Source organism: uncultured Polaribacter sp., assembly GCF_947497695.1.
In the GTDB taxonomy this organism is placed as follows: domain Bacteria; phylum Bacteroidota; class Bacteroidia; order Flavobacteriales; family Flavobacteriaceae; genus Polaribacter.
The window spans coordinates 115343-173013 of sequence record NZ_CANMHM010000003.1; the positions used below are offsets into that span (position 1 = coordinate 115343).

Annotated in this window: 54 protein-coding genes, 1 tRNA gene, 1 other RNA gene and 1 riboswitch (2 of these 57 running past the window's edge); of the genes, 26 read left to right on the forward strand and 30 right to left on the reverse strand. The window is 28.9% G+C overall.

What is annotated here, in order from left to right; all coding sequences use genetic code 11:
• Positions 1 to 371 carry the start of an alpha/beta fold hydrolase gene (locus Q0731_RS04820; protein ID WP_299060647.1) on the reverse strand. The gene continues 613 nt to the left of window position 1, outside the view, so only the first 371 of its 984 coding nucleotides appear in the window; the start codon lies at positions 369 to 371; its stop codon lies beyond the left edge, outside the window.
• A 329-nt stretch (positions 372 to 700) separates the two neighbouring features.
• Here Q0731_RS04820 and Q0731_RS04825 point away from each other — a divergent pair, with 329 nt between their 5' ends.
• The 4 genes from Q0731_RS04825 to Q0731_RS04840 all read left to right on the forward strand — a co-directional run bounded on the left by Q0731_RS04825 (position 701) and on the right by Q0731_RS04840 (position 4176).
• Positions 701 to 1432 (forward strand): CDP-alcohol phosphatidyltransferase family protein, encoded by a 732-nt coding sequence (locus tag Q0731_RS04825; protein ID WP_299060650.1) that lies wholly within the window; start codon positions 701 to 703, stop codon positions 1430 to 1432.
• Between the two features lie 181 nt (positions 1433 to 1613).
• Positions 1614 to 2072, forward strand: coding sequence for a sterol desaturase family protein (locus Q0731_RS04830; protein ID WP_299060653.1), 459 nt, complete (start codon positions 1614 to 1616; stop codon positions 2070 to 2072).
• A complete protein-coding gene (crtD, locus tag Q0731_RS04835) occupies positions 2072 to 3535 on the forward strand; it encodes a 1-hydroxycarotenoid 3,4-desaturase CrtD (protein ID WP_299060658.1) in 1464 nt (487 codons plus the stop codon). Before Q0731_RS04830 ends, crtD begins: the two co-directional genes overlap by 1 nt.
• A 77-nt stretch (positions 3536 to 3612) precedes the next feature.
• Positions 3613 to 4176, forward strand: a complete 564-nt coding sequence (locus Q0731_RS04840; RefSeq protein WP_299061326.1) for a carotenoid biosynthesis protein — start codon at positions 3613 to 3615, stop codon at positions 4174 to 4176.
• Here Q0731_RS04840 and lptB read toward each other — a convergent pair.
• The 3 genes from lptB to Q0731_RS04855 form a co-directional block, all read right to left on the reverse strand.
• Complete coding sequence (lptB, locus tag Q0731_RS04845) at positions 4173 to 4919, reverse strand: LPS export ABC transporter ATP-binding protein (protein WP_299060661.1); 747 nt, start codon at positions 4917 to 4919, stop codon at positions 4173 to 4175. The genes Q0731_RS04840 and lptB overlap by 4 nt on opposite strands.
• A gap of 180 nt (positions 4920 to 5099) precedes the next feature.
• Positions 5100 to 5924, reverse strand: a complete 825-nt coding sequence (tatC, locus tag Q0731_RS04850; RefSeq protein WP_299060663.1) for a twin-arginine translocase subunit TatC — start codon at positions 5922 to 5924, stop codon at positions 5100 to 5102.
• The gene (locus Q0731_RS04855) at positions 5924 to 6892 is read right to left on the reverse strand and encodes a KpsF/GutQ family sugar-phosphate isomerase (RefSeq protein WP_299060666.1); all 969 of its coding nucleotides are present in this window, start codon (positions 6890 to 6892) and stop codon (positions 5924 to 5926) included. The genes tatC and Q0731_RS04855 overlap by 1 nt, the downstream gene beginning before the upstream one ends.
• Positions 6893 to 7031: 139 nt before the next feature.
• Here Q0731_RS04855 and Q0731_RS04860 point away from each other — a divergent pair, with 139 nt between their 5' ends.
• The 3 genes from Q0731_RS04860 to Q0731_RS04870 all read left to right on the forward strand — a co-directional run bounded on the left by Q0731_RS04860 (position 7032) and on the right by Q0731_RS04870 (position 9815).
• On the forward strand, positions 7032 to 9215 hold the full coding sequence (locus Q0731_RS04860) for an ATP-dependent DNA helicase RecQ (RefSeq protein ID WP_299060669.1): 2184 nt from the start codon (positions 7032 to 7034) through the stop codon (positions 9213 to 9215).
• Positions 9216 to 9295: 80 nt separating this feature from the next.
• Positions 9296 to 9535 (forward strand): CopG family transcriptional regulator, encoded by a 240-nt coding sequence (locus Q0731_RS04865; RefSeq protein WP_299060672.1) that lies wholly within the window; start codon positions 9296 to 9298, stop codon positions 9533 to 9535.
• Positions 9528 to 9815, forward strand: coding sequence for a type II toxin-antitoxin system RelE/ParE family toxin (locus tag Q0731_RS04870; protein WP_299060675.1), 288 nt, complete (start codon positions 9528 to 9530; stop codon positions 9813 to 9815). The genes Q0731_RS04865 and Q0731_RS04870 overlap by 8 nt, the downstream gene beginning before the upstream one ends.
• 227 nt (positions 9816 to 10042) lie before the next feature.
• Here the strand turns inward: Q0731_RS04870 and Q0731_RS04875 are convergent, their stop codons facing one another.
• The 5 genes from Q0731_RS04875 to Q0731_RS04895 form a co-directional block, all read right to left on the reverse strand.
• Complete coding sequence (locus tag Q0731_RS04875; protein WP_299060678.1) at positions 10043 to 10489, reverse strand: hypothetical protein; 447 nt, start codon at positions 10487 to 10489, stop codon at positions 10043 to 10045.
• Positions 10490 to 10500: 11 nt separating this feature from the next.
• On the reverse strand, positions 10501 to 10761 hold the full coding sequence (locus Q0731_RS04880) for a hypothetical protein (protein WP_299060681.1): 261 nt from the start codon (positions 10759 to 10761) through the stop codon (positions 10501 to 10503).
• A 96-nt stretch (positions 10762 to 10857) separates the two neighbouring features.
• The gene (locus tag Q0731_RS04885; RefSeq protein WP_299060684.1) at positions 10858 to 11334 is read right to left on the reverse strand and encodes an Hsp20/alpha crystallin family protein; all 477 of its coding nucleotides are present in this window, start codon (positions 11332 to 11334) and stop codon (positions 10858 to 10860) included.
• A gap of 500 nt (positions 11335 to 11834) precedes the next feature.
• Complete coding sequence (locus tag Q0731_RS04890; RefSeq protein WP_299060687.1) at positions 11835 to 12512, reverse strand: ZIP family metal transporter; 678 nt, start codon at positions 12510 to 12512, stop codon at positions 11835 to 11837.
• The gene (locus tag Q0731_RS04895) at positions 12509 to 13234 is read right to left on the reverse strand and encodes a class I SAM-dependent methyltransferase (protein WP_299060690.1); all 726 of its coding nucleotides are present in this window, start codon (positions 13232 to 13234) and stop codon (positions 12509 to 12511) included. Before Q0731_RS04895 ends, Q0731_RS04890 begins: the two co-directional genes overlap by 4 nt.
• Positions 13235 to 13456: 222 nt before the next feature.
• Here Q0731_RS04895 and Q0731_RS04900 point away from each other — a divergent pair, with 222 nt between their 5' ends.
• Entirely contained in the window at positions 13457 to 14650 is a 1194-nt protein-coding gene (locus Q0731_RS04900) for a class I SAM-dependent RNA methyltransferase (RefSeq protein ID WP_299060692.1), read from the forward strand.
• A gap of 78 nt (positions 14651 to 14728) precedes the next feature.
• Here the strand turns inward: Q0731_RS04900 and Q0731_RS04905 are convergent, their stop codons facing one another.
• From Q0731_RS04905 to rlmH, 5 genes are all read right to left on the reverse strand, one after another.
• Positions 14729 to 15763, reverse strand: coding sequence for a M28 family metallopeptidase (locus Q0731_RS04905; RefSeq protein ID WP_299060695.1), 1035 nt, complete (start codon positions 15761 to 15763; stop codon positions 14729 to 14731).
• 39 nt (positions 15764 to 15802) lie between these two features.
• Positions 15803 to 16597, reverse strand: a complete 795-nt coding sequence (locus tag Q0731_RS04910) for an ABC transporter ATP-binding protein (RefSeq protein ID WP_299060698.1) — start codon at positions 16595 to 16597, stop codon at positions 15803 to 15805.
• 116 nt (positions 16598 to 16713) lie between these two features.
• Positions 16714 to 17742 carry an iron ABC transporter permease gene (locus tag Q0731_RS04915; protein WP_299060701.1) on the reverse strand — a complete coding sequence of 343 codons (1029 nt, stop codon included), beginning with the start codon at positions 17740 to 17742 and terminating at the stop codon, positions 16714 to 16716.
• Between the two features lie 49 nt (positions 17743 to 17791).
• On the reverse strand, positions 17792 to 18370 hold the full coding sequence (locus Q0731_RS04920; RefSeq protein ID WP_299060703.1) for a non-canonical purine NTP diphosphatase: 579 nt from the start codon (positions 18368 to 18370) through the stop codon (positions 17792 to 17794).
• A gap of 137 nt (positions 18371 to 18507) precedes the next feature.
• Positions 18508 to 18981, reverse strand: a complete 474-nt coding sequence (gene rlmH / locus Q0731_RS04925) for a 23S rRNA (pseudouridine(1915)-N(3))-methyltransferase RlmH (protein WP_299060705.1) — start codon at positions 18979 to 18981, stop codon at positions 18508 to 18510.
• A 108-nt stretch (positions 18982 to 19089) separates the two neighbouring features.
• Between rlmH and nadC the strand changes: the two genes are divergently transcribed.
• Positions 19090 to 19947 carry a carboxylating nicotinate-nucleotide diphosphorylase gene (nadC, locus tag Q0731_RS04930; RefSeq protein WP_299060708.1) on the forward strand — a complete coding sequence of 286 codons (858 nt, stop codon included), beginning with the start codon at positions 19090 to 19092 and terminating at the stop codon, positions 19945 to 19947.
• Between the two features lie 253 nt (positions 19948 to 20200).
• Here the strand turns inward: nadC and Q0731_RS04935 are convergent, their stop codons facing one another.
• The 4 genes from Q0731_RS04935 to lysA form a co-directional block, all read right to left on the reverse strand.
• Positions 20201 to 22324 carry a Tex family protein gene (locus Q0731_RS04935; protein WP_299060711.1) on the reverse strand — a complete coding sequence of 708 codons (2124 nt, stop codon included), beginning with the start codon at positions 22322 to 22324 and terminating at the stop codon, positions 20201 to 20203.
• A gap of 84 nt (positions 22325 to 22408) precedes the next feature.
• Positions 22409 to 22924: a GNAT family N-acetyltransferase gene (locus Q0731_RS04940; RefSeq protein WP_299060713.1), complete on the reverse strand. Its 516-nt coding sequence runs from the start codon at positions 22922 to 22924 to the stop codon at positions 22409 to 22411.
• A gap of 5 nt (positions 22925 to 22929) precedes the next feature.
• On the reverse strand, positions 22930 to 23541 hold the full coding sequence (locus tag Q0731_RS04945) for a fumarylacetoacetate hydrolase family protein (protein ID WP_299060718.1): 612 nt from the start codon (positions 23539 to 23541) through the stop codon (positions 22930 to 22932).
• Between the two features lie 93 nt (positions 23542 to 23634).
• Positions 23635 to 24864: a diaminopimelate decarboxylase gene (gene lysA / locus Q0731_RS04950; RefSeq protein WP_299060722.1), complete on the reverse strand. Its 1230-nt coding sequence runs from the start codon at positions 24862 to 24864 to the stop codon at positions 23635 to 23637.
• A gap of 281 nt (positions 24865 to 25145) precedes the next feature.
• Between lysA and Q0731_RS04955 the strand changes: the two genes are divergently transcribed.
• The 5 genes from Q0731_RS04955 (at position 25146) to Q0731_RS04975 (ending at position 31086) form a co-directional block, all read left to right on the forward strand.
• On the forward strand, positions 25146 to 27005 hold the full coding sequence (locus Q0731_RS04955) for a DNA topoisomerase IV subunit B (protein ID WP_299060725.1): 1860 nt from the start codon (positions 25146 to 25148) through the stop codon (positions 27003 to 27005).
• Between the two features lie 294 nt (positions 27006 to 27299).
• Positions 27300 to 27608, forward strand: coding sequence for an ORF6N domain-containing protein (locus tag Q0731_RS04960; RefSeq protein WP_299060728.1), 309 nt, complete (start codon positions 27300 to 27302; stop codon positions 27606 to 27608).
• Positions 27590 to 27841: a hypothetical protein gene (locus Q0731_RS04965; protein ID WP_299060730.1), complete on the forward strand. Its 252-nt coding sequence runs from the start codon at positions 27590 to 27592 to the stop codon at positions 27839 to 27841. Before Q0731_RS04960 ends, Q0731_RS04965 begins: the two co-directional genes overlap by 19 nt.
• A 154-nt stretch (positions 27842 to 27995) precedes the next feature.
• A complete protein-coding gene (locus Q0731_RS04970) occupies positions 27996 to 30734 on the forward strand; it encodes a DNA gyrase/topoisomerase IV subunit A (RefSeq protein ID WP_299060732.1) in 2739 nt (912 codons plus the stop codon).
• A gap of 10 nt (positions 30735 to 30744) precedes the next feature.
• Positions 30745 to 31086, forward strand: a complete 342-nt coding sequence (locus Q0731_RS04975) for a DUF2834 domain-containing protein (protein ID WP_299060734.1) — start codon at positions 30745 to 30747, stop codon at positions 31084 to 31086.
• A 464-nt stretch (positions 31087 to 31550) separates the two neighbouring features.
• Here Q0731_RS04975 and Q0731_RS04980 read toward each other — a convergent pair whose 3' ends face one another.
• Positions 31551 to 32684 (reverse strand): ABC transporter substrate-binding protein, encoded by a 1134-nt coding sequence (locus Q0731_RS04980; protein ID WP_299060737.1) that lies wholly within the window; start codon positions 32682 to 32684, stop codon positions 31551 to 31553.
• A gap of 57 nt (positions 32685 to 32741) precedes the next feature.
• A riboswitch (cobalamin riboswitch) is annotated at positions 32742 to 32985 on the forward strand.
• A gap of 87 nt (positions 32986 to 33072) precedes the next feature.
• Between Q0731_RS04980 and Q0731_RS04985 the strand changes: the two genes are divergently transcribed.
• A complete protein-coding gene (locus tag Q0731_RS04985) occupies positions 33073 to 34956 on the forward strand; it encodes a TonB-dependent receptor plug domain-containing protein (protein WP_299060740.1) in 1884 nt (627 codons plus the stop codon).
• Positions 34957 to 35009: 53 nt separating this feature from the next.
• On the opposite strand, the gene Q0731_RS04990 is transcribed toward Q0731_RS04985, so the two are convergent.
• The 3 genes from Q0731_RS04990 to Q0731_RS05000 are packed head-to-tail and all read right to left on the reverse strand — an operon-like array spanning position 35010 to position 36864.
• Positions 35010 to 35522, reverse strand: a complete 513-nt coding sequence (locus Q0731_RS04990; RefSeq protein WP_299060743.1) for a hypothetical protein — start codon at positions 35520 to 35522, stop codon at positions 35010 to 35012.
• Positions 35523 to 36245 (reverse strand): DUF3307 domain-containing protein, encoded by a 723-nt coding sequence (locus Q0731_RS04995; RefSeq protein ID WP_299060745.1) that lies wholly within the window; start codon positions 36243 to 36245, stop codon positions 35523 to 35525.
• A gap of 1 nt (position 36246) precedes the next feature.
• Entirely contained in the window at positions 36247 to 36864 is a 618-nt protein-coding gene (locus Q0731_RS05000; protein WP_299060748.1) for a SatD family protein, read from the reverse strand.
• A 239-nt stretch (positions 36865 to 37103) separates the two neighbouring features.
• Between Q0731_RS05000 and Q0731_RS05005 the strand changes: the two genes are divergently transcribed.
• The 9 genes from Q0731_RS05005 to Q0731_RS05045 all read left to right on the forward strand — a co-directional run bounded on the left by Q0731_RS05005 (position 37104) and on the right by Q0731_RS05045 (position 50076).
• The gene (locus Q0731_RS05005) at positions 37104 to 39425 is read left to right on the forward strand and encodes an ATP-dependent helicase (protein WP_299060750.1); all 2322 of its coding nucleotides are present in this window, start codon (positions 37104 to 37106) and stop codon (positions 39423 to 39425) included.
• Between the two features lie 185 nt (positions 39426 to 39610).
• The gene (locus tag Q0731_RS05010; RefSeq protein ID WP_299060752.1) at positions 39611 to 40273 is read left to right on the forward strand and encodes a DUF4290 domain-containing protein; all 663 of its coding nucleotides are present in this window, start codon (positions 39611 to 39613) and stop codon (positions 40271 to 40273) included.
• Positions 40274 to 40276: 3 nt separating this feature from the next.
• Positions 40277 to 41587: a UDP-N-acetylglucosamine 1-carboxyvinyltransferase gene (gene murA, locus Q0731_RS05015; protein WP_299060754.1), complete on the forward strand. Its 1311-nt coding sequence runs from the start codon at positions 40277 to 40279 to the stop codon at positions 41585 to 41587.
• Between the two features lie 75 nt (positions 41588 to 41662).
• The gene (locus tag Q0731_RS05020; RefSeq protein ID WP_299060757.1) at positions 41663 to 42211 is read left to right on the forward strand and encodes an NUMOD4 domain-containing protein; all 549 of its coding nucleotides are present in this window, start codon (positions 41663 to 41665) and stop codon (positions 42209 to 42211) included.
• A gap of 91 nt (positions 42212 to 42302) precedes the next feature.
• Positions 42303 to 42851 carry a nucleotide exchange factor GrpE gene (locus tag Q0731_RS05025; protein WP_299060760.1) on the forward strand — a complete coding sequence of 183 codons (549 nt, stop codon included), beginning with the start codon at positions 42303 to 42305 and terminating at the stop codon, positions 42849 to 42851.
• Between the two features lie 158 nt (positions 42852 to 43009).
• On the forward strand, positions 43010 to 44137 hold the full coding sequence (gene dnaJ, locus Q0731_RS05030) for a molecular chaperone DnaJ (protein WP_299060763.1): 1128 nt from the start codon (positions 43010 to 43012) through the stop codon (positions 44135 to 44137).
• Positions 44138 to 44298: 161 nt separating this feature from the next.
• Positions 44299 to 44607, forward strand: an RNA gene (gene rnpB / locus Q0731_RS05035) — RNase P RNA component class A.
• Between the two features lie 231 nt (positions 44608 to 44838).
• Positions 44839 to 47619, forward strand: a complete 2781-nt coding sequence (locus tag Q0731_RS05040) for a bifunctional aconitate hydratase 2/2-methylisocitrate dehydratase (RefSeq protein ID WP_299060765.1) — start codon at positions 44839 to 44841, stop codon at positions 47617 to 47619.
• Between the two features lie 186 nt (positions 47620 to 47805).
• Positions 47806 to 50076, forward strand: coding sequence for an aconitate hydratase (locus tag Q0731_RS05045; RefSeq protein ID WP_299060768.1), 2271 nt, complete (start codon positions 47806 to 47808; stop codon positions 50074 to 50076).
• 441 nt (positions 50077 to 50517) lie between these two features.
• Here the strand turns inward: Q0731_RS05045 and Q0731_RS05050 are convergent, their stop codons facing one another.
• Together Q0731_RS05050 and Q0731_RS05055 are read right to left on the reverse strand one after the other, a co-directional pair.
• Entirely contained in the window at positions 50518 to 51018 is a 501-nt protein-coding gene (locus Q0731_RS05050) for an alpha/beta hydrolase (RefSeq protein WP_299060771.1), read from the reverse strand.
• Between the two features lie 330 nt (positions 51019 to 51348).
• Positions 51349 to 51421, reverse strand: a tRNA-Lys gene (locus tag Q0731_RS05055).
• 96 nt (positions 51422 to 51517) lie between these two features.
• On the opposite strand from Q0731_RS05055, the gene Q0731_RS05060 reads away from it, so the two are divergent.
• Positions 51518 to 52036 carry a shikimate kinase gene (locus Q0731_RS05060; protein ID WP_299060773.1) on the forward strand — a complete coding sequence of 173 codons (519 nt, stop codon included), beginning with the start codon at positions 51518 to 51520 and terminating at the stop codon, positions 52034 to 52036.
• Here Q0731_RS05060 and Q0731_RS05065 read toward each other — a convergent pair.
• A complete protein-coding gene (locus Q0731_RS05065) occupies positions 52028 to 52531 on the reverse strand; it encodes a phosphoribosyltransferase family protein (protein WP_299060776.1) in 504 nt (167 codons plus the stop codon). The genes Q0731_RS05060 and Q0731_RS05065 overlap by 9 nt on opposite strands.
• Positions 52528 to 52908 (reverse strand): S4 domain-containing protein, encoded by a 381-nt coding sequence (locus Q0731_RS05070; protein WP_299060779.1) that lies wholly within the window; start codon positions 52906 to 52908, stop codon positions 52528 to 52530. The genes Q0731_RS05065 and Q0731_RS05070 overlap by 4 nt, the downstream gene beginning before the upstream one ends.
• 79 nt (positions 52909 to 52987) lie before the next feature.
• On the opposite strand from Q0731_RS05070, the gene Q0731_RS05075 reads away from it, so the two are divergent.
• On the forward strand, positions 52988 to 53818 hold the full coding sequence (locus Q0731_RS05075; protein WP_299060782.1) for a peptidylprolyl isomerase: 831 nt from the start codon (positions 52988 to 52990) through the stop codon (positions 53816 to 53818).
• 365 nt (positions 53819 to 54183) lie between these two features.
• Here the strand turns inward: Q0731_RS05075 and Q0731_RS05080 are convergent, their stop codons facing one another.
• The 4 genes from Q0731_RS05080 to Q0731_RS05095 form a co-directional block, all read right to left on the reverse strand.
• Positions 54184 to 54777 (reverse strand): outer membrane beta-barrel protein, encoded by a 594-nt coding sequence (locus Q0731_RS05080; RefSeq protein ID WP_299060785.1) that lies wholly within the window; start codon positions 54775 to 54777, stop codon positions 54184 to 54186.
• 5 nt (positions 54778 to 54782) lie between these two features.
• A complete protein-coding gene (locus Q0731_RS05085; RefSeq protein ID WP_299060788.1) occupies positions 54783 to 55742 on the reverse strand; it encodes a transketolase family protein in 960 nt (319 codons plus the stop codon).
• 593 nt (positions 55743 to 56335) lie between these two features.
• Positions 56336 to 56914: a Maf family nucleotide pyrophosphatase gene (locus Q0731_RS05090; protein WP_299060791.1), complete on the reverse strand. Its 579-nt coding sequence runs from the start codon at positions 56912 to 56914 to the stop codon at positions 56336 to 56338.
• Positions 56915 to 56973: 59 nt separating this feature from the next.
• Positions 56974 to 57671, reverse strand: the 3' portion of a protein-coding gene (locus tag Q0731_RS05095; protein WP_299060794.1) for a geranylgeranylglycerol-phosphate geranylgeranyltransferase. Its footprint extends 166 nt past the window's final position; the window shows 698 of its 864 coding nt (coding positions 167-864); its start codon lies off the right edge, out of view; it ends in the stop codon at positions 56974 to 56976.

The following is a 57671-nucleotide window of genomic DNA, read 5'->3' on the forward strand; positions in this document are numbered from 1 at the left end:
AAAAGATATTTTACTACAAAATCAACGTCTTCTGTTTTTCCACTATGGTAAGTTCCTATCAATAAATTATCATCACCAGAACATCCTCTTAAATTAAAACAAACAGTATCTAAACCTTTTTTATTTAGGTGTTTAGAGGTTGATACCATGTACCTAGAATTAGAACTTCCTTCTAAACCATGAATTAAAAGTACCAAGCTTTTAGAACCAACCAAAGAAAAATCTAAATCTATAAAATCAGCATCCCAAGTTGTAATTCTTTTACGCAAGTAACTACAAATATCTTTCATAAAAAGCGGTCTGTACATCGTGTTAAAATGACTGTTTTTAAAAGGTAAAGTAGGAGTGTAGTCTGATGTAAATACTGGCATTTATAATTATTAAAAAGTTGATATGTTATAAAGTTTAAAATTTTAGTGCTTTTATTTTTTCTGATACTAATTAAATTATTTAGGTCGTAAAAATAGTGTTTTAAAAAATCGCAATTAAACTAACGTATTGTCAGTCTGAGCTTGTCGTAGACTTTTTTGTGAATCTTTAAAGATACTTTAACAAGCTCAGAAACACATTTGTATTTTTAATTGTAATTCGACTTAAAAAGTAAAATTGGTGCTATTTATCAAAAATAGGTTAAAAATTAAACAATTTAGAAAACTACCCAAAAATGATTTCCTATTTTAGCTTTCTAATCAAACTAAAAATGAATTTTAAAAAACACATTCCTAATTTAATAACTCTAGGTAATCTTTTCTGTGGAACTTTAGCAACCATTTTTGCTGTTGAAAACGATTTTGTTTTTGCGGGTTTATTTGTGGTAATTGGTATTCTTTTTGATTTTTTTGATGGTTTTGCAGCTCGTTTATTAAACGTCTCTGGTGAATTAGGGAAACAATTAGATTCTTTGGCAGATATGGTTACAAGTGGTGTTGTACCAGGAATTATTATGTATAATTTAATGATAGAAAATACCATAGATTACACTAATTTTTCTGAAGAAACAGCCATTACTACTTATTTACCTTTTTTAGGATTAATAATAACATTAGGAGCTTCTTATAGGTTAGCAAAATTTAATATAGATACCAGACAATCAGAATCTTTTATAGGTTTGCCAACACCTGCAATGAGTTTGTTTGTAGTTTCTTTACCTTTAATTTTAGAATATTCTACATTTGAATTTGCACACAATTTAATTACTAATAATTACTTTTTAATTGCAATTACTTTAGTTTTAACCTATCTAATGAATGCAGAAATTCCTTTATTTTCATTAAAATTTAAAGAGTATTCCATAAAAAATAATGTTGTAAAGTATTTGTTTTTAATCATTTCTTTATTGATGATTATTACACTTCAATATTTATCAATCCCTTTAATTATTCTATTTTATGTAGTATTATCTTTAATTTCTAATAGTAGAAAGAGCATATAAAATACGAATGAATACTTTAAAGTATATAACTTTTCTGTTTGATGTTTATAGTAGTTAAATACATCAAATTGTTTTACGAATATTAAGAAAACATAAACAAATGTTTTGGTTTCTCGGGGAATATATTTCTTATATTTGTTTACTAATTGTAATTAAAGTTATTTTTAAAAATAAAATATCAATGGGTTTTTTAATTGTTTTCGCAACTTTTTGGGGAATGGAATTTATGGCGTGGTTTACCCATAAATATGTAATGCATGGCTTTTTATGGAATTTACATTTAGATCATCATGTGCCAAATAAAGACTCTTTTTTTGAAAAAAACGATGCTTTTTTCTTAATCTATGCAGTACCTTCTTGGTTGTGTATTATGCTTGGTTCTATGTTTGCAATGTGGACAGTTATGTATATTGGTTTTGGAATTTTAGCTTATGGAATTGCTTATTTTTTTGTACACGAAGTATTTATTCATCAAAGACTAAAATGGTTTAGAAACAGTGATAATGTGTATTTAAGAGCTATAAGAAGAGCACATAAAATGCATCATAAAAATATTGGAAAGGCAGATAGTGAGTGTTTTGGAATGTTAGTTGTACCTTTTAAATATTTTAAGCAAGAATTTAAAAAAGCAAATGCTTAATGAAAAAAGCGGTTGTTGTAGGTGCAGGAATTGCAGGTATTGCAGCTGCAATTCGTTTGCAAAATAAAGGGTATGCTGTAACGGTTCTTGAAAAGAACAATTATCCTGGAGGAAAACTGACGCAACTTACAGGCAATGGATTTCGTTTTGATGCAGGTCCATCTCTTTTTACAATGCCTAACTTAGTTAATGAGCTATTTGAAATTTCTGGTAAAAAACCTTCTGATTATTTTAAGTATCATCAACTTGATGTATTGTGTAATTATTTTTATGAAGATGGAACTCAGGTTTCTGCAAATTCAGATATAAATATTTTTGCTAATGAAATTGCCAATAAAACAGAGGATTCTTCTGATAGTGTGCTAAAACACTTAGAAAAAAGTAAATATATTTACAACGCTACAGAAGAACAATTTCTAAATAAATCACTCCACAAAATAAGTTCGTTTCTTTCACTATCTACTTTAAAGTCTATTTTTAAATTGCCTTTTTTAAACATATTTAGTTCTATGAACCAAGTAAATGAAAATGCATTTAAAGATTCTAAAACAATTCGTTTATTTAATAGATATGCAACTTATAACGGTTCAAACCCATACAAAGCACCTGGTATTTTAAATATAATTCCGCATTTAGAGTTTGGTTTAGGTGCTTATTTACCTAAAAACGGAATGCATGATATTACCAATAGTTTGGTAAAATTGGCAAAAGATATTGGTATAGAATTTCTATTTAATCAAGAAGTTGTTTCTATAAAAACAGCTAGAAATAAAGCAGAAAGTGTAGTTACAAAATCTGATAATTATAAGGGAGATGTTATAATCTGTAATGCAGATATTCACATGGTTTATGACAAATTAATTCCAAATGCTAAAAAATTAAAAGCGGTAGACAAACAAGAACGATCTAGCTCTGCACTTATTTTTTATTGGGGAATTGGGAAAGAATTCCCTGAACTAGATGTACATAATATTCTATTTTCTGAAGATTATAAAACAGAATTTGAACATCTTTTTACATCAAAAACCATATATAAAGATCCAACAGTTTACATTAATATTACCAGCAAGCTGATAAAAAATGATGCTCCTAAAGGAAAAGAAAATTGGTTTGTAATGATTAATGTACCTTCTGTTTATGAACAAGATTGGGAAGTAATGATTGCAGAAGCTAGAAAAAATATTTTAACAAAAGTTTCTAGGATTTTAGGAGAAGATATTGAGAAATTGATTGAATTTGAAGAGCAATTAACACCACAATTAATACAAGATAAAACCAATTCTTTTAAAGGATCTTTATACGGAACTTCTAGCAATAACAGATTTGCAGCATTTTTTAGGCATAAAAACTTTTCATCTCAATATAAAAATCTTTATTTCTGTGGTGGAAGTGTGCATCCTGGAGGAGGAATACCTTTAGCACTTTCATCAGCAAAAATTATTGATCAACTCATTAAAAATTAAGAATGTTAAAAAATATTTCAATAGAAAATCGTTGGATTGGACTTTTATTTTTATTCTATTTTTTTGGAATCTTAGGCATGTGTCTAGAATTTTTTAGACCTTATTTTTTACTATTTACACCATTTAACTTGTTACTTACTTTATTTGTTTTTTTTAAAGTAAATAAAGAGTACAGCAAGAAATTTTTTCTGCTTTCTTTTTTGATTTTTTTAATTGGATATGCTGTTGAAGCAATAGGAGTTGCTACTGGAGTTTTATTTGGTAGTTATGCTTATGGAAGTCCTTTTGGGTTTAAGGTTTTTGAAACTCCTTTGTTAATTGGTGTAAATTGGCTGTTTTTATCTTTAAGTACTTATGGAGTGGTTGAGTTTTTTACAAAAAAAGGAATTTGGCTAATTTTAGTACCTGCTTTTTTAATGACAGCTTTAGATTTTTTGATAGAGCCTGTAGCAATGAAACTTGGCTTTTGGGGTTGGGAAAATGACATCATTCCGTTGCAAAATTATGGAATGTGGTTTTTAACAAGTTTGGTAATTCATGCAATAACATTTGGTTTTCGCCCTAAAATAAATAGTAAAATTAGTTTTGTAATTGTAGCAGTTCAGTTTTTGTTTTTTGGGATCTTGTGTTTAGTGCTTTAAATTTGATTAGAAAATCGACTCTTTTTCAATTCAAAATCTTTCCCTAAATATACTTTTCTTACCATTTCATCAGCAGCCAATTCTTCTGGTGTTCCGCTTTTTAAAATGCTTCCTTGGTACATTAAGTAGGTTTTATCTGTTATTGCTAATGTTGCTTGCACATCATGATCTGTAATTAAAATACCAATATTTTTGTTTTTTAATTGTGCTACAATACTCTGTATATCTTCCACAGCAATTGGGTCTACACCTGCAAAAGGTTCATCTAATAAAATAAAATTTGGATCAGAGGCTAAACATCGTGCAATTTCTGTTCTACGTCTTTCTCCACCAGACAATAAATCGCCTCTATTTTTACGAACATGCCCAATATTAAATTCTTCAATTAAAGATTCTAATTTAATTTTTTGTGCTTTTTTAGACAAACCTGTAAATTGTAAAACAGACATAATATTGTCTTCTACAGATAACTTTCTAAAAACAGAAGCCTCTTGTGCCAAATAACCAATGCCTTTTTCTGCACGTTTGTACATGGCATCTTTGGTGATTTCTTGATCATTTAAAAAAATTTTACCAGAATTTGGTTTTACCATTCCAACAATCATATAGAAAGAAGTTGTTTTTCCTGCTCCATTTGGACCTAAAAGACCAATAATTTCTCCTTGTTGAACTTCCAAAGAAATACCAGTTACCACTTTTCTACTTCCGTAAATTTTTTGAATATTTTCTGCTCTTAAAATCATATTTTTTAAATATGTGTCATTGTTTAGTTGTTGAAACGAGTAATTGTTGTTTTGTGTAAAAGTAGTAAATAACTATGTTTAGAATCTTAAAGCATTCTTAAACTATTTTAAAGCAAAAACACAAAGTTATTTGCTGAGCTTTTTATCTGTACTGAAAACTAAATACTAATAACCAACTACTTATTTATTCTTTCTAGCTTCTTTTTCTTGTTTTTTGATGACTCGTTTAGAAACTCTAATACCTATTTCATATAAAATTAAAATGGGTATTGCTACAATTACTTGGCTAGCAACATCAGGAGGTGTAATAATGGCCGCTAAAATTAAAACAACTACTAAAGCATGTTTTCTGTATTTCTTTAAAAATTGGGGTGTAATTAAACCAATTTTTGTTAAAAAGTAAATTAATACAGGCAATTCAAACAAAATTGAAACCCCTAATAACATATTGGTAATTAAGCCAATATGAGATTGTAGTGTAAAGCTATTTACAATACTATCAGAAATTTGATAGTTGTATAAAAAGTGCACAGAAATTGGTGCTATCACATAAAAACTAAAAGTTAAACCAATAAAAAATAGTAAAGAAGCTGTAAAAATAAATCCTCTAGATTTATTTACTTCTTTCTTTGTTAATCCTGGAGATACAAAACGCCAAATTTCCCATAATAGATAAGGAAAAGAAACAATAATACCCAGTATTAATGAAGACCAAATAGAATTCATTAATTGAGAGGTAACTTTTATACTTTGTAATTTTTTATCAGCAAAAGTAACGTTACAAAAATCACTTTCCATGTCAAAAAGATTAAAAAAATCGCAAAATACTTGATAGGTTATAAAATCTGCCTTTATGTGAGCCAATAAAAAATGATCATACACTTGCTCAGCAAACACAAAAAATACAATAGCCAAAATAAATATAGATGCTGCACTTCTTACCAAATGCCATCTTAATTCTTCTAAATGTCCTAAAAAGGACATCTCTTTTTCTTGTTTTGCCATTAGAAAATACCTTCTTTAATTAAATCGTGTAAATGAACAACACCTACATAGTTGTTTTTATTATTTACTGCCAATATTTGTGTAATACTATTGGTTTCCATAGTATTTAATGCCGTTATTGCCATTGCATCTACTTGTATGGTTTTAGGGTTTTTACCCATAATATCTTTTGCTGTAAAATTAGCAATTTCAGTTGTTTTAGAAAGCATTCTTCTAATATCACCATCAGTAATAATGCCTACTAATTTTTCATCATTTAAAACAGCGGTAACTCCCAATCTTTTTTCAGAAATTTCCATAATTACCTTTGCAATACTGTCATTTTCATCTACTTTAGGTACTTGATTATTTTCTATTAAATCAGATACTCGTAAAATTAAACGCTTGCCTAAAGCACCTCCAGGATGATATTTAGCAAAATCAGTACTTGTAAAACTTCTTAAATTTAACAAACAAATAGCCAAAGCATCTCCTAAAACTAATTGTGCAGTAGTACTTGTTGTAGGAGCTAAGTTATTAGGACAAGCTTCTTTTTCTACATAACCATTTATTGTAAAATCTGCATTTTTGCCTAAATAGGATTCAGTATTTCCTGTAATTGCAACGATTTTGTTTCCATAATTTTTAATCAACGGAACTAAAACTTTAATTTCTGGAGTATTTCCACTTTTTGACAGACAAATAACAACATCATTTTTTTGTACATTGCCTAAATCTCCATGAATTGCATCAGCAGCATGCATAAAAATAGCCGGTGTTCCAGTAGAATTTAAGGTGGCTACAATTTTGGTGGCAATGTTTGCACTTTTACCAATTCCTGTAACAATAACTCTTCCTTTAGAATTAAAAATAAATTTTACAGCTTCTTCAAAGTCAACATCAATTAATTTTGCTAAATTAGCAATAGCATTACTTTCAATTCTGATTGTATCTTTAGCTGTTTTTATAATTGAGTTTATTTTTTTCAAATGTTTTGTATTTTATCAGAATAAAAAAAAGTTATATCTTTAAATTAGGAAACGAGCAAATTTACTATAAATAATAGTCAGAACAAATATAATAGAAGGTTTGTGAATTGTTTTTAAAGTTAAACGAATATTTACATAAATGGATTTACATATTCCTCTTAAAAAATTCTTTGGATTTAATAAGTTTAAAGGATTACAAGAGCAAGTAATTAAAAGTATTGTAGCAAATAATAATACTTTTGTAATAATGCCAACTGGTGGAGGTAAATCTCTTTGTTATCAACTACCAGCACTAATGTCTGAAGGAACTGCAATTGTAGTATCTCCTTTAATTGCTTTGATGAAAAATCAAGTAGATGCCATTAGAGGTATTTCTGAAAATAATGGGGTTGCCCATGTTTTAAATTCATCTTTAAACAAAACAGAAATTGCACAGGTTAAAGAAGATATTTCAAACGGAATTACAAAACTTTTATATGTGGCACCAGAGTCTTTAATAAAAGAAGAATACGTTGCTTTCTTAAAAACTCAAAAAATTTCTTTTGTAGCTATTGATGAAGCACATTGTATTTCTGAATGGGGTCATGATTTTAGACCAGAATACAGAAATTTAAAACATATTATTAAAGCCATTGATAATGTACCAATTATCTGTTTAACTGCAACAGCTACAGAAAAAGTACAAGAAGATATTTTAAAAACCTTAGGTATTTTAGATGCAAATAGATTCAAAGCTTCTTTTAACAGACCCAATCTTTTTTATGAAGTAAGACCAAAAACAAGTGAAGTAGAAAAAGATATTATTCGTTTTGTTAAACAAAGAGAAGGCAAATCTGGTATTATTTACTGTTTAAGTCGTAAAAAAGTAGAGGAAGTTGCACAGGTTTTACAAGTAAACGGATTAAAAGCTGTTCCTTATCATGCAGGTTTAGATGCAAAAACACGTGTAAAACATCAAGATATGTTTTTGATGGAAGATTGTGATGTTGTAGTTGCAACCATTGCGTTTGGTATGGGAATTGATAAGCCAGATGTTCGTTTTGTGATTCATCATGATATTCCTAAAAGTTTAGAAAGTTATTACCAAGAAACAGGTAGAGCAGGTAGAGATGATGGAGAAGGATATTGTTTGGCTTTTTATGCTTATAAAGATATAGAAAAGTTAGAAAAATTTATGGCTAGTAAGCCAATTGCAGAACAAGAAATTGGGCATGCATTGTTACAAGAAGTTGTGGGCTATGCAGAAACTTCTATGAATAGAAGAAAGTATTTGTTGCATTATTTTGGTGAAGAATTTGACGTTGAAAATGGTTTAGGTGCAGATATGGATGATAATTCTAGAAACCCTAAGAAAAAACACGAAGCAAAACAAGACGTTGTACTTTTATTAAAAGTGATTAAAGATACCTTACAAAAATACAAATCTAAAGAGATTGTAAATACCATTGTTGGTAAAGAAAATGCGTTGTTAACGTCACATAAAACACATTTACAACCCTTTTTTGGTAGCGGTAAAGACAAATCTGCTCTTTATTGGATGGCATTAATTAGACAGGTTTTGGTTGTTAATTTTATCAAAAAAGAAATTGAACAATATGGAGTAGTAAAATTAACAGAAAAAGGAGAAGCGTTTATGAACAAACCTACTTCTTTTATGATGACTGAAGATCATTCTTATAATGAAGAAAACGACAATACAATTATTACCAATTCTAAATCTTCTGCTGGTATTGCTGATGCAAAATTAATAAAACTCTTAAAAGCTTTGCGTAAAAGTGTAGCAACTAAACAAGGAGTACCTCCATTTGCAGTTTTTCAAGATCCATCTTTAGATGATATGGCATTAAAATACCCAATAACTTTAGCGGAATTATCTACAGTTCATGGAGTAGGAGAAGGGAAGTCTAGAAAGTTTGGTAAAGATTTTATCAAACTAATTTCTAATTATGTAGAAGAGAATGATATTTTAAGACCAGATGATTTAATTGTAAAAAGTACAGGTACCAATTCTGGATTAAAATTGTTTATCATTCAAAATACAGATAAAAAATTACCTTTAATTGATATTGCCAAAGCAAAAGGTTTAGAAATGAGTGCTTTGATTAAAGAAATGGAAACTGTAATTTTTTCTGGTACAAAGTTAAATATCGATTATTCTTTGGATGATTTATTAGATGAAGACCAGCAAGAAGAAATTCATGATTATTTTATGGAAGCAGAAACAGATGATATTGAAGAAGCTTTAGAAGAATTTGATGGGGATTATGATGAAGAAGAATTGCGTTTAATGCGTATTAAATTTATTAATGAAGTGGCGAATTAGAGTTTATACTGATATAACTAGTAGGCTACAATTTGGACTTGATTCGTTTTTGGTGTATATTTACATCAAATTATTGAATTATGTCGAGACAAAGCATATCATTTACAAAGCCAAACGATGAATGGCTGAAATCACAAGTGGATAATAGAGAATATTCAAGTAAAAGCGAATTAGTTAACGATTTGATTAGACAAGCACGAAAACAGCAAGTTGAAATTAACTGGATTCGAGCTAAAATTGAAAAAGCTGAAAATAGTGGATTTACCAATGACAGTAAAGAAAGAATTTTAGCCCAATCTAAGTCTTTACTGAATGACTAAATACAAATTGACCAACGAAGCGAAAAATGACTTGATTCGTATTCATCAATATGGAGTTGAAAAATTCGGAATGACCAAAGCAGACAAATACTTTGAGTCCTTTTTTGAATATTTCGATATCATTGCTGAACGACCTTTTTCCTTTGAAGCTGTTGATTATATAAAAAGAGGATACAGACGCTGCGTATGTGGAGTTGATAGTATTTACTTTAAACTCAATGATAATATTGTTGAAATAATGACAATAGTTGGAAGACAAGATTTGAATGAAAAACTATAACGAAATAAAAAAACTGTAGTCAACAACATATATAATTTATTGCTTTATTAGGCTCATTTGCGAAAGTTCTCACGAACTTTCTTTGTCAGTAATTATTTAGTAAATTAGTGCCTAAATTCAAGTAACAAATCATATATAACCAAGTTGTGTTTAATGCGAGAAAAGACTGAACTAACAAAAAAAAAGACGAAAACAATTTAGTTTTCGTCTTTTTTTTTAATAAATTCTCACTGATATTTTTCTAAAAATTTCTTCTGTCTTGCAATCATTTGTTGCCTTAATTTATCAATGTCCACAAAATTACTTCCAAAAAAATCATAATTAAAGAAATTTTTGTTGAAAAGTGAATCTTGAGAAAAAATATCTTCAAACCCTAGATTTTCGAATCCTGAATAGTTTGAGAAAAATCGTGATTTAAAAGATTGCATTAAACTATCTTTATCTGACAATGAGAGATTATCGAACTTATCATTGGAAGACCAAGAATAAATGCTATCGTATCTAATTAAATTTCCGTTTTTATCAAATTCCTTATCAACTTTCCAAGTGCCTTTAGGTTCTTCAACTATAACAGTCTTATTTTCTTCTTTTTCAGCCTTTTTGGTTTCATTTTCTTGTCCTTTACAACTAACGCTTAACAAGCCAACCATTAACAATAAAATATACTTTTTCATCACTTTAGTTTTTAAGTTAAACTTAATTTTGGGTTTGTTATAAATGTTTTTAACAAACCACTAGTTTCTATCATTTTAATCAATCTATTTTGGTGGAACACTTCTGATTTTCGTTTACCATTTTTATACCAAACACATTCCAAGTAATTGTCATTATCAACCAAACCGAATATTGAATCCTTTTTTGGAACATATTGGATAACTTGCATTTTCGGAGAGGTAAGTTTTCTTTTAACTTTTACCCATTCCCCAGATTTAAACTTTCTTGGCATAACAATAAAATTTTAAAGAATTAAACTTATTATTAAGAGGATGCCGAAAAAATCAGCATCCTTCTTAATATTTTACTCTAAAATTTAGTGAAACAATTATGAAATATTGATGCTTCTGGCAGGCTTTTGTTTAGCCTCTTCTTTTTTTGGTAAAAGAATATTTAAAATACCATTATCATAATTTGCATTAATCTTTTCATCGTTTACACTTTCTGGTAAATTAAAGGTTCTTTTGAACGAGGAGTAACTAAACTCTCTACGAGTATAATTTTCTTCCTTATGTTCATTTTCTTCATTTGTTTCCTTAGAAATAGATAATACTTGATTATCAAGGTCAATTTGGAAATCTGATTTCTTTAGACCCGGAACTGCCATTTCAACCATAAAAGCATCAGCAGTTTCTTTAATATTTACTTTAGGCAAAGTAATTCCGGTATTAAAATTTGAAGTGAATACTGATGGTAAATCTCTATTAAAGATGTCATCTAACCAATTTGACAAAGTTGGGAAGTTTTGATTTGAATTGCTGTTCGCTAAACTTCCATTTTTAGGAACAGTTGCTAAATTGCTCATAATTAAAAAATTTAAATTAAACATTATTTCAAATTTGAAACCTTACAATTAAGATTTCAAAAAAAACCTTGCAAACAAAATGCCATTATGAATAAGTGGTTATTTTAGTCAATTTTTGTACATTTAAAAATGAAATTTTGTCATGATTAAGAATAATTAACATATTTACTGCTAAATAAATGACATATTTGCATTTGAGGTTTATATCTAAAACTAGAAAATACTTGTAAAAAATATAAACTGCCGAATTAATTTTTGGGATAAGCACTACATATAACAACGTATATAATTTATTGCTGGTTCTAGACTACTTACGAAAATCTCCGCAGATTTTCTAATCGGTTTTTATTTGCTAAATTTAGTGTTTAAACCACGCAACTTTCCTTACATAACAACGTTGCTAATTAGTTGTTTTTCAATAATTTAGTTGTAGTTCTGATTTTATTAAACAATATTAAGAGAAAGAATTTTAATTATCAATTTCAACAGCCAAATTACTACTACAAAGTAAAAATAGTCAACAACACACCAAAAATAATTGCAATAAACTTCTGTAAGTTAAATTTATGATTTTCAGTACTTTCAAACAATATTATTGTTGAAATATGTAGAAAAACTCCAATAATAAAAGCTGTTATTTCAGTTGTGTAAGTTGTGAAAAAAGGAATTTTATCTCCCAGTAAAACACCTAAAGGACTCATTAATGCAAACGCAATTAAAAAAACAGCAATTATTTTTTTAGAATAGTTAGTTTTAATTAAAAAAGTAGTTAAAACAATAGCAATTGGTATTTTATGTACAATAATTGCCCATAATAAATTGTCATCAGCATTATGAATTGGCAATCCTTCAGAAAAAGCATGCAAACATAAACTTACAAATAACAATTTTGGAAATTTTTTTCCATCAGAATGAATGTGTATATGCCCATGTTCTGCTCCTTTAGAAAAAGACTCTAAAACAGATTGAATAATAATACCGATTAAAATAAAGATTCCTGTTTTTTTATAGGTTGTAGTTTCAGTATAAACCTCTGGCAACAAATGTAAAATGGTAACCGATAATAAATAAGCACCACTAAAAGCCAATAATAATCGAACAATTTTATTAGAAGGTTTTATAATAAAAACCAAAGCAGCACCAATTAAAACAGATGCTATTAAAAGGATGTAACTCATTTAGCAATAATAATTAATCGATCAGAAGTTTTGGCATTATATTCATTTAAATGATAGTTTCCAAAAACATTTGTAATTGTAAAACCAACTTTTTCAAAGAAAGTAGTCATTTTTTCTAAATCTAAATATTTTACTTGTTCTGTAAAAGTATGATTTTCTCCATCAGCAAAAAAGGAGATATGTTTAAAGATAAAACCGTTTTTAATTTCTCTTTTAATGTTAAAAGTAATATTATCAACTGTTTTGGTTTCTTTTATAACTAAATTGAGTTTTACTTTTTCTGCATTTAAAAAGTCAAATACAAAAAAACCACCTTTATTTAAACCTTGCTTAATATTATCAAGTATTAGAATGTCTTCTTTATCATCTTCAAAATAACCAAAGCTTGTAAATAGATTAAAAACAGCATCATATTTATTGTTAAAAGTCTGTCGCATATCATGAACTTTAAAATTTAAAGTATCATTTTCAAACTCCTTCGCAGATTTAATACTGTTTTCAGCTAAATCTCCACCTGTAACTTTGTAGCCTAAAGAATTTAAAAATACAGAATGACGGCCTTTTCCACAAGGTAAATCTAAAATATGCGTTGTTTTGGGCAAGTTTAAAAAAGAAGTAATATTCTTCATAAACAACTGTGCTTCATCATCATTTCTTTCCTTATATAAAGTGTGATAATAAGAAGTATTAAACCAATCTGTAAACCAATCTTTTGTTTTCATAAGTAAATTGAGTCGGTAAAAGTAACTAAATATTACGTTTTTAAAAATGAATTTTTATAAATATAAGTTTACAGTATTTAGTTGCAGCTTTCAATAGCAGTTTTTAGTGCTATTCTGAAAACTGCTACTGTAAACTTATAAGAACTATCAACTTTAAAAATATTTAAGATAAACCTGAAACTATCAACTAAAAACTAACAACAAAAAAACTACATTTGCAATATGAACAGAGATTTTAAAATGACGGCAACAACACTTTTTGGTTTAGAAGGTGTTTTGGCAAAAGAGTTGAAAGAATTAGGAGCCCAAGATATAAAAGAAGGCATTAGAATGGTTTCTTTTAGAGGTGATACTGGTTTTATGTACAAAGCAAACATTGCTTTAAGAACTGCTGTTAGAATTTTAAAGCCTATAAAAGTTTGTAAAATTTACGATGAAGAAGATTTGTATGAGGCGATTCAGAAAATAAAATGGGAAAACTATTTAGAAACTGAAGGTACTTTTGCAATAGGAGCTGTTGTAAACTCTAAAAATTTTACATCAAACTCACATTATATTTCTTTAAAATCTAAAGATGCAATTGCAGATTATTTTAGACATAAATATAGTAAAAGACCTAATGTAGACTTAGATTATCCAGATTTAAAAGTACACATTCATATTCATAAAGAATGGTTGACTGTTTCTTTAGATTCCTCTGGAGATTCTTTACACAAAAGAGGCTACAGAACAGCTACTAATATTGCACCAATTAACGAAGTTTTGGCTGCAGGTATGGTTTTATTATCTGGTTATACTGGTGATGAAAACTTTATAGATCCTATGTGTGGTTCTGGTACAATTTTAATTGAAGCTGCAATGATTGCCAATCATATTCCTGCAAACATCAACAGAAAATTATTCGCTTTTGAGAATTGGAAAGATTATGATGAAGACCTGTATTTTACCATTCAAGAATCTTTATTAAAGAAAATTAGATCTTCTCATTTTAAAATTATGGGGTTTGATAAAGCTCCTTCTGCAGTTCAAAAAGCTCAAGCAAATATAGAAAGTGCTAATTTAGACGAGTTTATTGGTGTGCATCATGTAAATTTTTTCAATTCTAAAAAAGAAGTTTTTGGTAACACTACTATTTTGTTCAATCCTCCTTACGGAGAACGTTTAAATATTGACACAGAAGAGTTTTATAAAAAAATAGGCGATACCTTAAAACATAATTATCCAGGTTCTACTGCTTGGTTAATCACCTCAGATACAGATGCTTTAAAATGTGTAGGTTTAAGAACCTCAAAAAGAATTGCACTTAAAAACGGAGATTTAAACTGTAAGTTTGTAAAGTATGAGTTGTATGAGGGAACTCGTAAGTTTAAAGAACCTAAAGAGGATTCTGAAATTGAAAATGCTACAGAAGATTAGTTGCTATAAAATTTACAGTTAATTATTTTTAGTTGAAGATTATTCTATAATCTTCAACTAAAAATAATCTATTCTATTCTATTCTATACCCACTTTATCAACCACTAATCTTTGTTTTCTGTTAGCAATTCCCCAAGCTGTATGAAAAATTAAACGTGTTCTTTTAGCTAATAAATCGTATTCAATTTTATCTGGTGTATCTGTTGGTTTGTGATAATCTTCATGTGTTCCGTTAAAATAAAAAATGACAGGGATATTGTGTTTTGCAAAGTTATAATGGTCTGATCTGTAGTAAAAACGATTTGGGTCGTTTATGTCATTAAATCGATAGTCTAAATTAATTTGGGTGTATTTTGCATTTATACTGTCAGATACTTGGTGTAATTGTGTACTTAATCTATCAGAACCAATTAAATATACGTAATTAGAATCTGCTTTGTGTAAATCATCAACTCTACCAATCATATCAATATTTAAATTACAAACTGTATTTGCTAATGGAAATATTGGGTTTTCTGTATAATATTTAGAACCTAACAAGCCTTTTTCTTCTCCAGTAACATGTAAAAATAAGATAGATCTTTTTGGGCCTTTACCAGCTTTTTCCGCTTTTTTAAAAGCTGCTGCAATTTCTAAAATTGCCATAGAACCAGAAGCATCATCATCTGCACCATTGTAAACTTGTCCGTTTTTAACACCTTCATGATCTAAATGTGCAGAAATTACAACAATTTCATCTGGTTTTTCAGTCCCTTTTATAAAGCCTAATACGTTTTCAGAATCTTTTAATTTACCCCTTCTAGAATTTTTATTTAAAAATTTTGCGGGTACTTTTTGATAGTAATTATCTGTACCAAAGGCAGAAGCTATATTATTATTTACATAAAAGTCTTTTAAATATTTTACAGCTTTTTTTTGTCCAGGTTCTCCTGTATTTCTTCCTTCAAAAGCATCCGAAGCAAAAATATAAACATGTTCTTTTAACTTTTTAGCGGTTATAGAGGCTGCAAATTTAGATGCAAAATCTTTTGTTAACGCTTTTTTTGAAGTCTTTTTACTAGAGCTACATGCAATAAAAAATAAGAGACCAAAAGTATAAAATAATTGTTTCATTAATTTTTTTAAAAATAATAATTTACTAAAGGTATAAAATTAATTTTTGTTGATTACAAATTGTTGCAAGGTTTTATTAAAATTAACAAGATTTTTAGGAAATAAAATATCAAAAGCATTGTTTGCAATTAACTCAGATGGTTTTCCTGTAAAAAATGTTTTTTCAGTTAAAAGTATAATTTCATCTGCTAACTGAATTGCCAAATTAATTTCATGTGTAGAAATGATGATTGTTTTTTTAGTTTGTAACACTAATTGTTTTAACAAAGAAAATATTTTTATGGTTTGATGCATGTCTAAATGAGCAGTAGGTTCATCTAAAATAATAATTTCGGTGTCTTGTGCTAAGGCTCTTGCAATTAATACTCTTTGCAATTGGCCATCACTTAATTCGTAAAAACGTTTGTTTTTAAGATGTTTAATTTCTGTTTGTGCAATAGCAGTTTCTATTTTTTCAATGTCTTTTTTAGAGAGTGTATCTATCCAATTTGTGTAAGGTTGTCTTCCTAAGGCAATTAGCTCATAAACCGTTAATTGACTTTCTGGCAAACGTTCTGTTAAAACCAGACTTAATTGTTTAGAAAGTTGTTGTTCTGTTAATTTTTCTATTTTTTTTTGGTTGATGTAAACATTCCCTGAAATTGGTTGTTGTACTTTAGAAAGTGTTCTTAATAAAGTAGATTTTCCAATTCCGTTTTTTCCTAAAACAGTTACTAACTTTCCTTTTTCAATGTCTAAATTGATGTTTGAAGCTACAATTTTAGGTGTTTTTTTATGCTGATAACCTATAGATAGATTTTCAGTTTTAAGGATGATATGTTTGTTTTCTTTCACAGAGCTTCACAGAGTTTGTTCACAGAGTTTCACAGATAATATTTAATTATATTAGTTTTAAAGTTTTCACTCTAAAACTATGTTTTCTATGTTTCTATGGGGGCATTTTTTTCATTTTAAACAAATATCCGTTTTTTTCTAACCAATAACCAAATTACAATAGGAGCTCCAAATAAGGAAGTTATTGCATTAATTGGCAACGTAAATTCGCTTGTTGGTAATTGAGCAATACCATCACAAATTAATAAAACAATTGCACCAATAATGGCAACTGCAGGGATTAATATTTTATGATTAGAACTAAAAAACAACATTTTTGCGATATGAGGTACTGCCAAACCCACAAAAGCAATTGGGCCAGAAAAAGCAGTAATAACACCTGTTAAAACACTTGTAATTAACAAAATAACATTCCTGCTTTTTTTAATATTAATTCCTAAACTTTTGGCGTAATTTTCTCCTAACAGCAAACTGTTTAAAGGTTTTATAACTGCAATTGTACTTAGAATACCAAAAGTATAAATAATAGCAAAAACGCTAATTTCATTCCAAGATAAATTACCCAAACTACCAAAAGACCAAAATAAATATTGTTGTATTTGAGCAGCTTCACTAAAATAGGCTAATACACTAATAATTGAAGCTGTTAAACTACCAAACATCAATCCAATAATTAAAATAGACATGGTGTTTCTTACCTTATTTGCAGCAATAATTACTGCTAATAACACTAAAAATGATCCTAAACTAGCTGCAATTGGTAAAGACCAGTTAGATAAAGTATCTGTTAAAAAAAAACCACCAAAAATAGAAGACCCTAAGATTAAAAGAGCAACACCTAAACTTGCACCAGAAGAAATACCCAACACAAAAGGGCCTGCCAAAGGATTTTTAAATAAGGTTTGCATTAACAAACCACAAATAGACAAACCAGAACCCACTAATATTGCAGTAATTGCTTTTGGGATTCTAAAATTTATAATAATGGTTTCCCAACTATCTTTAGCAACATTACCACCAAAAATACTACTAAAAATATCTTTAAACGGAATAGAAACCGACCCAAAACTAATGTTTAAAAAGAATAAAGTTATCAGTAAAACTGATAAAAAAATAAAATGTTTTGTGTAGGATTTGTTTTCCATTCAGTAAAATAGACCTCGCAGGTTTTTAAAATCTGTGAGGTCTTATAATTTATTTATATTCTTTTAAAAAAGCAACTAACTTCTGTATTGCAATGCCTCTATGAGAAATTTTATTTTTTTCTTCTTGCGTCATTTCTGCAAAAGATTTTTCAAATCCTTTAGGTTTAAAAATAGGATCGTAACCAAAACCTTTTTCTCCTTGTTTTTTGGTTAAAATATCGCCTTTACAAATTCCTTCAAAATGAAATTCTTTATCATTTATATTAAGAGCAATAGCAGTTCTAAATTGTGCTTTTCTATTTGTTTTACCCTCTAAATCTTCTAATAATTTATCCATATTATTTTCAGAATTAGCAGGTTTTCCAGCAAAACGAGCAGAATAAACTCCGGGTTTTCCTTTTAAACTTTCTACTTCTAAGCCAGTATCATCAGCAAAACAATTATACTTATAATTCTTAGTAATATAGTCTGCTTTTAATTGTGCATTGCCTTCTAAAGTGGTTTCTGTTTCTTCAATTTCATCAAAACAATCAATGTCTTTTAAACTCAATAATTCTATAGAACTTGGTAACATTTCTTGTACTTCTTTTAGTTTGTTAAGATTGTTTGTAGCAAAAACGAGTTTCATTTTATGTGCATAAAGTATTAAAGGACAAAGTTACAAAAGATAAGACACGAATTTCACAGATTTCATGGATAAAAAATACAACGATTCCACAAAGATTTCTCTTCCCTTAAGAAAGAATAGGATGGGCTTTAGGATTTTTATTCATGATGATAAGGTTCATTCTTTAAAATAGTAAAACCTCTGTACAATTGTTCTACAATAAAAAGACGAATCATTTGATGCGAAAATGTCATTTTAGATAATGATATTTTACCAGTAGATTTTTTATAAACCGCCTCAGAAAAACCATAAGGTCCACCAATTACTAAAACCAATTGTTTAATACCAGAATTCATTTTTTTTTGAAGATATTTAGAAAATTCAATAGAAGTATAGTGTTTTCCCTTATCGTCTAACAAAACTAAATTGTCTGTGTTTTGTAATTTAGATAAAAGGAGTTCGCCTTCTTTTTCTTTTTGTTGAACTTCAGATAAATTCTTCACATTTTTAATATCTGGTATAATTTCTAACTCAAACTTTATATAATGTTTCAATCGGTTTTGATATTCACTAATTAATTGAATTAAGTTTTTATTGTCTGTTTTACCAATGGCAAGTAATTTAATTTTCATGTTTCAAAATTACGAATTATGAATTAAGTATTACTAATTTTTAACGTAATTGATCATTCGTAATTCATAATTAAAATGTTATTTTTACATCAGAATTAAAAACCATTTATGATTTCAGAAGCACAATTTCAAAAAGAATTAGATTTAATTATAAAAAATGCCATTAGAGAAGATATTGGAGATGGAGATCATACCTCACTTTCTTGTATTCCTGCTAATGCAACAGGGAAAGCAAAATTATTGGTAAAAGATGATGGAATTATTGCTGGAGTTGAATTTGCAAAACAAGTTTTTAATTATGTTGATGCTGATTTACACGTAGAAACCTTTATAAATGATGGCGAAAAAGTAAAGTTTGGCGATGTTGTTTTTTATGTTTCAGGAAAATCACAATCTATTTTAATGGCGGAACGTTTGGTTTTAAACGCCATGCAAAGAATGAGTGCAATTGCAACCAAAACTGCTTTTTTTGCTGATTTATTAAAAGGAACAAAAACAAAAGTTTTAGATACCAGAAAAACAACACCAGGAATTAGAGCTTTAGAGAAATGGGCTGTAAAAATAGGAGGAGGAGAAAACCATCGTTTTGCTTTGTATGATATGGTGATGATTAAGGACAATCATATTGATTTTGCGGGTGGAATTACTGCTGCAATTACAAAAACAAAGCAATATTTAGCAGATAAAAATATAGATATTAAAATTATTGTAGAAGCTAGAAGTTTAGAAGAAATTAAAGAAATACTATCAAACGAAGGTGTTTACAGAATTTTAATTGACAATTTTAATTATGAAGATACTAAAACTGCAGTTGCTTTAATTGGTAATACTTGTTTGACAGAATCTTCTGGCGGAATTAATGAAGAAACCATCAGAAAATACGCAGAATGTGGTGTCGATTTTATTTCTTCTGGTGCATTAACACATTCTGTTTATAATTTAGATTTGAGTTTAAAAGCGGTTTAAAATAATTTCCAGTTTAAGGTTTCATTACAAATTATCTGTCATTTATGCTTATGTAAGAATTACAGATAGTTTGTAAATAATTATATAGTCAGCAAAGAGTTTTCTAAAATTGATGTACCAAAACAGAAAAAAAGAGAATATGATAAATGTATTTTTAATAGTTAATATCGAATGAATTATCTAGTTAAATATCTGTTTTTTAGTTAATTATTTTTAAAAAGTAAATAATATTTTTTTCTGTTTTTAATAAGATTTATTTTACCAAAGCCAATTGAATTCGTTTCCTAATTACATCAACCTCTAAAACTTTTACAATAATTTGTTGTTGTAAATTTACAATGGCATTTACATCTTTTACAAAAGTATCTGATAAATTAGAAACGTGTATTAAGCCACTTTCTTTGATGCCAACATCCACAAAACAACCAAAATTGGTAATGTTATTGACAATGCCTGGTAATAGTTGTCCAATTCTTAAATCGGAAATTGTTTTGATGTTTTTATCAAAAGAAAATACTTTTGCTTTTTCTCTGGGGTCTAAACCTGGTTTTTCTAGTTCTTTAACAATATCTTGTAAAGTAGGCAAACCAATGGTTTCTGTTGTGTAATTTTTAAGATTAATTTTTTGAATCAATTCTTTATTACCAATAAATTCTGAAACTTTTTTATGATTATCTTTTGCAATTTTATCAACCAAAGCATAACTTTCTGGATGCACAGCAGAATCATCTAATGGATTTTTGCCGTTTTTAATTCTTAAAAAACCAGCTGCTTGTTCATAAGCTTTTCCGCCTAAACGAGGCACTTTTTTAACTTCATTTCTAGAAGAGAAAGAACCATTTTCGTTTCTGTAATTCACGATATTTTCTGCCAATTTTGATCCAATTCCAGAAACATAACTTAATAAAGATTCACTAGCAGTATTTATGTTTACACCAATGGTATTTACACAACTTTGTACAGTTTGGTCTAAAGAATTTTTTAGTTTTGTTTGATCTACATCATGCTGATATTGCCCAACTCCAATTGATTTGGCATCAATCTTAACCAACTCTGCCAAAGGATCTTGCAGACGTCTACCAATTGATACAGAACCTCTAACTGTAACATCGTAATTTGGGAATTCATCTCTTGCAATTTTTGATGCCGAGTAAATTGAGGCTCCAGCTTCACTTACCACAAACACATCTACAGAATGTTTAAATTCAATTTTTTTAACCAATTGTTCAGTTTCTCTAGAAGCTGTTCCATTTCCAATGGCAATTGCTTCAATTTTATGAGCATCTACTAAAAAACTAATTTTTTTAATGGCTTCTAATTTCTGGTTTTGAGGTTCGTGAGGAAAAATGTTTTCATTGTGTTCTAATTCTCCTTGTGCATTTAAGCAAACTACTTTACAACCAGATCTAAAACCAGGGTCTATAGCCAAAATTCTTTTTTCTCCCAAAGGAGCTCCTAAAAGTAATTGTTTAAGATTTTTAGAAAATACCATAATAGCCTCTTCATCTGCTTTTTCTTTGGCAAGAGATAGTCTTTCATTAGACAAAGAAGGATATAGCAAACGTTTAAAAGCATCTTTAATTGCCAGTTCAATTTGCTCAGAACATTCGTTTTGAGAACGGATAATTCTGTTAGCTAGTCTATGTAAAATTCTTTCAGAATCAATTTCTATTTTTAAACGAATAAAACCTTCCTTTTCTGCTCTTAAAATAGCCAACAATCTATGAGATGGAATTCTACTTAAAGATTCACTCCAATCAAAATAATCTTTAAATTTTTGTGCTTTTTCTAAATCTTTTTCCTTTTTGATAACTTTTGATGAAATAATTGCATATTTTTCTAATTCTCTACGAATCGTATTTCTAATATCCGTTCTTTCATTAATCCATTCTGCAATAATAAAACGAGCACCTTCTAGAGCAACTTCTATAGTTTCAACTTCGTTGGATGTATATTTTGAGGCTGTATGTTCTAAATCTCTAATATTCTGACTCATGATCATTTTTGCCAACGGTTCTAAACCTTGTAAACGAGCAGTTTCTGCTTTTGTTTTTCGTTTTTTCTTAAAAGGCAAATACAAATCTTCTAAAGAAATAATGTCTTTAGAATCACTTACTTTTTCTTTTAATTCTGATGTAAGAACACCTTGCTCTTCCAAAGCTTTTAAAATCGCTTTTTTACGTTTTTCTAAGCTCTCAAAAAGTTCTTTAAATTTTACAATTTCGCCAATTTGAACTTCATCTAAATTACCAGTCATTTCCTTTCTGTACCTGCTTATAAAAGGAATAGTAGCATCTTCATTTAAAAGAGAAATAGTATTTTCTACAGATTTAGCTGAAAGTTGGGTTTGCTGAATTATATATTGAAGGATTTGCATTTTATAATTTGAATTTTTATTGAAAAAAAGAAACCTCATAAAGTAAATTTATGAGGTTGTAAATATAGTTTTAATATTGAAATATTAAGAGATTACTTTCTCAAAAGCCAATCTTTTTGCGTTATAACTGGTGTAAATAATGCCACAATATTTGTACCCTAATTTTTTAATTAAAGATTGCATTCCAAGATTATCTTTATGAGTATCAATCTTTAAACTTTGTATGCTTTTATTTTTTAATTGCTGATGAAACTCATCAAAAAGAAACGTTGCCAAACCAAATTGTCTAAATTCTTTTTTGATTGCCATTCTATGAATTACACCATAAGTTTCATCTTCAGCAATCAACCAATTTCCTTCTAAAATGGTTTTGTAAGTTGGTTCTTTTCTAAGGGTAAACATAGAAGTTGCTATAATTAGATTTTCATCATTTATAACTACATAACTTTCATCTTTTTTGATATCGTTTTCTACTTGTGCTGCATTTGGATATCCATTTTGCCACTGATCTATATTTTGAGACGCTAAATATTGTTTTGCATCTTCAATAATGATCATAATATGTGGAATATCATCAAAAGTAGAAAGTCTAATTTTCATCAGAATTATATCATCTTAAAATCTAACAATAACTCTCCATTTACAGAACACTGTAATTGATCTCCTTTAAAGATTTCTCCTTTCCCCAAAGCAGGAGTTCCTGTAAAAATTAAATCTCCAGGTTGTAGAGTCATATATTTAGATATAAAAACAATAATATCAGCAAAATCGTTAATCATATAAGCTGTATTACTTTTTTGTTTTTCAATTCCGTTAATTTTTAAATCGAAATCAATATCCCCTAAATTATAATCACTAATTGGTTTAAAACTAGATATTGGTGCAGCACCATCAAACCCTTTGGCAAACTCCCAAGGATGTTTTGTTTCTCTAGCGTCTTTTAAAATATCAGTTGCTGTATAATCTATACCAACAGCAATTTCAGATATATAAGAATTAGCATCCTCTTTAGAGATGTTTTTACCTTCTTTACCAATTTTTACAACTAATTCTACTTCGTAAATTAATTCGTTGGTAATGCTACTTGGGTAGGCTACATCACAATTAACAGCTAAACTAGATTCAGGTTTAGAAAAAATGAATTTTTTACCTTTCTTTTTTTCTGATATGTCTTTTAAATCAGTAACATAATTGCTTCCTATTCCTAATATTTTCATTTTAAATTTGTTTTAATTTGTTAAGTGAATTTAATGAAAAATCCATCAAAAAATATATTTTTGATGGATTTATATTTTATATAAAAATTTATTTTAAGCCTCTACTTTTTCAGTTTTAGAAAAATCAACAACAACTTGATTGTGTAAAATATCTGCTATGGTTTGTCTTTTTCTAATTAAGTAATCTTTGCCTTTATACACCATCACTTCTGCAGGAATATAACGTGAGTTGTAGTTAGACGCCATAGAAAAACAATACGCACCTGCATTATGGAAACATAATACATCTTCTTCAGAAATTTCTGCAATTCTTCTATTAGATGCAAAGGTATCCGTCTCACAAATATAACCAACTACAGAGTAATAACGATCTCTTCCTTCTGCATTAGAAATGTTTGTAATATGATGATAAGAATTGTACATCATTGGTCTTACCAAATGATTAAAACCAGAATCTACATGTGCAAAAACGGTAGAAGTAGTTTGTTTAACCACATTTACTTTTGCTAAAAAAGAACCAGCCTCAGAAACTAAAAACTTACCAGGCTCAAACATTAACGTAATGTCTTTGCCATAATCTTTACAAAATTCATCAAATCTTTCTGATAATTGTACGCCTAATTGCTCAATATCTGTAGAAATATCTCCTTCTTTGTAAGGTACTTTAAATCCGCTTCCAAAATCTATAAAATCGATGTTTTTAAATTGCTTAGCAACATCAAATAAAATATCAGATGCACGTAAAAAAGTATCGATATCTAAAATATCAGAACCTGTGTGCATGTGAATACCATTGATATTCATGCCTGTATTTTCTACAACTCTTTTGATATGAGGAACTTGATGAATTGAAATTCCGAATTTAGAATCGATATGTCCAACAGAAATTTTAGAATTTCCTCCAGCCATAATATGTGGATTGATACGCACACAAACAGGAATATTTGGGTGTTTTTGTCCAAATTGCTCTAAAATAGAAAGGTTGTCAATATTAATTTGAACGCCTAATTTAGCCACTTCTTCAATTTCTGATAAAGAAACACCATTTGGCGTATAAATAATATTTTTAGGGTCAATACCAGTTGTTAAACACAATTGTACTTCTTGGTAAGAAACAGTATCTAAACCTGCACCTAGATTCTTTAAAAACTTTAATATGTTGATGTTAGAGAGTGCTTTTACAGCATAGTTTAATTTTAAACTTTTAACATTGCTAAAAGCATTTGTTAATCGATTATATTGCGATTCAATTTTATCTGTATCGTAAACATATAAGGGACTTCCGTATTTGTTTGCTAATTTTATAAGTTGTGCGTTTTCCACTTTATTTTAATTTATAATAAAGTTCAAAAGTAATACAATTGTTCAGTAATTAATCATTTGTTTAAAAATACAACATATTGTTTTTTTTTGTGATTTTTTACAAAGCCTACAAGCTTTATTCTATGGGTAATATGCAAAAAAGCCAAAAGCTAAACCTCTAAAGCTTTTAGCTGTTTTTTCGTTAAAATCATGTTGATAACTAATTAGGAAAGCTATTCCTTTTTTAAGCCTTAAATCTTACTTTTACAAATACATCAAACCTAATAGCTGTAAGCATTTTTATGAGTAAAGAAACAAAATATACAGAAGATAATATTAGATCTTTAGACTGGAAAGAGCATATTAGAATGCGTCCAGGAATGTACATTGGTAAGTTAGGAGATGGTTCTTCTGCAGACGATGGAATTTATATTTTGGTAAAAGAAGTTTTAGATAATTCTATTGATGAATATGTGATGGGTGCAGGTAAAACCATCGAAATTTCTATTCAAGGAAGTAAAGTTACAGTTAGAGATTATGGACGAGGAATCCCTTTAGGAAAAGTAGTTGACGTAGTTTCTAAAATGAATACTGGTGGTAAGTATGATTCTAAGGCTTTTAAAAAATCTGTGGGTTTAAATGGTGTTGGTACCAAAGCTGTAAATGCACTTTCGTCTTATTTTAGAGTAGAATCTTCTAGAGAAGGAAAATCTGCCTCTGCAGAATTTAGTCAAGGAAATTTAGAAAATGAAGAATTTTTAGAAGAAAGTTCTCGTAGAAAAGGAACCAAAGTTCAGTTTATTCCTGATGAAATTATTTTTAAAAACTACAAGTTTAGAAATGAATATGTAGCAAAAATGTTGAAAAATTATGTGTATTTAAACCCAGGTTTGACCATAATTTTTAACGGAGAAAAGTTTTTCTCAGAAAACGGATTGAAAGATTTATTGGAAGATAACAACAATAAAGAAGACATGTTGTATCCAATAATTCATTTAAAAGGAGATGATATAGAAGTTGCTATAACACATAGCAAAACACAATATTCAGAGGAATACCACTCTTTTGTAAATGGGCAACACACAACACAAGGAGGTACACACCAATCTGCTTTTAGAGAAGCAGTTGTAAAAACCATTCGTGATTTTTACGGAAAGAATTTTGAAGCTTCAGACATTAGAAAATCTATTATTTCTGCAATTGCTATAAAAGTAATGGAACCCGTTTTTGAAAGTCAGACTAAAACAAAATTAGGTTCTACAGATATGGGAGGCGATTTACCTACTGTTAGAACTTATATTAACGATTTTCTAAAAACCAAATTAGATAACTTTCTACATAAAAACCCAAATGTTGCAGACAAGCTACAAAAGAAAATTGTACAAGCAGAAAAAGAACGAAAAGAATTATCTGGCATACGAAAACTAGCAAAAGATAGAGCTAAAAAAGCGAGTTTACATAATAAGAAATTACGCGATTGTAGAATTCATTTGGGTGATATTAAAAAGGATAATTATTTAGATACTACTTTATTTATTACAGAGGGAGATTCTGCTTCTGGTTCTATAACAAAATCTAGAAATGTAAATACACAAGCCGTTTTTAGTTTAAAAGGAAAGCCTTTAAACTCCTTTGGATTAAGTAAAAAAATTGTGTACGAAAATGAGGAATTCAACCTTTTACAGGCCGCTTTAAATATAGAAGATGGTTTAGAAGACTTACGTTATAATAATATTGTAATTGCTACAGATGCAGATGTAGATGGAATGCATATTAGGTTATTATTAATTACATTTTTCTTGCAATTTTTTCCAGAATTGATAAAAGAAGGTCATTTATTTATTTTAGAAACACCTCTTTTTAGAGTTAGAAATAAAAAACAAACTTTTTATTGTTATTCTGATGAAGAGAAGCGTGAAGCGATAGAAAAGTTAAGAGGAAAACCAGAAATAACGAGATTTAAAGGTTTGGGTGAAATTTCACCAAACGAATTTGTGCATTTTATTGGAGATGATATTAGATTAGATCCAGTAATGTTAGACAAAGAAATGTCTATTGAACAAATGTTACAGTTTTATATGGGGAAAAATACACCAGATAGACAGAAATTTATTATTGAGAATTTAAAGGTGGAGTTGGATTATGTGGAGGAGGAAGTCTAATCCTATCCTAAATCCTTTCCAAAGGAAAGGACTTTTAGCAAGTTTGTGGAATTGGAGGTGCCAAATTGACTCCTCCAAATCATATATAGACCTCACAGGTTTTCAAAACTGGTGAGGTCTGAAACACGAAAATCTTGAGGTCGCAATTTGCGTCGTCAAGATTTAAATAAAAGTTTAAGGTGCCAAATTGTCTCCTTAAAATTTAAGTTAAAGTAAAATTGGAGGTCGCAATTTGTGACCTCCAATTAAAAAAACAACTTGAGGAGCCAATTTGGTGCCTCAAGATTATAAAAAATGAAAGAAGAAGAAAATTTAATAATTCCTGATGAAATAATATCTAATAAAATCTATTTGATTCGGAATCAAAAGGTAATGTTAGATAGAGATTTAGCAGATTTGTATCAGGTCGAAACAAGAGTTTTAAAACAAGCAGTTAAAAGAAACTTAAATCGTTTTCCAGAAGATTTTATGTTTGAATTGACTAAAAATGAATTTGAAAATTGGAGATCACAATTTGTGACCTCCAATTCTGATAAGATGGGTTTACGTTATGCTCCAATGGTTTTACAGAGCAAGGAGTTGCAATGTTATCTAGTGTTTTAAATAGTGATAAAGCAATTGCAGTAAATATTAAAATTATTAGAATATTTACTAAAATGCGTGATTTATTAAATGATAATTTAAGTTTACGATTAGAAATTGAAGACATTAAAAAGAAAATGAACAATCACGATAAAAATATAGAATTGGTATTTTCTTATTTGGATGAATTGGTTGAACGAAAAGAAGAGAAAAAAGAAAGAACACAAATAGGTTATAAAAAAGTTAAAGATTAAAACAAATAGTTGGCAAACAAGCTTGCGTTAGGGATTGAACGGTTTGTTTGAGCTCTTACGCTTTTTAGCGTAAAGCGAGTAGTGAAAGCCCGACCTTTAGGTAACGCCCAAATAATAAATAATTAAACGATTAAACAGTTAAACGTTTTTTTTAATGAGTGAAGAAACAAACGAACACGAACACGAAGAAGAATTAACAAACGAAGGAGAACAATTAGATTCGCCCCAAGAAGAGACCATTACCAAAGTTACAGGCATGTACAAAGAGTGGTTTTTAGATTATGCTTCGTATGTAATTTTAGAAAGAGCAGTGCCTTCTTTAGAAGATGGTTTAAAGCCAGTTCAAAGAAGAATTATGCATTCTATGAAAGATTTAGATGATGGACGTTACAATAAAGTAGCAAATATTGTTGGGCACACTATGCAGTATCATCCTCATGGAGATGCTTCTATTGCAGATGCAATGGTGCAAATTGGGCAGAAAGAATTGCTAATTGATATGCAAGGAAATTGGGGTAATATCTTAACAGGAGATAGAGCTGCAGCCTCTAGATATATTGAAGCTAGACTTTCTAAATTTGCTTTAGATGTTGTTTTTAACCCCAAAACTACAGAATGGAAACTGTCTTATGATGGACGTAGAAAAGAACCGATTGATTTACCTGTAAAATTTCCATTGTTGTTGGCTCAAGGAGCAGAGGGAATTGCAGTTGGGTTATCTACCAAAATATTGCCACATAATTTTATTGAGTTAATAGATGCTTCCATTAAATATTTAAAAGGCAGAAGTTTTAAAATTGTACCCGACTTTTTAACAGGAGGAATTGCAGATTTTACGAATTATAATGATGGAAAAAGAGGAGGAAAGGTTCGTATTCGTGCAAAAATTTCTCAATTAGATAAAAAGACGTTGGTTATCACAGAAATTCCTTTTTCTACAACCACAACTTCTTTAATTGATAGTATTTTAAAAGCCAACGATAAAGGGAAGATTAAAATTAAAAAGATTGAAGATAATACAGCAGCAGAAGTAGAGATTTTAGTGCATTTGCCACCAAATGTATCGCCAGATAAATCGATTGATGCTTTGTACGCATTTACCAATTGCGAAACTTCTATATCTCCTTTAGCTTGTACAATTCAAGATAATACTCCTGTTTTTGTTGGAGTTTCAGACATGCTAAAACATTCTACAGATTTAACTGTTGAATTGTTGAAAAAAGAGTTAGAAATTCAGTTAAATGAATTGGAAGAGCAATGGCATTTTTCTTCTTTAGAAAGAATTTTTATAGAAAATAGAATTTATAGAGATATAGAAGAAGAAGAAACCTGGGAAGGTGTAATTGAAGCCATAGATAAAGGTTTAAAACCACATATTAAACACTTAAAACGTGCTATAACTGTTGAAGATATTACACGTTTAACAGAAATTAGAATCAAGAAAATTTCTAAATTTGATATTGATAAAGCGAAACAATTTATAGAAAGTTTAGAAGAAAAAATTGCAGTTGTAAAAAATCATTTAGCCAATTTAATTGAGTTTGCAATCGATTATTTTAAGCGTTTAAAAGAAACCTATGGCAAAGGAAAAGAACGTAAAACAGAAATAAGAATTTTTGATGACATTGTAGCGTCTAAAGTTGCCATGAACAATGCAAAATTGTATGTAAATAGAGCAGAAGGCTTTATTGGAACCTCTTTAAAAAGAGACGAATTTGTTACAGATTGTTCTGATATTGACGATATTATTATTTTTAGAAAAGATGGTGTAATGACAGTTACTAAAATAGATGCTAAAACATTTGTTGGTAAAGATATAATACATGTAGCTGTCTTTAAAAAGAAAGACAAAAGAACAGTGTATAATTTTATGTATAGAGATGGTACAAAAGGTACATCTTACATGAAACGTTTTAACGTTACCTCTGTTACTCGTGATAAAGAGTATGACTTAACCAATGGTAGTAAAGGTTCTGTAGTGCTTTATTTTTCTGCAAACTTAAATGGAGAAGCAGAAGTTGTAACTGTAAACTTAAGATCTAACGGACGAATTTTGAAGTTGAAATTTGATATAGATTTTGCTGATTTATCTGTAAAAGGGAGAGCTGTTAGAGGAAATGTAATTACAAAATATGCTATAAAATCGATTGAATTTAAAGCAGAAGGAGTGTCTACTTTAAAACCACGTAAAATTTGGTTTGATGATGCTGTGCAACGTTTAAATGTTGATGAAAGAGGCGAGTTGTTAGGCGAATTTAGAGCAGAAGATAAATTATTAATTATTACTCAAAGTGGAAAAGCAAAGGCTGTAAAGCCAGATGTAGCAATGCATTTTGAAGATGATATGATTGTTTTAGAAAAATGGAAACCTAACAAACCTATTTCTGCAATTTATTTTGATGGAGAAAAAGAACGTTATTACATTAAACGTTTTTTAATTGAAACAGCAGATAAAGAGGAGATTATTATTACAGAACATCCTAAAAGTCAATTAGAGATTGTATCTACAGATTACAGACCTGTTGCAGAAATTCAATATTCTAAAAGAAGTATTGAAAATGAGGAAGTAAATTTAGAGGAATTTATTGCTGTAAAAGGAATTAAAGCATTAGGAAACCAATTAACGACAGAGAAAATAAAGCAAGTCAACTTATTGGCATCGTTACCTTTTGATGAACCTGTAGAAGAAACATCCGAAGAAATGGAAGTGGTGGATGAAGAAGTGATTCAGGATAAATTGCCACTTGAAGTACCAGAAGTTGAAGTTAAAAAACCAGTTTTAGAAGAACTTTCTGCCGAAGAAAAAGCAAAAAGGGTTTTACAAAAATCAATTGCTAAAAAGAAAGCAGAAGAGAAGAAAAAGGATGATGATAGTCAAGCGAAGTTGTTTTAAAAATTATTAAATGAAAATTAAACATATTTATATTTTATTATCAGTAGTAGGTATTTGTTATACTTGGTATTATAACATCCAGTGGTTTCAAACTGCAGAAAATCCTACTTTTTTAAATTTTATGAATGATGCTCAAATAAATTTTGCAGGCAAGTCTTTTGGGGCAGATTTAACCGTTGTTGTTTTTACTTTTTTTGCATTTATGATTCCAGAATCTTTGCGTTTAAAAATTAAGTTTTGGTGGATTTTAATTCCGTTAACATTTTTAATTGCAATTGCATTTACTTTTCCATTGTTTTTATATATGAGACAAATTAAGTTAGAAAAACTAATAACTAAGAAATTAAATTAATAGGTTTAATCTTTTGAAATTAATTTAGAATTAAACATTATTAGGCATTAATTAAATTTATAAAATAAAAATAATTTTATTTTTGATAAGATAGCTTGGTTTTTAGACTATTTAAAACGCTTTTTTGAAGGTTTGTTGTGTTGTTTTTTTTTTTTTTTTTTTGAAACGATTGTTCTGAATAAATTAATTATTAGGATGATTAAAATTTCGTATTTATTTATGTTTAAGTAACTTAATTTTTTCGTACAATAAACCTAAACCTATTGAAATGATTGGTTAGTAATTGAATTTAAACTGTTGTCTTGAAATATATAGGGATTCTGCAATTATTTCATCAAAAAACAGTATTTGAAAATTTTAAGTAAGAATATTACTCTTAAGTTTGCAACAAAATAATTTGTCATTCCTGCGAAAGCAGGAATCTATATTAACCAACTAAATTTAAAAACGACATCACAAAAAAATTACTTCATCTTCTCAAAGAAAGTCAATTTATAATTTGGTAATAACTCATTATTTGTAATTTTAATAATATCCTTTAAAACCAAATCGGGTCTTGTAGGTGCTAATTCATAAAAAATAACGCCACCAGTTTTTCCTTTTTTGGTTGAAGGAGTGTAGATGTTATTATTTTTAAAAGCATCAAATTGATTATAAATTTGATTGCTTTGTAATAATTGTTCTTTGGATGAAAAATATCCAGGAGAAATCCAAAAATCAGCATTTTTAGCTTTCTCAAAAACACTTTCAAAACTTAAAGATAAACTTCCTTTTCCCTCAGAATTTTTCCATAAATAAGAAACATTTGCATCTTTTAAAAATTGAGCCATAAAACTTTTACCAGCAGGTAAATTCCAAATGTCTTTGCTCATAATTGCACCAGATAAAATAGTTGGTTTTTTTGTTGATTTTAAAGCTGTTTTTTTAGCATCTAAGTAATCAGCTTCAATGGTTTTAAAAATACGATCAGCTTGTTTTTCTTTATCAAACAAAACACCAAAAAATTTAATCCATTCTGCTCTGCCTAAAGGCGTTTTTTCTAACCAATCTCCGTTATAAATTACATCAATGCCTGCTTTTTTTATGGTAGTTAAACTTTTATCAGCTGCAGAAACACTAAAGCCAACCACTAATTCTGGCTGTAAATCCAATAATATTTCTGTATTTAAAGCATTTTCTTTTCCTATTTCTTTGATTTTACCTGCATCAATTAATTTTCTTGTTTTTTCTGATGAAACATATTTTGAATGCGGGAAACCAATAATTGAAGCCTCTTCTTTCAATAATTCAACCATTGGAATGTGTGTTGTAGAAGTAACTATAATTTTTTGAATAGGAGTAAAGAGGGTATTTGTAGATTTTTTTTCTTTAGGATTTCTTTTTTTGATAACATACTCAAAAGTTTCATCAAAATTTTGATACGCAGCTTTTATAATTAGTTTTTTAGTTCCGTTTTCTGTAATAATGTCAAAACCTTTAGCATATTTAATGTTACTTGTTGAAAAGGTTTTTTTATCAACTTTTATAGCTTCTTTTTTACAAGAAATTATCAATAAAAAATAGACGCATAAAAATAAAGTGTATATAAGTTTTTTCATCAAAAATAAATAAACAACAATATTACAAAAACGTTTTGTTATACCAATTTTAAAACTACATTTGCAGCGAATTTTGGTTTTGATGTAATACATCATTTTACATTAAATTAAAAGGGAATCTGGTTAAAATCCAGAACTGTTCCCGCAACTGTAAGTTTATGCTAAACATAGTTTAGTACCTTATAAAGGATGTTATTTATTCTTTAGCCACTGTTTAATTACTGATACAAATTCAGTATAAATGGGAAGGCAAATAACATAAAAACAAGTCAGGAGACCTGCCACTTTTCAAGATGTAAAAACTTTCGGGATAAAAGTTTATGTACAATTTAGGAGCTTTCTTGTACACATAATTTACCTGATTTATTGTAAATCAAATTTATTTAAAATGAAAAAACAATTATTTATTGTTAGTGTATTGGCATGTAGTTTTGTCAGCACAAATCTTTTTGCACAAAAAAAAGAAAAGCAAAAAGAAAAAGTAGAAATCTTGAATGAAGTTGTAGTTACTGCAACAAAATTTGCCACCAACAAAAAAAATATAGGTAAAGTTGTACATAAAATCACTCAAGAAACCATTAAAAATAGTCAAGGAAAAACAGTTGTAGACTTATTAAACGATGTTCCAGGAGTTGAAATTAATGGTAATTTTAGTACAAAGGGGCAAAATTTAGGGTATTATATTAGAGGAGGTAGAAACAGACAAGTGGCTATTTTAATTAATGGGGTTTCTGTAAACGACCCATCTTCCTTTAATGGCGATTTTGATTTACGTCAAATAGATATCAACCAAATTGAAAGCATTGAGGTTTTAAAAGGAGCGTCATCTACTTTATATGGTACAGGTGCAGCAACTGGTGTTATTAACATTCTATTAAAAAAGGCTTCAAAAAAGCAATTTGCAGGTACTTTTAATTCTTCTTTAGGTACAAATTCTTCTGTTGAGGATACTGAAATTTTTGGTGATGAATTTGCTACCAGTTTTAATTTTAATGGAACTTTAAATAAAATAGACTACTTAGTTGCTTTAAATCGAACAGATTCAAGAGGTTTATCATCATTAGAAAGCACTACAGAAACATTATTTGAAGAAGATAATTTTACAAGACAAAATGTATTATTAAATTTAAATTATAGCATTACTGATCAATTTAATTTAAGTGTTTTTTCAAGTTATGACGAGTTTTCAACTGATTTTGATGGTTTTTCTGTAGATGCAAACAATAACTTAGAAAGTATTCAAAAAAGAATGGGTATAAATGCTGACTATAAATACAATAAAGGAACGTTAAAAGTAAGAACTTTTTATACTGATATTGATAGAAATCAAACTCCTTCAGCAGATTTTTTTAATGGAAATGTATATGGTTTTGATGTCTATAACAACTACAAATTTAATAATGTGTATTCATTTTTAGCTGGTTTTACTTCTCAATATCAAGATATGACTCAAAAAACCGCATTTAGTACTATTGAAGAAGGAACAGGAAAACAACATTTTTACGATCCTTATGTATCATTAAATTATAATTCACTTTCTGGATTTAATTTTAATGCAGGAACTCGTTTAAATATTCATAGTGAATACGGTAGTAATTTTGTTTTTAATGTAAACCCTTCTTACAACTTTGATATTAATAATAACAATGTAAAAGTTTTTGCTTCTTACAGTACTGCTTTTGTAACACCAACTTTGTCTGAAATTTTTACAAAACTATCTACTATTGATGAACTTTTACCAGAAGAAGACATGACTTTAGAGGCTGGTTTTGAATTAAATTTAGCTAAAAACATTACTTTAAATGGAACCTATTTTTATAGAGAAGAAACCAATAAAATTGGATTTGACCCTATGACATTTCAAACAATTAATGATTTGGGAACTTTTTATGCAAACGGACTTGAAACTGAAATGATATTTAAAGTAACAGATAAATTACGTTTATTAGCCAATTATACCTATATAGATAGAGATGAAAACTTATTGCTAAAAATACCTCAAAATAAGTTTTTTATAAAAGCAGATTATAATTTAAGCACATCAACTTTTACATCTTTAAGTTACAGGTTTGTTGATGAAACAAAAGATTTTGGGAATGTAGATTTAGCTTCTTACAACTTGGTAGATTTTTTTATCAATCATAGTATATTAAAAAATAAAGTTACTTTTTATGGAAATATAACAAATATATTTAATGAAAATTTTCAAGAAATTGCAGGCTTTACAACTCGTGGTAGAAACTATAATTTAGGGGTAAGAGTACAATTTTAAATAAGAAGTTTGTTTAAAATTAAAAAGACCATCTACTTAAGATGGTCTTTTTATTACAATAATTTTCTCACTTCATTTTTAATAAATGAAAGTGCTGTTTCTGTTGGAGGTAATGTTTTAGTGTAATATAAGATAACATTTTCTCTTAAACTATTTGCAGTTTTACTTGTTTCTGCAACTTGTTTTAATTGATTAATAACTGCATTTTTTGAGGCTAAAATAGCAGTCCAAGAAGCATCAGAAATATACATTTGTTGTACTAAGTTGTGTTCAAATTCTTGCTCTATATTTGCAATTAATAATTGTAAATAATCATTTATATTTTCTGAAACGGGTTTTACTCTTACTAATAATTTAGCAGGGTTTATTCTTTCACAAAATAACATTAAGCGTTCATAAGCTTTTAACTTTATTGGAAGAGACTCTTTTTTTACTTCTGATAAAATAGCTAATTTTTTCTCGGAATTTTGCTGTTTTAAAAATTCTTTAAACATAAAATAAGCTACTAAAGCTGTAACTAAAGCTGGTAAAATATAGGCAATACTTTCTAATAATTTATCTTCCATTTATGATAATAATTTTAATACATACAAATATAGAACTCCTAAAAAGATACCAAAACCAAAACTTAATAAAGTACCAATTAAAATATATTCTGTCAGTTTTCTGTCTTTGGATGATGTTAAATCTCCAAATCTAAAAACAGACTTTGCAGCCAATAAAAAACCAATAGCTTCCCAATGATTGGTAATTACAAAAGTAAAAACAAATAAACGTTCTAAGATTCCAATATAACGTCCTGCTTTGGCAAGAGATTCATCATTTTCTTTTTTACTTTCAGGATTCCATTGTGTAATAATTATTTTAATGATAATTGCAGACACAAAACTAACCAACAGTAAAAAGATGGTTAATAATAAAATTTGATCTGTGATAAAGTTTTTTGTTGATAAAGAAAAATCAACATAAAAAGAAGTCGCAATTACTAATAATAATAGATGTAAAATTTGATCGATAAAAAACCAAATTCGTTTTGTATGCTTTTTTTGAAGGTATAATTTTACTACATCAACAGTAAAATGAGTACTTATAATAAATAGAAATGCGAACCAATACTTTTGCAAATTAAATTGAAGTACAAGTAATAAAAATAACCCATGAAGACCAATATGAAAGTATAATTTTACTGATTTTATTTTTATCTGTTCTTTATTTTTAACCCATTTTTTGGGTTGAAATACAAAATCGCCTAGAATATGTGCCAACAAAAATTTTAAAAATAAAATCATTTTATAATTGTATCTTTTGCTCAATTAGTTTTCTAAAACGCTTTTCTAATTTCATAATAGGTTCAAAACCTGCTCTTTTTTGACGTTCGCTAACGCTACTTTGTGTAATCCCTAAAATTTTAGCAATTTCGTTTTGTTTAGCATCTTTATTGTTTAAAGAAAGTTTAAAAATTTCGGCAGAGTTTTTTGTCCAAGAGTTTATGGTTAAAAGAGCCAAGTCAAAAGCAATGTTTAATTCTTCATCAATTTCTTGCCAAGGTGTTTTTATGGCTAAATTTTGCTTTTTAAGATAATTGTCAAACGCAAAACCAGAGTTTATAAAGGCTTCTCCATTAGATTCTGTAATTTTAGAAGTACTAAATTCTTTAATACCAATTCCTATACCAATTCTAATATCAATATTTTCGGTTGATTTTAATGCGGATTTTATTTGTAAAGCAGTAAATAAAGCATTTTCACAATTATTTATTTCTAATTGAAAACTATCTCCTCTGTATATTTCCCAAGTTTTTGGAGATTCTCCATAAATATTTAATATCTTTTTTAGATTATTCATCAACCAAGAAACATCTTGAGTTTTTCTAGAATTTATAATATCAGCTGTTAATATACTTGTCATTAGAATGCAATCAATTTTAACAAATATAGTATTTTTATTTATCAATCAACAAAATATCGGGTTAAGAGCAGATATTTTAAAATATCGGGTTTAAAGCAGATATTTTAAGTTATCGGGTTAAGAGCAGATATTATTTATTTTAAAAATGAATAACTTTTGAATAAAAATATGCATCATATTTTATAAAAAACAAATAGTTTGGTTAAATTCACGTTTTCAAATACTTTTAAAATAAACGATTGAGCACATATTTAGATTCTTTAAACGAAGCACAAAGAGAGGCAGTGATACAAAAAGACGGCCCAATGATTATTATTGCAGGTGCAGGTTCTGGTAAAACACGTGTATTAACTTACAGAATTGCTCATTTAATGAAGCAAGGTGTAGATTCATTTAATATTTTATCACTCACATTTACCAACAAAGCAGCCAAAGAAATGAAGGCAAGAATTGCTGGAGTTGTGGGTAACAGTGAAGCTAAAAACCTATGGATGGGAACATTTCACTCCGTTTTTGCACGTATTTTACGTTCTGAAGCAGATAAATTAGGTTTTCCAACCAATTTTACAATTTATGACACGCAAGATTCTGTACGTTTAATATCTGCAATTATTAAAGAAAAGCATTTAAACAAAGAACAATACAAACCTAAACAGATTTTAGGTCGAATTTCATCCTTTAAAAATAGTTTAATTACAGTAAAAGCGTATTTTAATAATTCAGACTTGCAAGAAGCAGATTTACATGCAAGCAGACCAGAAGTTGGTAATATTTATAAAGAGTATGTAGACAGATGTTTTAAAGCTGGTGCTATGGATTTTGATGATTTATTGTTGAGAACCAATGAGTTGTTAGCTCGTTTTCCAGAGGTTTTGGCAAAGTATCAAGATCGTTTTAGATATATTATGGTAGATGAGTATCAAGATACAAATCACTCACAATATATTATTGTTAGAGCATTAGCAGATAAATTTGGTAATATTTGTGTAGTAGGTGATGATAGCCAAAGTATTTATAGTTTTAGGGGAGCAAATATTCAGAATATTTTAAATTTTCAGAAAGATTATCCAGAAGTAAAAACCTTTAAATTAGAGCAAAATTACAGGTCTACAAGTAATATTGTTAATGCAGCAAATTCTGTTATCGAAAAAAATAAAACAAAGTTAGATAAAGAAGTTTGGACTTCTAATGATCCTGGAGATGGTATTAATGTAATGCGTACTATTTCTGATGGAGAAGAAGGTCGTTTTGTAGCACAATCTATTTGGGAAAACCAAATGAACAACCAATTAAGTCCTAATGATTTTTGTGTGTTATACAGAACCAACTCACAATCTAGAGCCATTGAAGATGCGTTGCGTAAAAAAGGAATTGATTATACAATTTATGGCGGAATTTCATTTTATCAAAGAAAAGAAATTAAAGATATTTTGTCTTATTTACGTATTTTAATCAACCCTAATGATGAAGAAGCGTTAAAACGAATTATCAATTATCCTGCTCGTGGAATTGGTGCAACAACTATTGATAAGTTAACCATCGCAGCAAATCACTACAAAAAATCAATCTTTGATATTATAAAATATATTGATAAAATAGATTTAAAAATAAATTCTGGCACAAAAAATAAGTTACAGAATTTTATGAATATGATACAAAGTTTGCAAATACAAGCAGAAACCAAAAATGCCTTCGAAATTGCAGAAATAGTTGTTAAAAAAACATTATTAATAAAAGATTTAGAAAAAGACGGAACACCAGAATCTGTAAGTAAAGTAGAAAACGTACAAGAACTTTTAAACGGAATTAAAGATTTTATTACCGATAAAATTGAAGAAGGAGAAGATACATCTTTAACCACGTTTTTAGAAGATGTTGCCTTAGCTACAGATTTTGATGCTAAAAAAAATGACGACAAACCAAGTGTGTCTTTAATGACTATTCATCAATCTAAAGGATTGGAATATATGTATATATATGTTGTTGGTTTAGAAGAAAATTTATTTCCTTCTGCCATGAGTATGAATACTAGAAGCGAGTTAGAAGAGGAGCGAAGGTTGTTTTATGTAGCATTAACAAGGGCAGAAAAAGTGGCATACTTAACTTATGCACAAACACGTTACAGATGGGGTAAATTGGTAGATGCAGAACCAAGCAGGTTTTTAGAAGAAATAGACGATCAATATTTAAATTATATTACACCCAAAAGTACAAACCCAGCAATTAATAATTTTTTAGATAAAAGTATTTTTGAGGATGCCCCAAAAGGAATTCGTTTTCAGAAACCTATTCAGCGTAAAAAAATGGAGCGTGATTTGGTAAAAAAGAAAGAAGTTATCATTCCTAAAAACTTAAAAAAGGTAACACACGCAACTTCAAAAGCAAATTTATTTGATGGAAATATTGTGGTTGGTAATTTTGTAGAACACAACAGGTTTGGTACTGGAGAGGTAATTGCCTTAGAAGGAAATGGACCTAATAAAAAAGCAGAAATTAAATTTGGAACTGTTGGAAAGAAGAAATTATTATTACAATTTGCAAAATTAAAGGTGATTGGATGATAAACTGTTTCGAATTGAGTTTAAATGCTATTTTTCTTAAAAAAGAGAATCTAATTAAAATCACTCTAAAAACTAAAAATAAATTGTTATTTTGCAACATTAAATAAAGGCAAAAAACAAATAGCCAGTTCGAGTCTCACGCTTTTTAGCTTGATGTATCGAGAACACTTCACAAAAATAAATAAATGACATTCGATTTAGAATACAATTCAGAAAGACCCTTAATGATTATACCAGAATATGGTAGACATATACAAAAATTAGTAGACCATTGTTTGGCCTTAGAAACAATAGAAGAACGAGATAAAATGGCAAAAGCTATTGTAGATGTAATGGGTAATTTACAGCCACATTTACGTGATGTTCCAGATTTTAAACATAAATTATGGGATCAATTATACATGATGTCAGATTTTAAATTAGATGTAGAATCTCCTTATCCTATTCCTTCAAAAGAAGAATTACAAGAAAAACCAGAAGGTTTGGCCTACCCAAAATCAGCATCTAGATATCGTTATTATGGTAACAATATTCAAGCAATGATAGATATTGCTTTAGAGTGGGAAGACAGTGAAAAAAAGACAGCATTGGTATTTACCATTGCAAATCACATGAAAAAATGTTATTTAAATTGGAACAAAGATACAGTAGATGATTCTGTGATTTTTAAACATTTATTCAATCTATCTGATGGTAAACTAGATTTAACAAATACAGAAGAGTCTCTCTCAGAAAGCAAAAATTTGTTAAGAAAACCACGTACACAAGGGCAAGGTCAAAGTAGCACAAAAAGCACTTACAAGAAACTACAACACAGCAATCAAAATAAAAATAGAAAAAGATATTAATATATGGCATCATTTAAAATTGAAGGCGGTCATAAATTAAATGGAACAATTACTCCTCAAGGAGCAAAAAATGAAGTATTACAAATACTTTGTGCAGTTCTATTAACCCCAGAAAGAGTTGTAGTAAACAATGTTCCTGATATTATTGATGTAAATAAGTTAATTTTTATTTTAGGAGAATTAGGTGTAAAAGTAGAAAAGTTAAGTAGTAATTCTTACGCTTTTCAAGCGGATGAAATAGATTTAGATTATTTAGAGTCTACAGATTTTAAAAGAGACGGAAGTTCTTTACGAGGATCTATTATGATTGTTGGGCCACTTTTAGCTCGTTTTGGTAGAGGATATATTCCTAGACCTGGAGGAGATAAAATTGGTAGAAGACGATTAGATACCCATTTTGAAGGTTTTATTAGATTAGGTGCAAAATTCCGTTACAATAAAGAAGAACATTTTTATGGCGTAGAAGCAGAAGAATTACATGGTGTAGAAATGTTGTTAGATGAAGCTTCTGTTACAGGTACTGCAAATATTTTAATGGCAGCTGTATTAGCAACAGGGACTACAAAAATATACAATGCAGCTTGTGAACCTTACATTCAACAACTCTCTAAAATGTTGAATTTGATGGGCGCAAAAATTTCTGGAGTTGGCTCAAATTTGCTAATTATAGAGGGTGTAGATGCTTTAGGAGGATGTGAACATACTGTTTTACCAGACATGATTGAAATTGGTTCTTGGATTGGTGTTGCAGTAATGACAAGATCTGAATTAACTATAAAAAATGTTTCTTGGGAAAACCTTGGGCAAATTCCTAATGTGTTTAGAAAACTAGGAATTACTCTAGAGAAAAAAGGAGACGATATTTACATTCCTGAGCAACAATCGTATGAAATACAAAATTACATAGATGGTTCTGTATTAACAGTTGCAGATGCACCTTGGCCAGGATTTACACCAGATTTGCTAAGTATTGTTTTAGTAATTGCTACACAAGCAAAAGGAACTGTTTTAATTCATCAAAAAATGTTTGAAAGCAGGTTGTTTTTTGTTGATAAATTAATTGATATGGGGGCAAAAGTTATTTTGTGTGATCCTCATAGAGCAACTGTAATTGGTATGAATTTTAAGAGTTCATTAAAAGCTACCAAAATGACATCGCCAGATATTAGAGCAGGAATTTCTTTATTAATAGCTGCATTGTCTGCTAAAGGAACCAGTATTATTAATAATATTGAACAAATAGATAGAGGTTATGAAAATATTGAAGCTCGTTTAAAATCTATTGGTGCTAAAATTGAAAGAATTGCTGATTAACAGGTTTTTTATTAAACTTAAAAAAAATAGATGCTAAGAAAAAGGTTTTATTAATTTTAATATAACTTTTAAAATATGATACGAAGTTTTTACAACGAAGAATGGAAAGAAATACAGTTTGATGAAAAAATTTCTAAAGACAAAAAATTTAAAATTTCCAATTTCGGTAGAATAATAAAGTTTAAAAATAAAAAAGAGGTTTTAAAAAAACAAACTTTTATTAATGGCTACGAAACAATTTCTTTAAGACAAGCCATCAATAAAAAAACCACAAGTAGATATGTGCATAAATTAGTGGCAGAACATTTTATAGAAAAAGAAAATGAAGAACAGACTTTTGTGATTCATTTAGATTATGATAAAAAAAATAATTCTTTTGAAAACTTAAAGTGGGTCACTAAAAGAGAGAAAGAGTTGCATCAATTTAAAAACCCAGTTTTTATAGAAGCTATTAAAAATAAAAAAACAAGTTATAAACTTTCAGAAGGAAAAGTAAAAATAATTAAAAGGCAGCTAAAAAATAAAAGAACTAGAATTACCATGATTGCCAAACGATTTGGAGTTTCTGATATGCAAATCCATAGAATTAAAACCGGTGAAAATTGGAGTCACGTAGAAATATAAAAAAGTAAAAAATAGTGTCAATCTGACACTATTTTTTTGTTGGCAACATTTTTGCCAATATAGGTTTTACAATTTAACGATTACAAAGATAATGAGTAAGAAAGATAAAATAGAAGAAGAGCAAATTATAAATGAACAAGAAAATGTTCAAGTAGAAGAAAATCAAGAAGTTGAAGCAGAAGTTGTAAAAGAAGAACCTACAACAGAAGAGTTACTTCAAACTGAAAAAGATAAGTTTTTACGTTTGTTTGCTGAGTTTGAAAATTATAAAAAAAGAACTTCTAGAGAAAGAATAGAATTATTTAAAACTGCTGGGCAAGAAGTAATGACATCTTTACTGCCAATTATTGATGATTTTGAACGTGCTTTGTCACATATTGAAGATGATAAAGAAGCAGAAGAATTAAGAAAAGGTGTTTTATTAATTTATCAAAAATTTTATAACACTTTAGAGCAAAAAGGATTATCTAAACTAGAAACAAATGCAGGTGATCTTTTTGATGCAGAAATTCACGAGGCAATTACACAAATTCCTGCTCCATCAGAAGATATGAAAGGAAAAGTAATTGATTGTGTAGAAAAAGGCTACAAATTAGGTGATAAAATAATTCGTTATCCAAAAGTGGTAATAGGACAATAAAAAAGTAGACAGTCATAAGTAGGCAGTAAGCAGTCATCTTCTGACTGAATTTTGCTTATCAAGGTTGTAGAATAAAAAAAAGTATTCAGTAAATAGTTTACAGTTTGCCATAAGTTGCTGACTGAAAACTGCCTACTGACTACTGCAAACTATTTTAAATGGCAAAACAAGATTTTTACGAAATATTAGGCGTTTCTAAATCTGCAACACAGGCAGAAATTAAGAAAGGCTACAGAAAAATGGCAATTAAATATCATCCAGATAAAAATCCAGATGATAAAACTGCTGAAGAAAATTTTAAAAAAGCAGCTGAAGCTTACGAAATTTTAAGCGATGAAAACCAAAAAGCACGATATGATCAATATGGTCATGCTGCTTTTGACGGTCCTCAAGGTGGAGGAGGTTTTGGTGGCGGTGGCATGAATATGGATGACATATTTAGCCAGTTTGGAGATATTTTTGGCGGCGGAGGTGGAGGCTTTGGTGGTTTTGGTGGTGGAGGCCAAAGACAAGCCAGAGTAAAAGGAAGTAATATGCGAATTCGTGTAAAGCTTACCTTAGAAGAGATTGCTAAAGGTGTTGAGAAAAAAGTAAAAGTTAGGCGAAAAGTACAGGCAGAAGGGGTAACCTATAAAACATGCTCTGCCTGTAATGGTCAGGGACAACAAATGCGAGTTACCAATACAATATTGGGTAGAATGCAATCTGCAGTAACCTGTCCAACTTGTCAAGGAGCAGGAGAAACGATTAGTACAAAGCCAAATGGTGCAGATGCACAAGGTTTAATTACCAAAGAAGAAACGGTTTCAATTAATATTCCTGAGGGAGTTACAGAAGGAGTTCAGTTAAAAGTAGGAGGAAAGGGTAATGAAGCTCCAGGTAAAAACTCTATTGCAGGAGATTTATTAGTCTTAATAGAAGAAATTCCGCACGAAACTCTAAAAAGAGAAGGAACAAACATTCATTATGATTTGTATGTAAACTTTTCTGAAGCAGTTTTAGGAACAAGTAAAGAAGTTGAAACAGTTACAGGTAAAGTAAAAATTAAAATTGATGCTGGTACACAATCTGGTAAAATTTTAAGATTAAAGGGTAAAGGTTTACCAAGTATTGAGCGATATGGAACAGGAGATTTCTTAATTCATATTAATGTTTGGACGCCACAAGAATTGAACAAAGAACAAAAACAGTTCTTCGATAAAATGGCCGATAATGATAACTTTAAGCCAAATCCAAATACAACAGACAAATCATTTTTTGAGAAAGTAAAAGATATGTTTTCTTAAAATAAAATTAAGTTTAAAAAAAATACTTTTTTCTAACTTAACATGCTTATATTTGTATTGTTGATGAGAAATCATCAACACTTTTTCATAGCAATTTTTCCACTCATATTTTTATGAGTGGTTTTTTTTATGAAAAATAATTACTTTCAAATAATATAGAAATTGCAGACTTATCTTATCGTCACGCTTTTGCGTGAAGGAAAGTCCGGACATCAAAGAGTAGTATAGCGGATAACATCCGTCCAACGTAAGTTGAGGACCAGTGCAACAGAAAGAATGTACAGTTAGGCTGTAGTGAAACCAGGTAAACTCTATACGATGCAATGCCATGTATATTAGAGCTTGAGAGCTACTCGCTCGATTCTAAAGGGTAGGCAGATAGATTCTAAGAGTAATTTTAGAACTAGATAAATGATAAGAGTTCACCTTTTTGGTGAAAACAGGATTCGGCTTATTAGTCTGCATTTTCTATATAATTATCAAAACTTCATAAAAAATCAATAAAACGCTGTTTTTATTGATTAAAAATCAGAATAATCGCATATAATTTTTACTTATTCATTAATTAGAGCAATCTATTATTTATGTTTTAATTTTGATATAAAAAATGTAAGTTTGTCGAATTCAAAATATTAATAAGTTCAGTAGTTCTAGCTTACATCAATATGTAAAAAGAGCTATTAAAACTAAAAATTTCTTTCATGAGCATTTATAAAGATTACCTGAAGCAGATAGAAGACAGAAAAGATCTAGGTCTTCATCCACAACCAATTGATAGAGCTGAATTACTAAGCAAAATTATTGATCAAATTAAAGATGTTAATAATGAGTATAGAGAAGATTCTCTAAACTTTTTCATTTATAATGTTTTACCAGGAACTACAAGTGCTGCAAAGGTTAAAGCTCAGTTTTTAAAAGAAATTATTTTAGGTAATTCAGTAGTTAAAGAAATTTCACCTGAATTTGCTTTTGAGCAATTGTCACATATGAAAGGTGGACCATCTGTAGAAGTGTTATTAGATTTAGTCTTAGAACAAAAAGATTTTGAGATTGCTAAAAAATCTGCAGAAGTATTAAAAACGCAAGTGTTCTTATACGAAGCTGATACGAATAGATTGGAAGCTGCTATGCAAAAAGGTTGTCCAATTTCAAAAGAAATTATTGAGAGTTATGCGCAAGCAGAATTCTTTACGAAACTTCCAGAAATTGAAGAAGAAATAGAAATTGTAACTTTTGTTGCGGGTATTGGAGATATTTCTACAGATTTATTATCTCCTGGTGCAGATGCACATTCAAGATCAGATCGTGAATTACATGGTCAGTGTATGTTTGAGCACAATAAAAAACAACAAAATGAATTATTAGCATTAAAAGAAAAGCACCCAAATAAGCGTGTAATGTTAATTGCTGATAAAGGAACAATGGGAGTAGGTTCCTCTAGAATGTCTGGAGTAAACAATGTTGCATTATGGACAGGAATTCCTTCAAGTCCTTATGTTCCATTTATTAATATTGCACCTGTAATTGCAGGTACTAATGGTATTGCACCAATTTTTTTAACAACTGTTGGAGTAACTGGTGGTATTGGTATCGATTTAAAAAACTGGGTTAAGCAACAAGATTCGAAAGGAAATACAATTGTAGATGCAGAAGGAAATCCTATTTTAAAAGAAGAGTATTCTGTTGCTACAGGTACTGTTTTTACAATCAATACAAAAACAAAACAATTACTTAAAGATGGTAAAGTTGTAAAAGATATTTCTACAGCTTTAACACCTCCTAAAAAAGAGTTTATAAAAGCAGGAGGTTCTTATGCCGTTGTTTTTGGTAAGAAATTACAAACTTTTGCTTGTAAAGTTTTAAATATAGAGGTTCCTCAAGTATATGCAGTAGCAAAAGAAGTTTCTATAGAAGATCAAGGTTTAACTGCTGTTGAGAAAATTTTCAACAGAAATGCAGTAGGAACTACACCAGGAAAAACATTACACGCTGGTTCTAATGTAAGAGTAGAAGTAAACATTGTAGGTTCTCAAGATACTACAGGTTTAATGACTTCTCAAGAATTAGAGAATATGGCTGCTACAGTAATTTCTCCAATTGTAGATTGTGGATACCAATCTGGTTGTCACACAGCTTCTGTATGGGATGATAAATCTAAAGCGAACATTCCAAGACTAATGAAGTTTATGAATGACTTTGGATTAGTAACTGCACGTGATCCTAAAGGACAATACCATGCAATGACAGATGTTATTCATAAAGTATTAAATGATCTTGCAGTAGATGATTGGGACGTAATTATAGGTGGAGATTCACATACACGTATGGCAAAAGGTGTTGCTTTTGGTGCAGATTCAGGTACAGTGGCCTTAGCATTGGCTACAGGTGAAGCTACAATGCCAATTCCAGAATCAGTAAAAGTTACGTTTAAAGGAGAAATGAAATCTTACATGGATTTTCGTGATGTAGTTCATGCTACACAACAACAGATGTTAACTCAATTTGATGGAGAAAATGTTTTTCAAGGAAAAATTATTGAAGTACATATTGGTACCTTAACTTCTGATCAAGCTTTTACGTTTACAGATTGGACAGCAGAAATGAAAGCAAAAGCATCTATCTGTATTTCTGAAGATGATACTTTAATTGAGTCTTTAGAAATTTCAAGAGATCGTATTCAAATTATGATTGATAAAGGGATGGATAATCCTAAGCAAGATCTAAAAGGATTAGTTGATAAAGCTAATGATAGAATTATTGAGATTAAAACAGGAACTAAATCGGCATTAAAACCAGATTCAGATGCTAAATATTATGCAGATGTTGTTATAGACTTAGATAAAATTGTTGAACCAATGATTGCAGATCCTGATGTAAATAATGAGGATGTTTCTAAGCGTTATACACACGATAACATTCAACCATTATCTTTTTACGGAGGAACTAAAAAAGTAGATTTAGGATTTATTGGCTCTTGTATGATTCATAAAGGAGATATGCAAATTTTAGCTCAAATGTTAAAAAACATTGAAGCACAACATGGTAAAGTTGAATTTAAAGCTCCTTTAGTGGTTGCACCACCAACCTATAACATTGTTGATGAGTTAAAAGCAGAAGGAGACTGGGATATTTTAGTAAAATACTCTGGTTTTGAATTTAATGATGAAGACCCAAAAGGAGCAGCTCGTTTAAAGTATGAGAATATGCTTTATTTAGAACGTCCTGGTTGTAACTTATGTATGGGAAATCAAGAGAAAGCTGAACCTGGAGATACAGTAATGGCTACTTCCACACGTTTATTTCAAGGTAGAGTTGTAAAAGATACAGGAGAGAAAAAAGGAGAATCTTTATTATCTTCAACACCAGTAGTAGTATTATCTACAGTATTAGGTAGAACACCTACTATGGCAGAATATGAGGCTGCAGTTGAGGGTATTGTTTTAACAAAGTTTAAACCTTCTACTCAACAATTAGTAAGTTAAATTATTAAATCATATTTAAAGCCTGAGTTTTAATACTCAGGCTTTTTTTTATCAATTTAATTGATGATTAATTTTACAGCATCATTTATACTGATATACATATTGTAAAATTGTTACATCACTTTTTTTTAAATATTTCTATATTTTGTATATTTATCACTATTAATAATTAAAACGGCAAAGATTATGGCATTTGATATTGATATGATTAAAAAAGTGTATGCAACAATTGTAGAACGTGTTGATGCAGCTAAAAAATTGACAGGAAAACCACTAACTTTAGCAGAGAAAATATTATATTCTCATTTATGGGATGATACCTCTAATAAAGCATTTGTAAGAGGTAAAGACTATGTAGATTTTGCTCCAGATAGAATTGCATTACAAGATGCTACTGCCCAAATGGCATTGCTGCAATTTATGCAAGCAGGTAAAAGTAAAGTTGCTGTACCAACAACAACACATTGTGATCATTTAATTCAAGCTAAAAACGGAGCTTCTTCAGATTTGCAATCAGCATTAAATACAAGTAACGAGGTTTTTAATTTTTTAGAATCCGTTTCTAACAAATATGGATTAGGTTTTTGGAAACCAGGAGCAGGAATTATTCATCAAGTAGTGTTAGAAAATTATGCTTTTCCAGGAGGAATGATGATTGGTACAGATTCTCACACAGTAAATGCTGGTGGTTTAGGAATGGTTGCTATTGGAGTAGGAGGTGCAGATGCAGTAGATGTAATGGCAGGAATGCCTTGGGAATTAAAATTCCCAAAATTAATTGGTGTAAAATTAACGGGAACATTATCTGGTTGGACTGCTCCAAAAGATGTTATCTTAAAGGTAGCAGATATTCTTACTGTTAAAGGAGGAACTGGTGCTATTGTAGAATATTTTGGGCCTGGTGCAATTTCTATGTCTTGCACAGGAAAAGGTACTATTTGTAATATGGGAGCAGAAATTGGTGCAACCACTTCAACTTTTGGGTATGACGATTCTATGGAACGTTATTTACGTGCCACAGATAGAGAAGATGTTGCAGATGCAGCAAACCAAGTTAAAGATTATCTTACAGGTGATGCTGAAGTATATGCAAACCCTGAACAGTATTTTGACCAAGTAATAGAAATTAATTTATCAGAATTAAGTCCGTTATTAAATGGGCCTTTTACACCAGATTTATCTACAAAAGCAGGTACTGACATGACAAAAGCTGCAAATACTAATAATTGGCCTTTAAAAATAGAATGGGGCTTGATAGGTTCTTGTACCAACTCGTCTTACGAAGATTTATCTAGAGCTTCATCTATTGCACAACAAGCTATTGATAAAAATTTAGGCATAAAAGCAGAATTTGGAATCAACCCAGGTTCAGAAAAAGTAAGATATACAGCAGAAAGAGATGGTATTTTAGGAATCTTTGAACAATTAGATGCTACTATTTTTACAAATGCTTGTGGGCCTTGTATTGGGCAATGGGCAAGGTATTCAGATCCAAAAAATGCTCCTAAAAATTCTATAATCCATTCTTTTAATAGAAACTTTGCAAAACGTGCAGATGGCAATCCAAACACACATGCATTTGTAGCATCGCCAGAAATGGTTGCTGCTGTTACTATTGCTGGGCGTTTAGATTTTAATCCGATGACTGATAAATTAATCAATAAAAACGGAGAAGAAGTAATGTTAGATGAGCCAACAGGTTGGGAATTACCTCCAAAAGGTTTTGAAGTAAAAGATGATGGATTTTTAGCACCTAAAGAAGATGGTAGCCAAGTACAAATTGCAGTAAAAAATGATTCTGAAAGATTACAACTTTTAGAGCCTTTTACACCTTTAGGAAGTTCTATTACAGGAGCAAAATTATTGATAAAAGCTTTTGGGAAATGTACTACAGATCATATTTCTATGGCTGGACCTTGGTTACGTTATAGAGGCCATTTAGATAATATTGCTAATAATACTTTAATTGGAGCTGTAAATGCCTATAATAAAAAGACCAATTTTGTTAAAAATCAATTAACAGGAGAATTTGGTGGTGTACCAGATACAGCAAGGGCTTATAAAGCTGCAGGAGTAAATTCTATTGTTGTTGGAGATCATAATTATGGTGAGGGGTCTTCTAGAGAACATGCAGCAATGCAGCCAAGACATTTAGGTGTTGCAGCTGTAATTGTAAAATCGTTTGCTAGAATACATGAAACCAACTTGAAAAAGCAAGGAATGTTAGGTTTAACTTTTGCAAACGAAGCAGATTACAATTTAATACAAGAAGATGACACTTTTAACTTTTTAGATTTAAAGGATTTTGCTCCAGACAAACCATTAACTATAGAGGTAGTTCATGCAGATGGTTCTAAAGATACAATTTTAGCAAACCATACTTATAATCAAGGTCAAATAGAATGGTACAAAGAAGGTTCTGCTTTAAACTTGATTAAAAAGCAAAATGCTTATTAATATAATAAACTAATATTAGTTTATTATGATTTAAAAATCCAGCTTTTTTTAGCTGGATTTTTTATGAATAACGAAATTTAAAAATTAAATTATTCGTTTTACTATTTTTCTATTTACTTTATTTTTTTTTGGATACCCAATAGTAACTAAATTATAAGCCTCCTAACCAGTCACTTAATCTATCTAACCAACTATCTAAATAGTCTTTTCTGTTTGTGTCAAGAGAAAAACCATGACCTCCAAAAGGATAAATATGCATTTCTACTTTTATGTTTTTATCATTTAATGCTTTGTAAAACTGTAAACTATTAAATTTTTACGAGATCCTTTATGTGTATAATTATTTTGCAGAGTAATTACAGGTTATATTAAAGCCATAAAATTAGGTCTTGCAGCAATTGTATCTAAAGGTTCTTCTTTAAAATCATTGACTCTATTAAATTAAGTTCCTAATGTTGCTGCTAAATGACCACCAGCAGAAAAACCAATAACACCAATTTTGTTAATATTGATGTCAAATTTTTCGGCATTGAATCGAACATATCTAATAGCTCTTTGTGCATCTTGTATAGGAGCGTTATATGATGTGATAATAGATTTAGAATTTGGCAATCGATATTTTAAAACAAAAGCAGTAATACCTTTGCTATTAAGCCATTTAGCAATATCTGTACCCTCCCAATCATAGGCTAAATATCCATAACCACCTCCATGGCAAATAATTATTGCTTTACCTGTTCTATTTTGTTTTGTAGGAGTAAAGATTTCTAGAGTTGGATTTTTTACCTTATAAACACGATTGATATTCTCTTTTTTTATAACTTCTATTTCTGAAGTTTTTTTACTGTTAGGAATTGTGTTCCAAAGATGAATCACTTCATTTTGTGACACACTATGTATAGTCACAAAAATTAAACAAAATAAAATACTATTTTTTTTCATTAAATGATGTCTTGTAGTAAAGGTTTTTTTATAAGCTTGAGCAGTTTTTTGTTTGATATTAAGGTTTATAAAGTTCTTTATTTTTTTCCTTTAGTAAATTAAACATTTTTAAATTTAATGATTATGATTTTTTAGAAAATCTTTTTTAAATAAGGTTAAAGTTGCTTTTTTTTAAGGAAATTAATTAATGATTTTAAAGAACAACTTCTTAAAATCTATGTTTTTTATTTAAACTTTAAAAGATTAGTGCTTTACAAGATAATATGAAATGATTGCTAAAAACGAAAAAAACCTTGTTAATTATAAATTAACAAGGTTTTAGTTATTTTGTGACCGGGCTGGGGCTCGAACCCAGGACCCTCTCCTTAAAAGGGAGATGCTCTACCAACTGAGCTACCAGGTCTTTTTTGTAAACGAGTGCAAATATACTATCAAACATTGGAATTATTAGCATTAATTTGGATATTTTTTATAGATATTTGCATAAAATAAGAAAGAAATGAAAATAGTATTACTAGGGTACATGGCTTCAGGAAAATCAAGTATTGGCAAACGACTTTCTAAAAAGTTATCTATTAGCTTTTTAGATCTTGATGACTATATTATAGATAAAGAAAAAATGTCTATTTCAGATATATTTGAAACTAAAGGAGAAATCTACTTTAGATTGATTGAACACAAATATTTAAAAGAAATTCTTGAAAAAGATCAAAATTTTATTCTTGCTTTGGGAGGAGGAACACCTTGTTATGCGAATAATATGGAAGCAATACATAAAAATGAAGATGTAAATTCTATCTACTTACAAGGAAGTACTAAAACGATGATAGAACGTTTGATTAGAAAAAAAGCAAAAAGACCATTAATTGCATCGTTATCAGATGATAAAATACCTGAGTTTGTTGCAAAACATCTTTTTGAAAGACGTCCTTTTTATGAGCAAGCAAAAACAACTATTAAGATAGATGATAAAACAAAAAAAGATGTTGCAGAAGAATTGGCACAGCTTTTAAATTAAATAAGCAACATCTTCTTTTTCAGAAAAATCAACATGAATGTGTTCTTTTACAGAAGTTGATAAAGAAATTCCTTTAAAATCAGCTTTTACAGGGTATTTTTTATGATTTCTATTCACTAATACAGCTGTTTTAAAGCTTTTTAAAGGAACATCTAAAAAATGCTTTATTCCATATATTAAAGTAGTTCCAGAACTTAAAACATCATCAACCAAAACTAAAGATTTGTTTTTATAATCTTCAACATTTAAAGAAGTTGTAATTGGTTTTAAAGGTTTTTTCTTATCAATAGTAACTTTACATATGGTTACTTTTAAAGGTGATATTTCTTTTAAAATAATTTCTAATTTTTCAGCAAAAAGATAGCCATTACCAATAATACCTGCAAGTATAACCTCTTTTTCAGCAGTATTTGATTCGTAAATTTGATACGCTATTCGTTTAATTTTTTGAGAAATTTGTAATTGATTTAATATAATATTATCTGATGTTTTCATATTTCTTCTGTTGTATCGTCTTGATAATTATCAATGTCTCTTCTATCTTTTTTGGTAGGTCTTCCAGCTCCTTTTTTACGATAGTAATCTTTTGCAAATTTTAAAAGTTCTGTTTTTTCAAAAGCTTCTTTAGGGGTAACATCTTTTCTGTAAAGATCTACTAATTTAGCACCAACTCTACTTTCTGGTAAATCTAAAACTTTTATTTGATAATTGATTTGATTTTTTCGTACTAAAATCAGCTCATCTCCAAAAACTTCTTTTGAAGGTTTTAAATTTTTACCATCTATCTTAACTTGTCCTTTTTTACATGCTGCTGTAGCAATACTTCTTGTTTTAAAAATACGAATACACCACAAATATTTATCAATTCTCATAAAAATAGTTAAAATAGTTTGTTTATCTTTTTACAAAGGTATAAAATTGGTAAATTGCATCCTCTAAATTAAAGATTAAATGATTAAAATTAAAAATATTTTTTCACTTCTATTCATAGGCGTAGTTGTAATGTATTCTTGTGATGATGATATTATTGGAAATGTAAATCCATTTGCAAATGTTGATTATGAAGAATTGGCAAAAACAGAAAATGATTCGATATTAAAATTTTTGAAAACTCATTATTATAAGGCTAATTCCGACTTTGAGTTAGATTCTTTTGAATTCATTACAAATGACGGACAAACATCTCTTTTTGATGATGGAAAATTAAAAGATACCATTATTACAAGAAACAATATAGCATATACTTTGTACACTTATGTACATGAACAGGGCAGTCCTAACGCAGGCAATGATAAAGGTTTTCCAAGTACTATAGATTCTTTATTTGTAAACTACACGCGTAATAGTTTAATTAATAATAGTTTATCAGTTTCTTTTTTACCTAATAGTAATTCTCTTGATATTAAAGAGCAATTTTGGTTACCAAATACCATAATTGGTTTTGCTGCAGCAGCTACTCATTTTAAAGGTGGAAATAATGAAACAAATAATGGTCCTATTACTTATACAAATACAGGGAAAGGATATTTTTTTATTCCAAGTGGTCTTGCATATCCTTCCATAAATTTTCAATTTGGTTTTGAAGATCCTAATGGGCGTCCTTATGACCAAACATTGATATTTAAATTTGAACTTTTAGATATTGTGCAAAATACAGATCATGATAATGATGGAAAACCTTCCATTAACGAAGATACAAATGGAGATAAAGATCCAACGAATGATTTTAGTGATAAAACGAATCCTAATGTGCCAGATTTTTTAAATCCTAATGTAAACTAGTAATTTTTTTATTACAACATTATAAAACTCTTGAAAATTTCAAGAGTTTTTTTGTACATTCTATTTTACATTTGATAAAATATCAATTTTAGAAAACATATTAAAATGATTTTTGTTAGCATACTTAAAATTGTTTCCGTACAATTTTTATCTAATTTAATATAAAAATAGATAAACTTATAGCGTTCTATTGAAAATTAATAAGTATCAATGTCTGCTATTAATAATCCCTTTATCTGAATTATTCTTGTAATTAAATTTTATTATTTGCTGCTTAAAAACAAATTTAAACAACATAAATGAATTGTAAATAAAAAGGCAGTAATTTAAAATTACTGCCTTTTTGTTAAAATTTATAAGATTTTTTATAATTTGAATGAGACTCCTAATATTAATTGATTTGTTCTATTATCTACTGTAAAATTATTAGTGAAGTTTGCCTCAGTGTTAGACAAGCCTCTTTCCCAACGAACATCAATACCTAAAGAACCAAATTCTACACCAAGCCCCATTTGAGCTCCTACAGAAAATTTATCAAACTCCTCTGTTGTAACATTGTCTAGTTGAAAACTATCATCAATAATATATTGAAAAGAAGGTCCTATAAAAACACTAACAACTCTTAGAAATCTCTTTCCAATTAATACAGGTACATCTATTTTTTTAAAATCGTAATTTGTATTTACGGTATTCAATGCATATTCACTTTGAACTTGTGTGTATATAATTTCTGGTCTTATATAAAACCCCAGAATCGGTAATTTTCCACGAAACCAAATACCTGCATGATACCCCAGTTCTTCTTCTGCACCATCAACAATATCATTAAATTTGGTTTTAGCAGATTCATTACCATTATTACTGTAATTAAGTCCTGCTTTTAGACCAAAATCAATTTGGGCATTAGCTACTTGGCTAAAACCTAGAAACAAACAGAAAATAAAAATTAATTTTTGCATTTTGCTTATTTTCTAGCAATTACTTTTTTAGCTGCATTTACAACAGAAACAGCATTTAAACCGTACTTTTCCATTAATTGAGCAGGAGTTCCAGATTCTCCAAAAGTATCATTTGTACCTACAAATTCTTGTGGGGTAGGAGTATTTAAACTTAATGTTCTTGCAACACTTTCACCTAAACCACCAATAATATTATGCTCTTCTGCAGTAACAATACAACCTGTTTTTGCTACAGACTTTAAAATAATTTCTTCATCTAAAGGCTTTATTGTGTGTATGTTTATAACCTCTGCAGAAATACCTTGTGCTTCTAATTGTTCTGATGCTTGTAAGGCTTCCCAAACTAAATGACCTGTAGCAACAATAGTTACATCTGTTCCTTCTGTTAATTGAATTCCTTTGCCAATTTCAAATTTTTCATCTTTATAATCTGGCATAAAAATAGGAACTACTGGACGACCAAAACGTAAATAAACAGGCCCTTCATGTTCTGCAATTGCAATAGTTGCAGCTTTTGTTTGGTTGTAATCACATGTGTTGATTACTGTCATGCCAGGCAACATTTTCATTAAACCAATATCTTCTAAAATTTGGTGTGTAGCACCATCTTCACCTAAAGTTAAACCTGCATGAGATGCACAAATTTTTACATTTTTATCAGAATATGCAATAGATTGACGAATTTGATCATACACTCTACCTGTAGAGAAATTTGCAAAAGTACCTGTAAAAGGAATTTTACCACCAATAGTTAAACCTGCAGCAATACCCATCATATTAGCTTCTGCAATACCTATCTGGAAAAATCTTTCTGGATTTTCTTTTATAAATTGATTCATTTTTAAAGAACCAATTAAATCTGCACATAAAGCAACTACGTTTGGATTTGTTCTCCCTAACTCCGTTAAACCATCACCAAAACCTGAACGTGTGTCTTTTTTTTCTGTGTACGTGTATTTTTTCATTATCTAATTGTATTGTGTTGTAAAAATTTGCGTAAAAATAAACTTTTATTTGAAGTTAGAGTTTATTCTTTACTTAAAAAACTTATAGAACCTTATTTTTTTTTAATTTCAAAGAAAAATTGATTTGTTGCTAGCGTTTAAAAGACTAAAATTTAGTTTCATTTATTATTTAAAACGAAACCAGCTTTCATTTTCTTAAGAAAAATACTTTTAAACGATTTTTTGGTTTTTTTACTAAAATATAAATTCAGTGTTCTTTAGATTTAGAGCAAAAAAAAGCTCCTTTCTTAAAAGAGCTTTTAGATTTTTATGTTGGTTACAGATTATCTGTAACGTCTTTTTAAGTTCCAAGTCATAGAATTTGTATTGCTGAATTTCTTTGTAGGAGTGATTGCTTTACTTTCTAAATTTTCTGATTTTCTTTTTTGATTGATTGTCTTCATAATGCTTTGTATTTATACTACAAATGTAAAACGATTACAAGTGTTAAAAAACAACACTTTTAATGGATTTGTATGCTATATTATTACTTTTAACATCATGAAGCTTCTTTAAGGTTAACATACTACCTTTTACGGTTAATTTATGTTATTTTATAAATTCATTAGCTCATTATATAATTTATGAACAGGCAAACCAACAACATTAAAATAACTTCCTTCTAGGTGATCAATTGCAATAAAACCAATCCATTCTTGTATGCCATAAGCACCAGCTTTATCAAAAGGTTTGTAGTTTTTTATATAATAATTTATTTCATCAACTGATAAATCTTTGAAAGAGACAGTAGTTATATCATTAATTATTTTTTGAAAATCTTTTCCTTTAATACTAATTGAGGTAATTACTTCGTGTTTTTTACCAGATAAAGAGCTTAACATTTTAAAAGCATCTGCTGCATCTTTAGGCTTACCTAGTGCAACATTATTTAGCCAAACAATGGTATCTGATGTTATTAAAAGATCTTTTTCTTTTAAATTTGTAAAAGCTTTTGATTTTAGATCCGCTAAAAAATCAGTAATTTCAATGCCTTTTAATTTTTGGGGATAAATTTCTTCTACTTCTTTTAATTGAGTGGTAAAATCGATGTCTAAATCTTTGAAAAATTTTTGCCTTCTTGGAGATTTTGAAGCTAATATTACATTATAATCTTTTAATTTTTCTCTTAACATATTCTGATTTATAATTGTTGAACTGTGTAATTGTATAAATATTTTTTTCTAAGAATCTATTAGTTTATGAATCTGAATAGTAACATTGATAAAATACCCAAAAGCATAATTAATTTCATTAAATTACTTAATATAGAAAAGTCCTTTTTACTTTTTGCAAACCATAATTTATATATAAAATAGCTTAGTGGTAATAGAATGCATCCAATTCCGTAACTTAAAAATATAGGTTCATTTTTTAAAAACTGAAGTACAACTAAGAGAAAAACAAACAAAAGACCAGTAAAGAAAAAAGCGACTTTAGAAGCTCTTTTTCTGCCAATTACAATGGGTAATGTTTTTGCCTTTATTTTTAAATCTCCATCAATATCTTCTATATCTTTTATAATTTCTCTTATTAAAGTAGTTAGAAATGAAAATGATATGTAAACATAAATAACATTTCTTAAAGGTTTGTCAAATAAAGAATAGTCATAACTATAAAGGAAAAAAAAGTGAAAGTAATATGCTAAGCAGATTACAAATGATATCAAAAAACTAATAGTTAAGTTTCCTACAAAAGGTGTTCTTTTTAAATATTTAGAGTATAAAAAAAGTAGGATTACTGGAATAACAAAACATAAAAAAATATAACTGTTAATAGAAAGAAGGAAGCCAATTGCAATTCCAATAAAAGTTAAAGAAATATAATATTTAAAAGCTTTTTTTTCACTAATCCTTTTACCAATAATTATTTTTTTTGACCTATTTATTTTAT

Bases quoted from the DNA above. Each gene is read 5' to 3' on its own strand.
- Q0731_RS04825 (WP_299060650.1), top strand. From the start codon at position 701: ATGAATTTTAAAAAACACATTCCTAATTTAATAACTCTAGGTAATCTT.
- Q0731_RS04830 (WP_299060653.1), top strand. From the start codon at position 1,614: ATGGGTTTTTTAATTGTTTTCGCAACTTTTTGGGGAATGGAATTTATG.
- crtD (WP_299060658.1), top strand. From the start codon at position 2,072: ATGAAAAAAGCGGTTGTTGTAGGTGCAGGAATTGCAGGTATTGCAGCT.
- Q0731_RS04840 (WP_299061326.1), top strand. From the start codon at position 3,613: ATGTGTCTAGAATTTTTTAGACCTTATTTTTTACTATTTACACCATTT.
- lptB (WP_299060661.1), bottom strand. From the start codon at position 4,919: ATGATTTTAAGAGCAGAAAATATTCAAAAAATTTACGGAAGTAGAAAA.
- tatC (WP_299060663.1), bottom strand. From the start codon at position 5,924: ATGGCAAAACAAGAAAAAGAGATGTCCTTTTTAGGACATTTAGAAGAA.
- Q0731_RS04860 (WP_299060669.1), top strand. From the start codon at position 7,032: ATGGATTTACATATTCCTCTTAAAAAATTCTTTGGATTTAATAAGTTT.
- Q0731_RS04865 (WP_299060672.1), top strand. From the start codon at position 9,296: ATGTCGAGACAAAGCATATCATTTACAAAGCCAAACGATGAATGGCTG.
- Q0731_RS04870 (WP_299060675.1), top strand. From the start codon at position 9,528: ATGACTAAATACAAATTGACCAACGAAGCGAAAAATGACTTGATTCGT.
- Q0731_RS04875 (WP_299060678.1), bottom strand. From the start codon at position 10,489: ATGAAAAAGTATATTTTATTGTTAATGGTTGGCTTGTTAAGCGTTAGT.
- Q0731_RS04880 (WP_299060681.1), bottom strand. From the start codon at position 10,761: ATGCCAAGAAAGTTTAAATCTGGGGAATGGGTAAAAGTTAAAAGAAAA.
- Q0731_RS04885 (WP_299060684.1), bottom strand. From the start codon at position 11,334: ATGAGCAATTTAGCAACTGTTCCTAAAAATGGAAGTTTAGCGAACAGC.
- Q0731_RS04890 (WP_299060687.1), bottom strand. From the start codon at position 12,512: ATGAGTTACATCCTTTTAATAGCATCTGTTTTAATTGGTGCTGCTTTG.
- Q0731_RS04895 (WP_299060690.1), bottom strand. From the start codon at position 13,234: ATGAAAACAAAAGATTGGTTTACAGATTGGTTTAATACTTCTTATTAT.
- Q0731_RS04900 (WP_299060692.1), top strand. From the start codon at position 13,457: ATGAACAGAGATTTTAAAATGACGGCAACAACACTTTTTGGTTTAGAA.
- Q0731_RS04905 (WP_299060695.1), bottom strand. From the start codon at position 15,763: ATGAAACAATTATTTTATACTTTTGGTCTCTTATTTTTTATTGCATGT.
- Q0731_RS04915 (WP_299060701.1), bottom strand. From the start codon at position 17,742: ATGGAAAACAAATCCTACACAAAACATTTTATTTTTTTATCAGTTTTA.
- Q0731_RS04920 (WP_299060703.1), bottom strand. From the start codon at position 18,370: ATGAAACTCGTTTTTGCTACAAACAATCTTAACAAACTAAAAGAAGTA.
- rlmH (WP_299060705.1), bottom strand. From the start codon at position 18,981: ATGAAAATTAAATTACTTGCCATTGGTAAAACAGACAATAAAAACTTA.
- nadC (WP_299060708.1), top strand. From the start codon at position 19,090: ATGATTTCAGAAGCACAATTTCAAAAAGAATTAGATTTAATTATAAAA.
- Q0731_RS04935 (WP_299060711.1), bottom strand. From the start codon at position 22,324: ATGCAAATCCTTCAATATATAATTCAGCAAACCCAACTTTCAGCTAAA.
- Q0731_RS04940 (WP_299060713.1), bottom strand. From the start codon at position 22,924: ATGAAAATTAGACTTTCTACTTTTGATGATATTCCACATATTATGATC.
- Q0731_RS04945 (WP_299060718.1), bottom strand. From the start codon at position 23,541: ATGAAAATATTAGGAATAGGAAGCAATTATGTTACTGATTTAAAAGAC.
- Q0731_RS04955 (WP_299060725.1), top strand. From the start codon at position 25,146: ATGAGTAAAGAAACAAAATATACAGAAGATAATATTAGATCTTTAGAC.
- Q0731_RS04960 (WP_299060728.1), top strand. From the start codon at position 27,300: ATGAAAGAAGAAGAAAATTTAATAATTCCTGATGAAATAATATCTAAT.
- Q0731_RS04965 (WP_299060730.1), top strand. From the start codon at position 27,590: ATGTTATCTAGTGTTTTAAATAGTGATAAAGCAATTGCAGTAAATATT.
- Q0731_RS04970 (WP_299060732.1), top strand. From the start codon at position 27,996: ATGAGTGAAGAAACAAACGAACACGAACACGAAGAAGAATTAACAAAC.
- Q0731_RS04975 (WP_299060734.1), top strand. From the start codon at position 30,745: ATGAAAATTAAACATATTTATATTTTATTATCAGTAGTAGGTATTTGT.
- Q0731_RS04980 (WP_299060737.1), bottom strand. From the start codon at position 32,684: ATGAAAAAACTTATATACACTTTATTTTTATGCGTCTATTTTTTATTG.
- Q0731_RS04985 (WP_299060740.1), top strand. From the start codon at position 33,073: ATGAAAAAACAATTATTTATTGTTAGTGTATTGGCATGTAGTTTTGTC.
- Q0731_RS04990 (WP_299060743.1), bottom strand. From the start codon at position 35,522: ATGGAAGATAAATTATTAGAAAGTATTGCCTATATTTTACCAGCTTTA.
- Q0731_RS04995 (WP_299060745.1), bottom strand. From the start codon at position 36,245: ATGATTTTATTTTTAAAATTTTTGTTGGCACATATTCTAGGCGATTTT.
- Q0731_RS05000 (WP_299060748.1), bottom strand. From the start codon at position 36,864: ATGACAAGTATATTAACAGCTGATATTATAAATTCTAGAAAAACTCAA.
- Q0731_RS05010 (WP_299060752.1), top strand. From the start codon at position 39,611: ATGACATTCGATTTAGAATACAATTCAGAAAGACCCTTAATGATTATA.
- murA (WP_299060754.1), top strand. From the start codon at position 40,277: ATGGCATCATTTAAAATTGAAGGCGGTCATAAATTAAATGGAACAATT.
- Q0731_RS05020 (WP_299060757.1), top strand. From the start codon at position 41,663: ATGATACGAAGTTTTTACAACGAAGAATGGAAAGAAATACAGTTTGAT.
- Q0731_RS05025 (WP_299060760.1), top strand. From the start codon at position 42,303: ATGAGTAAGAAAGATAAAATAGAAGAAGAGCAAATTATAAATGAACAA.
- dnaJ (WP_299060763.1), top strand. From the start codon at position 43,010: ATGGCAAAACAAGATTTTTACGAAATATTAGGCGTTTCTAAATCTGCA.
- Q0731_RS05040 (WP_299060765.1), top strand. From the start codon at position 44,839: ATGAGCATTTATAAAGATTACCTGAAGCAGATAGAAGACAGAAAAGAT.
- Q0731_RS05045 (WP_299060768.1), top strand. From the start codon at position 47,806: ATGGCATTTGATATTGATATGATTAAAAAAGTGTATGCAACAATTGTA.
- Q0731_RS05050 (WP_299060771.1), bottom strand. From the start codon at position 51,018: ATGAAAAAAAATAGTATTTTATTTTGTTTAATTTTTGTGACTATACAT.
- Q0731_RS05060 (WP_299060773.1), top strand. From the start codon at position 51,518: ATGAAAATAGTATTACTAGGGTACATGGCTTCAGGAAAATCAAGTATT.
- Q0731_RS05065 (WP_299060776.1), bottom strand. From the start codon at position 52,531: ATGAAAACATCAGATAATATTATATTAAATCAATTACAAATTTCTCAA.
- Q0731_RS05070 (WP_299060779.1), bottom strand. From the start codon at position 52,908: ATGAGAATTGATAAATATTTGTGGTGTATTCGTATTTTTAAAACAAGA.
- Q0731_RS05075 (WP_299060782.1), top strand. From the start codon at position 52,988: ATGATTAAAATTAAAAATATTTTTTCACTTCTATTCATAGGCGTAGTT.
- Q0731_RS05080 (WP_299060785.1), bottom strand. From the start codon at position 54,777: ATGCAAAAATTAATTTTTATTTTCTGTTTGTTTCTAGGTTTTAGCCAA.
- Q0731_RS05085 (WP_299060788.1), bottom strand. From the start codon at position 55,742: ATGAAAAAATACACGTACACAGAAAAAAAAGACACACGTTCAGGTTTT.
- Q0731_RS05090 (WP_299060791.1), bottom strand. From the start codon at position 56,914: ATGTTAAGAGAAAAATTAAAAGATTATAATGTAATATTAGCTTCAAAA.